This is a genomic window from Pseudomonas sp. Marseille-Q7302 (assembly GCF_965111925.1).
Window position 1 is genome coordinate 111,325 of the sequence record NZ_CBCOPK010000001.1, and the last position, 55,294, is coordinate 166,618.

The window sequence follows — 55,294 nt, forward strand, 5'->3', positions numbered from 1 at the left end:
AACGCTCCGGCACCACCTACCGTGTCAGCCTGCGCGAGGACCGCGAGCGAGGTCTGTGGCTACCAGAGGTGGAGACCCTCGCCCATGGCCTGTCCAGCTACGTCACCTTCAACCGGGACTTCTTCGGCAGCAACGATTACCGCCTGGTGACCGAGCTGGCCGCCCAGCTGGACAACCTGCTGGAAGAAGGTGCCTATGCCAAGCGCGGCGAACGCCGTCGCCCGGTCAGCACCTTTAAGGAAGCCTGGGAATGGCTGATGAACGAGACCAGCAAGAGATTCAACATCCAGCGCTACAAGGGGCTGGGCGAGATGAATCCGGATCAGCTGTGGGAAACCACCATGGACCCGAACGTGCGCCGCATGCTTCAGGTCACCATCGAGGATGCCATCACGGCGGATCAGATCTTCAACACCTTGATGGGTGATCAGGTGGAACCGCGTCGCGATTTCATCGAGAGCAACGCCCTGGCGGTGTCGAACCTCGACGTCTGATAGCTCCGGTTATGCACAAGCCCCGCCATGCGGGGCTTTTTTGTGGAAAACATTCTGGCTAGAGGCAGGCGCCGTTTCGTTCCCTGCTCAGGAATGCCGCTCATCTTATAGCCAGGGGTTTTGTGGATAGTTTTGCTCAGCGTCTTTTGAAGAGGCTTTGGAATGCAAGCAAAGAGGCCGTGCCATGCGGCATAGAGACACAGGCTATAAAGGATCATCCTGTGGATAAGCTTGGGAATAAGCTTGTCGGTACTTGTGGATGAGCGCTGATCCGAGGTAGCAACCCGAAATTCAGGCACGCAGAAATGCCTAGTCGGCCTGTGGATAAGTGTGTGGGTAAAGTAAGGAAAACCGGTGAAAACAGCCAGGCCATTGCGGCCTGGCGATCAGGCGATTATGCGGTCAGGCGACGCGGCGCTCGGTTGGACTGGCGTCAGAGGCGGGCGCAAGCGCCTGCTCGATGAAGGCGAAGCTGCGGGCATTCAGATCGACGATGGCGCGGGGATCCTGACCCTGTGGATAGAGCAGCGGGCCGATGCTGACCTTGATGGTCCCCGGCGACTTGATCCAGGAACGATTTGGCCAGTAGGCGCCGGCGTTGTGGGCAATGGGCAGGATGGGGACGTTCAGGCTGCAGGCCAGGGCGGCACCGCCGCGGGAGAACTTGCCCATCTTGCCAGGATCGATGCGGGTGCCCTGGGGGAAGATCAGCACCCAGCAGCCCTGGGCCAGGTAGCGGCCGCCCTGCTCGGTCAGCTGCTGCAGGGCCAGCTTGCCATTGTCGCGGTCGATGGCGATGGGCTTGAGCAGCGAGAAAGCCCAGCCAAAGAAGGGAATCCGCAGCAGTTCGCGCTTGATCACCTGGGAGGTGGGTTCGAACTGAGCGGACAGGAAGAAGGTTTCCCAGGTGCTCTGGTGATTGGCCACGATCACGCAGGGCTGCGCCGGGACGTTTTCCAGCCCTTCGATTTCGTAACGAATGCCGCAGATGACCTTGGCCAGCCAGACGGCAAAGCCGGTCCAGGCCTTGACCACCAGCCGATAGCGGGCGCGATAGGCCAGGAAGGGCGCGATCAGCAGGCTGACGCAGGACCAGAGGATGCCGCTGGTCCCCAGCAGCACGTAGAACAACAGGGTACGAAAGAGCCGCATCAGCGCGTTTCCTCAAGCAGGTGATCAACCACCGCAGCCAGGTCGGCGAAGACCTGGGTACCGGATGGCAAGGGCTTGGCCAGGGTGCGCTCGCCCTTGCCGGTACGCACCAGGTAGGGCGTACAGCCAAGGGCCACGCCGGCTTCCAGGTCACGCAGGCTGTCGCCGACCACGGGGACTTCCGCAAGATCAGGGCGCCCGTAATGGGTAGCAATGGCGCGGAACAGGCCGGGTAGCGGCTTGCGGCAGTCACAGCCTGCTTCCGGGCCATGGGGGCAGTGCAGGATCAGATCGACCCGGCCGCCCTCCTCCGCCAGCAGGCGTTGCAGCTTCTCGTGCATGGCCGCCAGGTCATCTTCCGTGAAATAGCCTCGGGCCAGACCTGACTGGTTGGTGGCCACGGCCACCTGCCAGCCGGCCCGGTTCAGGCGGGCGATCGCGGCGAGGCTGCCGGGCAGCGGTTGCCACTGCACGGCGCTACGCACGTAGTCATCGGAGTCGACATTGATGACGCCATCGCGGTCCAGCACGATCAACTTCATGCCCTAGCCCAGCACCGAGATGTCGGCGATGCCGAGGAACAGGCCGCGCAGGTGCGCGAGCAGCGCATAGCGATTGGCGCGGACGCGCTCGTCTTCGGCGTTGACCAGGACTTCATCGAAGAAGGCATCCACCGGAGCACGCAGGCTGGCCAGACGCTCGAGGGCTTCGCCATAGCGACGGGTTTCGGCCAAGGGCGCGGCATCTCGCTCGGCAGCGGCGATGGCGGCGGCCAGGGTGCGCTCGGCGTCAGTCTCGAACAGGGTGGCGTCGGCCTGCGTGGCGACCTGACCTTCGAACTTGCCGAGCAGGTTGGAGACGCGCTTGTTGGCGGCCGCCAGGGCTTCGGCTTCGGGCAGGCGACGGAAGGCCTGCACGGCCTGGACGCGCTGGTCGAAATCCAATGCCGAGGCCGGACGCAGGGCGCGCACGGCCAGGTAGGCGGCGGTGTCGATGCCTTCGTCCTCGTAGCGGGCGCGCAGCCGGTCGAAGACGAAGTCCAGTACCTGCTCCTGCAGGCCGGCCGTCTTGACCCGCTCGCCGTAGCCGGCGATGGCGAAGGCGACGGCGGCTGGCAGATCCAGCTCCAGTCCCTTCTCGATGAGGATGCGCAGCACGCCCAGGGCCTGACGGCGCAGAGCGAAGGGATCCTTGCTGCCGGTGGGCAGCATGCCGATGCCGAAGATGCCGACCAGGGTATCGAGCTTGTCGGCCAGGGCTACCGCCGCGCCGGTCAGGGTCTGCGGCAGTTCGGCGCCGGCGCCGCGCGGCATGTACTGCTCGTTGAGCGCCAGGGCCACGTCTTCGGCCTCGCCGCCTTTCTTGGCGTAGTAGTAGCCAGCGATGCCCTGCATCTCGGGGAATTCGCCGACCATCTCGGTGGCCAGGTCGCACTTGGCAAGCACGCCGGCGCGGTGGGCACGCTCAGCATCACCGCCGATGCGTTCGGCGATAAAGGCGGCCAGGGCGGCGACGCGCTGGGCCTTGTCGTAGACCGTGCCGAGCTGGGCCTGGAAGACCACGTTCTTGAGGCGCTCGTTGAAGCTTTCCAGCGGCTGCTTCTGGTCCTGCTTGAAGAAGAACTCGGCATCGGTGAGACGGGGGCGCACCACCTTCTCGTTGCCGCTGACGATCTGCGCCGGATCCTTGCTTTCCAGGTTGGCCACGGTGATGAAACGTGGCAAGAGCTTGCCCTGGGCGTCCAGCAGGCAGAAGTACTTCTGGTTGTCCTGCATGGTGGTGATGAGCGCTTCCTGGGGCACTTCGAGGAAGCGTTCCTCGAAGGCGCAGACCAGGGGCACCGGCCATTCCACCAGGGCGGTCACCTCGTCCAGCAGCGCGGGCGGCACCACGGCACTGCCCTGCTCCGCCGCAGCCAGTTCGGCCACGCGGGACTCGATGAGCTGACGTCGCTCGGCGAAGTCGGCCAGCACATGGGCGGCACGCAGATCGGCGGCATAGTGGGCCGGGGCGCTGATACGCACGGCATCGGGATGGTGGAAACGATGGCCACGGGACTCACGACCGGCACGGCGGGTGAGGATCTCGCAGTCGATGACCTCATCGCCCAGCAGCATCACCAGCCACTGGGTCGGACGGACGAACTCCTCGCGGCGGGCGGCCCAGCGCATGCGCTTGGGAATCGGCAGCTCGGCGAGGGAGGCTTCGACGATACCAGGCAGCAGGGAGGCGGCTGGCTGGCCAGGAATGCTCTGGGAAAATCTCAGCTTGGGGCCGCTGCGATCGACGGCGCTGATGTCGACGCCACACTTGCGGGCGAAACCCAGGGCCGCCTGGGTGGGCTGGCCATCGGCGCCAAAGGCGGCCTGGACCGGCGGGCCATCCAGGTTGACACTCCGCTCGGGCTGCTGGGTCTGCAGGGCTTCGACCAGTACCGCCAGACGGCGCGGCGCGGCATAGGCGCGGGCGCTAGCGTAGCCGAGACCGGCCTGCTTGAGGCCCTTCTCGATGCCGGCGAGAAAGCTGTCACCGAGGGTCTTGAGCGCCTTGGGGGGCAGTTCTTCGGTACCCAGTTCGACCAGGAAATCCAGGGTATCGCTCATCATTCGCCCTCCTTGAGCAGCGCTTGGACATCATCGCGACCCAGGACCTCGTCACGCAGCGCCGGGGTGGCCAGCGGGAAGCCTAGCCGGGCGCGGGCCTTGAAGTAGCCCTGGGCGACGCTGCGGGCCAGGGTGCGCACGCGCAGGATGTAGCGCTGGCGTTCGGTCACCGAGATGGCGCGGCGGGCGTCCAGCAGGTTGAAGGTGTGGGAGGCCTTGAGCACCATCTCGTAGGTGGACAGCGGCAGATCCAGGGCGATCAGGCGATTGGCCTCGGACTCATAGAAGTCGAACAGCTCGAACAGCTTGGGCACATTGGCGTGCTCGAAGTTGTAGGTGCTCTGCTCCACCTCGTTCTGGTGGAAGACGTCGCCATAGGTCACGGTGCCGAAGGGACCGTCGGCCCAGATCAGGTCGTAGACCGAGTCTACGCCCTGCAGGTACATGGCCAGGCGTTCCAGGCCATAGGTGATCTCGCCGGTCACCGGATAGCACTCGATACCGCCGGCCTGTTGGAAGTAGGTGAACTGGGTGACTTCCATGCCGTTGAGCCAGACTTCCCAGCCCAGACCCCAGGCGCCCAGGGTGGGCGATTCCCAGTTGTCCTCGACGAAACGCACGTCGTGCACCAGAGGATCCAGGCCGATGGCGGCCAGGGAACCCAGGTAGAGCTCCTGGAAGTTGTCCGGATTGGGCTTCAGGACCACCTGGAACTGGTAGTAGTGCTGCAGGCGGTTGGGGTTCTCGCCATAGCGGCCGTCGGTGGGGCGGCGGCTGGGCTGCACATAGGCGGCGTTCCAGGTCTCGGGACCGATGGCGCGCAGGAAGGTGGCGGTGTGGAAGGTACCGGCGCCAACTTCCATGTCATAAGGCTGGAGTACCACGCAGCCCTGCTCGGCCCAGTATTGCTGCAAGGCCAGGATCAAGTCTTGGAAGGTGCGCGCGGTGGGCTTGGACTGGCTCACGAAAAATACCCGTTCGGCTGCGACGAAAAGCCGGAGAGTATAGCTGAAAGCCGGGGGTGACCGCATGGGCTCGTAGGGCTGCCCGGTGGTATTTGGCAAGGATGGCTGCCTGCGCGCTTTCTCGCGGCCATGGGCGCTCCTACAGGTACGGGTTGGCCTGTAGGAGCGGCCCATGGCCGCGATAAAGGTAGCTGCTCCTGAGGTAGCAGCGCCTGCGGCCTGGTAGAAACGTGCGTTCTGAGCATTCGCCATACCACCCATTTCAGAAGCCGTTGTGATTCACCTCCGCTGGCAGGCAATTGCGCTAAGGTGAGGCCTTTCCTCCTCGACCGAGTCTTCGCCATGCCGCGTTGCTTCTGGTGCACCGCCGATCCGCTGTACATCGAGTATCACGACCACGAATGGGGCGTACCCCAGCGCGATCCGGCGGTGCTCTTCGAATTCCTGCTGCTGGAAGGCTTCCAGGCGGGGCTGTCGTGGATCACCGTGCTGAAGAAGCGCGAGCGCTATCGCCAGGTGCTGCACGGCTTCGATCCTCGGCGGCTGGCGCAGTTGACCGATGCGGAGATCGCGGAGCTGATGCAGGACCCGGGCATCATCCGCAACGGCGCCAAGCTGCGCGCCGCCCGTCAGAATGCTCAGGCCTGGCTCAGGCTCGAAGACCCGGCCGATTGGCTGTGGTCCTTTGTCGGTGGCGCGCCGCGCATCAACCATTTTCGCGACCGCGACGAGGTGCCGGCGATCACTCCGGAAGCCGAGGCCATGAGCAAGGCGCTCAAGAAAGCCGGTTTCACCTTTGTCGGCCCGACCATCTGCTACGCCTTCATGCAGGCCATGGGGTTGGTGATGGACCACACCCTCGATTGCGACCGCCATGCCGAGTTGGCTCGTCCGTCGGCAGAACTGCAAGAAAAGTCGAATGTATAGCTGCCAGTTGGCGCGAACCTTACGCTTTCTTAACGTTTCCGGGACCTGTAGACGCTAAACTGTCGGCGCATTCAGACAGGAGTCCCTCTTTTGGAAAGATTCAAAGGCGCGCTGATGATCGCCTTCCTGCGCCTTTTCGCCCTGCTGCCCTGGCCACTGGTCCAGCGCCTGGGTGGATTCATCGGCTGGTGCATGTGGAAGCTGCCGACCCGCGCCAGCAAGGTTACCCGCATCAACCTCGCCCACTGTTTTCCCGAACTCGATGCCGCCGGCCTGGAACGGCTGTCGCGCGAGTGCCTGCGCGGCATCGGCAAGACCCTGACCGAAAGCGCCTGCGCCTGGATCTGGTCGCCCCAGCGCTCTCTGCGCCTGGTGCGCGAGGTGGAAGGCATGGACGTCCTCCAAGAAGCCCTGGCCTCCGGCGATGGCGTGGTGGGCATCACCAGCCACCTGGGCAACTGGGAATTGCTCAACCACTTCTATTGCTCCCATGCCAAGCCGATCATCTTCTACCGGCCGCCCAAGCTGAAGGCGGTGGATGACCTGCTCAAGCGCCAGCGGGTCCAGCTGGGTAACCGGGTGGCGCCTTCCACTCCGGAAGGCATCATCAGCGTGATCAAGGAAGTCCGACGCGGTGGCGCTGTGGGGATTCCGGCCGATCCCGAGCCGAGTCGCAGCGCCGGGCTCTTCGTGCCTTTCCTCGGCACCACCGCCCTGACCAGCAAGTTCGTCCCTTCGCTGCTGGCTCGCGGCAAGGCCCGTGGGGTGTTCTTCCATGCCGTGCGCCTGGAAGATGGCAGCGGCTACAAGGTGATCCTGGAAGCCGCCCCCCAGGCCATGTACGACCCGGACCCGGAGGTCTCGGTGGCTGCCATGAGCGAGGTGCTGGCCGGCTACGTGCGTCGCTATCCGACCCAGTACATGTGGAGCATGAAGAGATTCAAGAATCGCCCGGACGGCGAAGAGAAGTGGTACTGAATCCCCTGGCCCGGATCATGTCTGGGCCCTGAAGGGCGTGCGGTCGTCTTATGACCTATCGCTCGGCGCTTCGCCAGGACCGTTCGGTCGGCGCGCGGCTGACAGGCGCCGGGCTTTGCCGGAAGCTGCCCGGACCTCAAGGAAGCGCCAAGTCAGGGAGTCAGGCGATGAATTCGCGGGATCAGCGCCAGCATACCCGTACCCCCCTCAAGTGCCGGCTGTGGATCGCCTATCCGGATGGCGAGATCGTCGGCGAGACCCGCGATCTGTCCGATGGCGGCGTCTACGTGGTACATCCCGAACTGACGCGGCTGCCGCGAGGTACGCGGGTGGTGGGTCAGGTGCTCGACCTGCCCATGGAGGCACCCAAGGTGACCATGGAAATCATGCGCACCGACGGAGAAGGTGCCGGCCTCAAGTTCCTGCGTGATCAGGACTGAGCGCGGCGCGCCAGGCGCTTGAGAAACACCGTCATCTCCTTTTCCGCCTGCTTGTCGCCCTTGGCCTGCGCCGCCTGCAGGCCCTGCGTCCAGGCGGCTTCGGCGCTTGCTAGGTCGCCGCTACTCTCGTGGGCCTTGCCCAGCAGCTTCCAGGCCGCCGAATACGCCGGATCGAACTCGACGCAGTGCGCCAAGTGCTCGAGCGCCCGCGCAGGTTCGCCCGCATCCAGATAGCCCTTGCCCAGACCGAACCTGAGCAGGGCATTGTCCTGGCCGCGAGCGAGCATTTTCTCCAGGGATTCGAGCATGGCGAGGTCTCCTACTTGGCGATTTTGATCAGCTTGCAGTAATAGAAGCCGTCGTGGCCGTCGGGCTGCGGCAGGAGCTGGCGGCCATGGGGCTGGGCAAGGCCCCAGGGAGCGGGGATATCCAGCTCGCGGGCGCCCGGGGTGCGGGCGAGAAAGGCGGCGAGGTTGTCGCTGTTTTCTTCCGGCAACACCGAGCAGGTGGCGTAGACCAGGATGCCGCCTACCTCCAGCGTCGGCCAGAGCGCGTCCAGCAATTCACCCTGCAGCTGCACCAGGGGCGCGATGTCGCTGGCCTGGCGGGTCAGCTTGATGTCCGGATGACGGCGGATCACCCCGGTGGCGCTGCAGGGAGCGTCCAGCAGGATGCGCTGGAACGCCGTGCCGTCCCACCAGTCGGCCACGGCGCGGCCATCGGCGGCCAGGGTACGGGCCGTGAGGCCCAGGCGCGCCAGATTCTGCTCGACGCGCTCCAGGCGACCGGCATCGGCATCCAGCGCCACCACCTCGGCCAGGGCGGGTTCGCGCTCCAGCAGGTGACAGGTCTTGCCACCGGGCGCAGCGCAGGCGTCCAGCACTCGCTGGCCGGGCGCCAGTTCCAGCAGGTCCGCCGCCAGCTGGGCGGCCTCGTCCTGCACGCTGAGCCGACCCGCGGCAAAACCCGGCAGGGCGGTGACGTCCTGGGGTTGCAGCAGGCGGATGCCGTCGACGCTGAAGGTGCAGGGCACCGCCTCGATACCGGCGGCGGCCAGCTCGGCCAGATAGGCATCGCGACTGCCCTGGCGGCGATTGACCCTGAGGATCAGCGGCGGGTGCAGATTGTTCGAGGAGGCGATGGCTTCCCACTGCTCCGGCCAGCGCGCCTTGAGCGTCTTCTGCAGCCAGCGTGGATGAGCCAGGCGCGCGGCGGGGTCATGCTCCAGGGCCGGCAGCAGGCTCTCGTATTCGCGCTGGGCGCGGCGCAGTACGGCGTTGAGCAGACCCTTGGCCGAGGACTTCTTCAGCTTGTCGACACAGCCCACCGTCTCGCCAATGGCGGCATGGGCCGGGATGCGGGTGTGGAACAGCTGGTAGAGACCGATCAGCAGCAGGGCTTCGAGATCGCGGTCGCCGGCCTTGAAGGGCTTTTGCAGGAGCTTTTCCGCCAGCAGCGACAGCCGCGGCTGCCAGCGCGCGGTACCAAAGGCCAGGTCCTGGGCCAGGGCGCGGTCACGTGGATCGACCTTGGCCAATTGCTCAGGCAGGCTGCTGCCCAGGGACGCACGTCCGGCCAGGACCGCGGCCAGGGCACGGGTGGCCGCCAGCCGCGGATTCATAGACCCAGCACCTGACCGGGGGCGAAGCGCTCGCGGCGGGCGTTGTAGAGATCGGCGAAGCCCAGCGGTTTGCCGCCAGGCAGTTGCAGGCGGGTCAGACGCAGGGCGCCTTCGCCACAGGCAACCAGCAGGCCTGCGCGATCGGCGTCGAGCACCATGCCCGGAACGCCCTGCCCTTCGGCCAGTTCGGCGGCCCAGACCTTGAGGGGTTCACCAGCCAGGGCGGTGTGGCACAGCGGCCAGGGATCGAAGGCGCGGATACGGCGCTCCAGTTCCACCGCCGGACGGCCCCAGTCCAACCGGGCCTCGTCCTTGTTGAGCTTGTGGGCGTAGGTGGCCAGGTTGTCGTCCTGTACCTCGCCCTGCAGACTGCCGTCGGCCAGACCCGGCAACGCCTGGACCACGGCGGCGGCGCCCAGGGCGGCCAGGCGGTCGTGCAGGCATCCGCCGGTGTCCGTGGCGGTCAGGGGCGTCTTGACCTTGCTCAGCATCGGCCCGGTATCCAGGCCGGCCTCCATGCGCATCACGGTGACGCCGGACTCGGCATCGCCCGCCTCCAGCGCACGCTGGATGGGCGCCGCGCCGCGCCAGCGCGGCAGCAGCGAGGCATGGCTGTTGATGCAACCCAGGCGGGGGATGTCCAGCACCACTTGGGGCAGGATCAGGCCGTAGGCCACTACCACCAGCAGGTCGGGTTCCAGGGCCGCCAGGGTGGCCTGGGCCGCGGGATCACGCAGGGTCGGCGGCTGCTGCACGGGAATGCCGTGAGCCAGTGCCAGCTGCTTGACCGGACTCATGGCCAGCTTCTGGCCACGCCCGGCAGGGCGATCCGGCTGGGTGTAGACGGCAGCGATGGGATAACCGGCGTCGATCAGCGCCTGCAGGTGCACGGCGGCGAATTCCGGGGTTCCGGCGAAGACGAGGCGAAGGGATCTGGACATGGCGGACCTGGCGGAAAGGGCGAGCGGCGGACGCCAGAGACGCCGTCCGCCAGGGCGATCAGGCCTTGTGGCGCTGCTGCTTTTCGAGCTTCTTCTTGATGCGATCACGCTTGAGCGGCGACAGATAGTCGACGAACAGCTTGCCATCGAGGTGATCGATCTCGTGCTGGATGCACACCGCCAGCAGGCCGTCGCACTCCAGCTCGAAGGACTTGCCGTCGCGGTCCAGGGCAGTCACCCGGACGCGCTCGGGACGGCAGACCTTTTCGTAAAAACCGGGGATCGACAGGCAGCCTTCCTGGTACTCGCCCAGTTCCTGGGTGAGCGGCTCGGCTTCCGGGTTGATGAAGACCAGCGGTTCACTCTTGTCTTCGCTGACGTCGATCACCACCAGGCGGCGATGGACGTTGACCTGGGTGGCGGCCAGACCGATGCCGGGCGCTTCGTACATGGTCTCGAACATGTCGTCGATGGTCTGGCGCAGAGCGTCGTCGACCACGTCGATGGGCTTGGCGACGGTGCGCAGGCGGGGATCGGGAAATTCGAGGATGTCTAGGATCGCCATGGCGTTGAGGGCACTTGTGGAATACAGTCAAGGGGCGCTGCTAAGATGCCGCAGCGTTGTATCCACCCGCTTCGGGCAGGCCCCGGAAGGTGGATGACGTCGGTCGACGGGGATGAGCGCCTGCGCTGCCCGGTGCCGACAGAGGTGGCACTCAGGGCACGACTGGGGCGATTCCCCGACGTTTGCGTGAAGACGGTTCTTCAAAGCCAAGTGTAAAGGGATTCGACGCATGAGGAAATCTTTGTTCGCCCTGCTGCTGGTCGCAGGGGGCGCCCTGCAGTCGGCGTACGCGGCGGTCACCCTGCGTCAGGACCACCCGGAAAGCTATACCGTGGTCCGTGGCGATACCCTCTGGGACATCTCCGCCAGATTCCTCAGCAAGCCCTGGGAATGGCCAGAGATCTGGCAGGCCAATCCGCAGATCAAGAATCCCCACCTCATCTATCCCGGCGACACCCTGGTGCTGAGCTATGTCGACGGCCAGCCGCGCCTACAGCTCAACCGCGGTGCCTCGCGCGGTACGGTCAAGCTGTCGCCGACGGTGCGCAGCACGCCCATCGCTGAAGCCATCCCGGCCATTCCGCTGGAAGCGGTGAACAGCTTCCTGCTGCAGAATCGCGCCATCGACTCGGCCGAACAGTTCCAGTCGGCGCCCTATGTGGTGGCCGGCAACGCCGAACGCGTGGTGAGCGGTGCCGGTGATCGCATCTATGTGCGCGGCAAGTTGCAGCCAGGGGTGTCCGCCTATGGCATCTATCGGCAGGGCAAGACCTATGTCGATCCCAAGACCGGCGCCTTTCTCGGCATCAACGGCGACTTCATCGGCAGCGCCGATCTGGTCACCCAGGAAGGCGATATCGCCACCCTGAAGCTGACCCGCACCACCCAGGAGGTCCGCCTGGGCGACCGGCTGTTCCCCACCGAGGAACGGCTGGTGAATTCCACCTTCATGCCCAGCGCCCCGGCCCGCGACGTCAGCGGCCTGATCCTTGACGTGCCCCGCGGCGTCACCCAGGTCGGCCAGTTCGATGTGGTGACCCTCAACAAAGGCACCCGCGATGGCCTGATCGAGGGCAACGTCCTGGCCGTGTATAAGACCGGCGAGACGGTACGTGATCGCATCACCGGCGAACTGGTGAAGATCCCCGACGAGCGTGCCGGTCTGCTGATGGTCTTTCGCGCCTATGACAAGATCAGCTACGGCCTGATCCTGACCGCCACCCGCCAGCTGGAGCTGATGGACAAGGTGCGCAACCCCTAACCTCTCCCAGGTCGCCAGGATGGCGACCGGCCACACTCAAGGAAGACTTCCATGGCCACCCTCTCCCCCGCCGAGCAGGACGCTCGGCTCCGCCTGCATGCCCTGCCGGAACTCGGTGCCGTGCGCCAGCGGCTGCTGCTGGATGCCTTCGGCAGCGCCGCCGCCGCCCTTAGCGCGCCCGCGTCGGCCTGGCGGTCGCTACGCCTGCCGGCGGTGGCTGCGGAGGCCCGCCGCAGCGCCGCGACCCGTGAGCGGGTCGCCCGAGCCCTGGCCTGGCTGGACGGGCCCGATCGCCATCTGCTCTGCCTGGGCGACGACCGCTATCCGGCGCTGCTCGCCGAGATCGCCGATCCACCGCCGCTGCTGTTCGTCGAAGGTCGCGTCGAGTTGCTCGAGCAGCCGCAACTGGCCCTGGTCGGCAGCCGCCAGGCCAGTGCCCAGGGCCTGGACAACGCCCGGCGCTTCGCCCAGAGCCTGGCCACGGCCGGATTCTGCATCACCAGTGGCCTGGCCCTGGGTATCGATGGCGCCGCGCACCAGGGGGCCCTGGATGGCGGTGGTGCCACGGTTGCGGTGCTAGGTACCGGTCTGCTGCAGCTCTATCCCCGGCGGCACCTGGTTCTGGCCCAGCGCCTGCTGGCGGAAGGGGGCGCGCTGGTCTCCGAGCTGCCGCTGGACTGCACCCCCCAGGCGGCTAACTTCCCTCGGCGCAACAGGATCATCAGCGGCCTGAGCCTGGGCACCCTGGTGGTGGAAGCCAGTCCGTCCAGTGGCTCCCTGATCACCGCCCGGCTGGCCGCCGAGCAGGGTCGCGAGGTCTTCGCCCTGCCCGGCTCCATCCACCATCCGGGCGCCCGAGGCTGCCATCAGCTGATCCGCGAGGGCGCGCAACTGGTGGAGAGTGTGGAGCACATCCTCGAAGCCCTGCAGGGCTGGCGTCGCCTGGCACCCGTGGCCGCAGCCGTGGTGGTCGAGGACGACCTGCTGTTGCGGCATCTGGCAGCAGGACCGCTCAACAGCGAGGAACTGGCGCGCCTCAGTGGGCAGTCGCTGCCGGAGGTGCTGGTGCGCCTGACCGACCTGGAGCTCGAAGGCCGGGTGGCTGCACAACAGGGCAGCTGGAGTCGCCTCGGCTAGAGCCGGATGACTGGCATCGGCGCCGCGCTCGGGTAGACTTCAGGGATTTGGCGGAGGCAAGGCGATGCACAACAGCTGGCGAGTGCGGCAGGCGGCGCGAATCGTGCGCGAGGGGGGCGTGCTGGCCTATCCCACCGAGGCCGTCTGGGGCCTGGGCTGCGATCCCTGGGATCAGGCCGCGGTCTATCGCCTGCTGATGCTCAAGCGGCGCCCCCTGGAAAAGGGCTTGATCCTGGTCGCCGACACCATCCGCCAGTTCGACTTCCTGCTCCACGATCTGCCCGAGGCCTCCCTGGCCAAACTGGCCAGCACCTGGCCGGGCCCCAACACCTGGCTGGTGCCGCACCACAATCGCCTGCCCGGCTGGGTGACCGGCGCTCACGCCACCGTGGCGTTGCGGGTCTCCGAGCATCCCCTGGTGGGCGAACTCTGCGCCCTGACCGGGCCGCTGATCTCCACTTCGGCCAATCCCGCCGGCCGCCCGGCCGCGCGCACCCGACTGCGGGTCCAGCAGTACTTTCCCGATAACCTGGACGGCATCCTCATGGGCGAACTCGGCGGGCGCAAGAATCCCAGCGTGATTCGCGATCTGGTCACCGGGAAGGTCTTTCGGCCCTAGGTTCCGTACATAACGTCACCGACCTCGCGCAGGCACCTTTCGCACAGCTGAACGTCAGTCCAGCAACTGGCGCAGCTGCCGGGCCAGGGCTTCGATCTGGAACGGCTTGGCCAACGACGGCTCGCCATTCGGCGTCGAGCGCTCGGCGTGGCCGCTGACGAACAGCACCGGCAATCCCGGCCAGCGTTCGCGCAGGCGATCCGCCAGGTCGGCGCCGTCGAGATCCGGCAGGCCGAGATCGGTGATCAGCAGGTCGCAGGGCAGGTCGCCGTCCACCAGGGTGAGCGCCGCCGAGGCGCTTGCCGCGGTACGCACGCGATAGCCCAGTTCGGTGAGCATCTCACGCAACAGCAGCCGCACCGAGACATCGTCTTCCACCAGCAGCAGACGTTCACCGCGGCTCTGGGCGACAGCCGCCTGGGGCACCTGATGCTGCGCCTGGATCTCGGAAGGAGCGCAGGGCAGCCAGAGGCTGACGCGGGTACCGTTGCCGGGCGCACTGTCCAGGGTGACATGGCCGCCCGACTGCTTGATGAAGCCATAGAGCATCGACAGGCCCAGACCGGTGCCCTGGCCGATGGGCTTGGTGGTGAAAAAGGGGTCGAAGGCGCGATCCACCACCTCGGCGGGCATGCCGCTGCCGGTGTCGGCGATGGTCAGGCGCACGTAGTCACCTGGCGGCAGGTCATGCTCGGCGGCGAGGTCGGTGAGGTGATCGAGGGCGGTTTCCAGGGTCAGGCGACCCCCCTCGGGCATGGCATCGCGGGCGTTGATCACCAGGTTCAGCAGGGCGTTTTCCAGCTGGTTGGTGTCGGTGCGGGCCGAGGGTAGCTGCGGCGCGAGACTGGTGCGCAGGGTGATGCGCTCGCCCAGGGTGCGCTGGAAGAGTTCTTCCAGGGACAAGATCAGGTCGTTCACCGCCACCGGTCGCGGGTCCAGGGTCTGCCGGCGAGCGAAGGCCAGCAGTCGATGGGTCAGGGCCGCGGCACGGGTAGCGGACTGCTCGGCGGTATCCAGATAGCGCTGCAGATTGTCGTGGCGGCCCTGGTCCAGGCGGCGGCGCAGCAATTCCAGCGAGCCGCTGATGCCGGTGAGCAGATTGTTGAAATCATGGGCGATGCCGCCGGTGAGATGACCGATGGCCTCCATCTTCTGCGCCTGGCGCAGCGCCGCTTCGGCGTTCTGCAGCGCCAGGGCGGCGTCGTGCTCGACGGTGATGTCGCGGCCGAAGACATAGATGCGTCCATCGTGATCGGCGGTGGCCTTCCACATCATGTAGCGCCAGTTACCCTCGCGGGTGCGCAGCCGTCCAGGCAGATCACTCAGCACCTCGCCCTGGCGCAGGGCGGCCAGGCGTGGGAATACCGGTGGATCGTCGGGATGCTCCAGAGACGCGGGTGGCTGATGGCGCAGTTCCTCGTCGTCCCAGCCAAGGGTGCGGCTCCAGGCCGGATTGCGACTTAGCCAGCGCTGGCCCTGGATCACTCCGAGCAGGTCGTCGGCCACCCGCCACATGCGGTCGCGTTCGACGGTGCGTTCGTGGACGCGCTGTTCGAGCAGTTCGGCCAGCCGCCGCAGCCGATGTTCGGCCATGCGGATCTCGCTGACGTCGGTATGGACGCCGACCCATTCGCAGACCACACCGTTCTCTCGCACGGGCAGGGCGCGCACGCTGAAGGTGCGCCACTGGCCGTCGCGGCAGCGCAACCGGTGTTCGTCATGGAAGTCCACCTGCTGCTGCACGGCCAGGCGCCAGCGGCGTAGGGTGCGGGGCGCATCCTCGGGATGCAGGGCATCGGCCCAGCCTTCCTGCTGATACTGGGCATAACTCTGTCCGGTCAGGGTGCTCCAGGCGAGCTGTTCGCCAAGCAGATGACCCTGGGCGTTGCTGGTCCAGACCACCCCTTGTACCGCCTCGACGGCGTTGCGAAAGCGCTGGTTGGACAGGTGCAGCGCGGCTTCGGCCTGCTTGCGCTGGGTCAGGTCCACCACCACCAGGCTCACCGAGAGTTCCTGGCCCACTTCCGACTGCAGCGGCGAGCCATGCAGGCTGACCCAGACCACCGAACCGTCCGGGCGCAGGAAGCGCTGATCCAGCTTGAAGCTGTCGCCGCGTTCACGCAGCGTTTCGAGACTGCGCTCCAAGAGCGCCCGGTCCTCGGGGTGGGTCTGGGCTTGCAGGGTCTGTTCCAGCACCCCGACCTCGTTGCGATCGAGCAGCTCGCAATAGCGGCGATTGGCGAGCAGGATACGGCCGCGGGCGTCGGTCTGGCAGATGCCGACCGCCGCCTGGTTGATCAGGCTGGCCAGGCGTGCGCTGTGCTCGCGCAGGGCGTTCTCGGCGTCGACCCGCTGCTGGACGTCGTCGAACAGGGTGACCGAGGCGATCACCTCGCCTGTGGCCGAGCGAACCGGCGCACTGGATACCTCCAGCAGCCGGATGCTGCCGTCGGGCCGGCGATAGCGCATCAATTCGGGCGCCACCGCCTGGCCGCTGCGCAAGACCCGCACGGTGGGATAGTCGTCCACTGCGTAGGGTTGGCCATTGGCATGCAGGGCACCGATGGCGCCATAGCGTTCGTCCAGCGTCTCCCCGGCCGGGCGTTTGCCCAGGAGGGTATCGACGCGATCATTGAGCATCACCGCTTCTTCGCTGCCGGCTTCGGTGATGGAGATGCCCAGGGGCGCCTGTTGCAGCACGCTGGCCAGCAACCCCTGTTCCAGCGATAGCCGCCGTTCCAGGTGCCGGGCCTGATCCTGGATCTGCTGGCGCGCCAGCAGGGCGCCGAGCAGCAGGGCCAGCTGGTCCAGCAACAGGCGCGTGTCCGCATCGACGGTATTGCCCAGCTGCAGGTAGCCCAAGGGCTGGGTGGCAGGACCGAAGGGAACGAGCAGCTGCCCCGGTAGTGGACTGTCCGCCTCGGCCACGGACAGCATCCGCGCCTGGGGATCATTGGCGAGGTCACGCAGGGCCTGGGTGGCGCACAGCCGCAAGGCGGCGAGATCCGTCGTGCCGCTGAGTCTTCGCGACCATTCGCCAAGCGCCTGCAGGCGCTGCGCTAGATCCCGCTCGGCGCTGCGTCGGGCGGCGAAGCGGGTACGCGTCGCCGGCGCCTGCCAGACGTGCAGCAGCCAGCCTACCGCGACATCCGCCCGGCGCAGGGGCATCAGGTGCAGGTCGAGTCGCACCAGGTGACCGTCGCGGTGGCGCAGACCCTGGGTCTGGCAGCGTTCGAGCGCGTCCAGCCACTGATCGGCGGGCGGCTCCGGCAGCAGCAGGCCGACGATGGACTCGCCGACCTTGTCCTGCGCGCTCCAGCCCAGCAGCCGGGCGACGACCGGGCACCACTGCCCGATCCGCCCTTCGGCGGTCAGGGTGATCAGGGCCGTGTCCGTGGCGGTGTCGAGCAGGCTGGCGAGTGGGCTGGAGATAGGCATGACAGGGGCAGCGATCCGGCCGATTCTGAAAAGGACGCCGAGTCCGTACTGGCTCGACTGTCCGAGATAGACCGGCGTTTACCCCTGTCGTGCCGGCCGGCTGCGGGAAACTTAATGGCCGTCACGATTTACCCAGCCAGGCGCGTGGGCGTCTCGTCTCAGGGCAACAGGATGGTCGAGCCGCTGGTCTCCCGGCCCGACAGGGCGCGGTGCGCCTCCTGTACCTCGGCCAGTGGATAGCGCCGGCCGATGTCCACCTGGATGCGGCCGTCGGTGATCAGCTCGAACAGCTGGTCGGCCATGTCCTGCAAGGTCTCGGGCGAGGCGGCGTAGGTGGCGAGGGTCGGACGGGTCACATAGAGCGAACCCTTCTGCGAGAGGATCCCCAGGTTGACCCCGGTGACCGCACCGGAGGCATTGCCGAAGCTGACCATCAGGCCGCGCGGCGCCAGGCAGTCCAGCGACATCTCCCAGGTGTCCTTGCCGACGCCATCGTAGACCACCGGCACCTTGGCCCCGTTGGTCAATTCACGAACCCGCGCCGGGACGTCTTCCTGGCGATAGTCGATCACCGCCCAGGCCCCCAGGGCCTTGGCCTTCTCCAGCTTTTCCGGCGAACCGGCGGTGCCGATCAGCCGCACGCCCAGGGCCTTGGCCCATTGGCAGGCCAGGGAGCCGACACCACCCGCTGCGGCATGGAACAGCACGGTGTCACCGGCCTGCAGCGGATAGGTCTGGCGCAGGAGGTACTGCACGGTCAGCCCCTTGAGCATGACCGCGGCGCCCTGCTCGAAGGACACCGCTTCCGGCAGGTGCACCAGGTGCCGCTCGGGCAGCACGTGGACTTCGGCATAGGCGCCCAGCGGACCGGTGGCGTAGGCGACGCGGTCGCCGGCCTTGAAGCGGGTGACCGCGCTGCCCACCGCCTCCACCACCCCGGCACCCTCGGTGCCCAGGCCCGAGGGCAGCGATGGCGGCGGATAGAGACCGCTACGGTAGTAGGTCTCGATGAAGTTGAGGCCGATGGCGTGGTTACGCACCCGTACCTCGTCGGGGCCGGGAGCGGCGGGTTCGAAATCCACGAGTTCGAGTACTTCGGGACCACCGGTGCGGCTGAACTGGATGCGCTGGACCATGCTGTCGGTTCCTTATGGACGTGAGCCTTCATCCAAGCCGCAACCGCGGGCCACGTCAACCGGTCGGATACGGGTGTTATGCTCTGCCCTCCCCGCCTGTTGTGGAAATCCTTGCGATGAATCCCTCCCTGGAGGCCGTCAAGGCCTATCTGCTCGATCTGCAGGAGCGTATCTGCGCCGCACTGGAAGCCGAGGACGGTACCGCCCGGTTTGCCGAGGACGCCTGGACCCGGCCGACCGGTGGCGGTGGCCGCACCCGGGTGATCGCCGAGGGCGCCCTGCTGGAAAAGGGCGGCGTGAACTTCTCCCACGTGCACGGCGACAGCCTGCCGCCCTCCGCCAGCGCCCATCGGCCGGAACTGGCCGGACGCAGCTTCGAGGCCATGGGCGTGTCCCTGGTCATGCACCCGCGCAATCCGCATATCCCCACCGCCCATGCCAATGTGCGCTTCTTTCTGGCGGAAAAGCCCGGCGAGGCGCCGGTCTGGTGGTTCGGTGGCGGTCTCGACCTCACCCCCTACTACGGCAACGAGGCCGATTGCGTGCATTGGCACCAGGTCTGCTTTGATGCCTGCGCGCCCTTTGGCGCCGACGTCTATCCGCGCTACAAGGCCTGGTGCGACCGCTATTTCCACCTCAAGCACCGCGGCGAACCACGCGGCATCGGTGGCCTGTTCTTCGATGACCTGAACGACTGGGACTTCGAGACCTGCTTCGCCTTCCAGCGCGCCATCGGCGATGCCTTCGTCGACGCCTACCTGCCCATCGTCCAGCGCCGCCGTGACCAGCCGTACCGCGAGGCCGAGCGTGAATTCCAGGCCTATCGCCGTGGGCGCTACGTGGAATTCAACCTGGTCTACGACCGCGGCACCCTGTTCGGCCTGCAGTCTGGCGGCCGTACCGAGTCCATCCTCATGTCACTGCCGCCCGAGGTGCGCTGGGGCTATGACTGGAAACCCGTGCCCGGCTCGCCCGAGGCGCGCCTGACCGACTTCTTTCTCACCGACCGCGACTGGCTCGCGCTCGCCCCGACGCCTGCAGGATAGACCCATGGATCGCTACGCCGTCTTCGGCAACCCCATCGCCCACAGCAAGTCGCCGCTGATCCACAGCCTGTTCGCCGACCAGACCGGCGAGCGCCTGCACTACGGCACGCTGCTGGCGCCGCTGGACGGCTTCGCCGAAAGCGCACGCAGCTTCTTCCAGAGTGGCCTGGGCGCCAATGTCACGGTGCCCTTCAAGGAAGAGGCCTACCAGCTGTGCGACGACCTCACTCCGCGCGCCCGGCGCGCCGGGGCGGTCAACACCCTCAAGCGCCAGCCTGACGGTCGCCTGCTGGGCGACAACACCGATGGCGCTGGTCTGGTGCGGGACCTCACGGTCAACGCCGGTCTGCAGCTGGCTGGACAGCGCATCCTGGTACTGGGTGCCGGAGGCGCGGTACGCGGCGTGCTGGAGCCGCTGCTGGCCTGCAATCCCGGGCAACTGGTGCTGGCCAATCGCACCGAGCTCAAGGCAGTGCAGCTGGCGCGGGAATTCGCCGAGCTGGGGGCCATCGAAGTGGCCGCCTTTTCCACCCTGAGAGAGCCCTTCGACGTCATCATCAACGGCACCTCCGCCAGCCTCGGCGGCGGTCGCCCACCGATCTCGGAAGCGGTGATTGGCCCCCAGACGGTGACCTACGACATGATGTACGGCAAGGACCTGACCGCCTTCAATCGCTGGGCGCAGGATGAAGGCGCCTTCCACACCCTGGATGGCCTGGGCATGCTGGTGGAACAGGCCGCCGAGGCTTTCGAACTCTGGCGCGGCGTGCGCCCCGACGGTGCGCCGGTGCTGGCGGAGTTGCGGCGACAACTGGGTTAGTTTCGGGATGCTGTTGGGCTTCGCTGTGCTCAGCGCCAACCTACGGGAACTCCATTGTAGGTTGGGTTGAGGCAGCTCCATCGCCGAAGCCCAACGGGCCGCGGTCAGCCCGCCAACTGGGACTGGTGCCTGCTGGAGGCCAGAGACATCGGCCACGCCTGGGCGATGCCGAAGCCGATATCGATCACCAGGAACATTGCCAACAGGGGACTGGCACCCTGGTACAGTGCCCAGGCCTGCCAGAGGGCGAACAGGCCCCTGGCCACGGCGTCGTAGCGCCCCAGCGTCACCGAGGGGCTGGCCAGCCGCAGCGCCGCCCAGACGCACACCACGGAGCCGAGCAGGTTGCCCAGCAGCAGGGCTTCCGGGCTGAAGGTCGCCAGGGGGGCGAATCCCAGCCACTGCCCCAGGGCGTCGAGCTGCCGCAGCAGCCAGGCGAGACTCCAGGGGGTGGCAAAAGGCGCGGTGACCAGCAGATCATAGAGGGCGCTGGCACGGACCAGCCGCAGATAGGGCGCAAGCTTCCACATGGACGGACTTCCTTGAACGAGAGGAAATCCAGTGTCGACCCTGGAGCTAGGTCCAGGGTCAAGGAGAACGGATGCGTATCGGCACCCTCGCCCAGGCGACTGGCCTGACCCGCGATACCCTGAGATTCTACGAGCGCCAGGGACTGCTCAGGGCCAGGCGCCGGGCCAATGGCTACCGCGACTATCCGCCCGAAGCCGTGGAATGGCTGGGCTATATCCGCACCGCCCAGCGCTTGGGCTTCAGCCTGCAGGAGATCGCCGCCAACCTGGAGGACGTCGAGCGCGCCGCCGATCCGGATGCCTATCTGCAGGAGCTGCTGCGCGACAAGCTCAGAGTCATCGAGGCGCGCATCGATGAATTGCAGGCGTTGCGTGGGGTGCTGTATTCGCGCTTGGGTGAAGCCTGTCCGCTGCGGACGTAGCTGAGCGTTGCGCTTCGCTGCGCTCAACCCAACCTACGGCCGTGAGCGGCGATCGCGGCCATGGGCCGCTCCTACAATTGCGTTGGAGCCTGTAGGAGCGGCCGCATCGACGGACCGCCATGGCCGCGATCAGTTGTAGGTTGGGTTGAGGCGGCTCCATCGCCGAAGCCCAACAGGACCGGGCCTGCTAGGCCCCCTCCTCCGCATAACCCTCGGCCAGATGCTGGTCCTTGAGCTTCACGTAGTTGCCGGCGCTGTAGGTGAAGAAGGCACGTTCCTTCTCTTCCAGCGGGCGGATCTGCTTGACCGGGCGGCCGACGTAAAGATGGCCACCCTCCAAGCGCTTGCCCGGCGGGACCAGGCTGCCGGCGCCGATCACCACGTCATCCTCCACCACCGCGCCGTCCATGATGATGCTGCCCATGCCCACCAGTACCCGGTCGCCAATCGTGCAGCCGTGCAGGGTCACCTGGTGGCCCACGGTGACGTCGGCGCCGATCAGCAAGGGATAGCCGTCCGGATTGAAGGGGCCGGCGTGGGTGATGTGCAGGACGCTGCCATCCTGGATGCTGGTGCGAGCGCCGATCCGAATGCGGTGCATGTCGCCGCGGATCACCGTCAGCGGCCACACCGAGCTGTCTGCACCAAGGGTCACGTCGCCGATCACCACCGCGGTGGCATCGACGAAGGCGCTTTCGTCCAGTTGCGGAGTCTTACCCTGGAAGGTCCTTATGGTCACGATAGATACCTTTTCTCGTCGGAAGGGTCTTGAGACCTATTAGGATGGGCTCCATATATAACTGTCAAAGCCATCGCCCCGAGGGGAACGCCGTGAGCGCCAGCAATCCGCTGCTTCAGTCCTACGACCTGCCGCCCTTTTCCGCCATCAAGCCCGAGCATGTCGAGCCGGCCATCGACACCATCCTGGCCGAGAATCGCGCCGCCCTGGTCAAGCTGCTGGAGACCCAGAAGGAGCAGCCAACCTGGTCCGGCCTGGTGCTGGCAATGGATGAGCTGAACGATCGTCTGGGCCAGGCCTGGAGCCCCATCGGCCACCTCAACGCCGTGTGCAACAGCGCCGAACTGCGCGCCGCCTACGAGGCCTGTCTGCCCAAGCTGTCGGCCTATTCCACCGAGATCGGCCAGAACAAGGACCTCTTCCAGGCCTACAGCCGCCTCGCCGAGAGCGAAGAAGCGAAGGGCTTCGATGCCGGCCAGAAGACCACCCTGGAGCATGCCCTGCGCGATTTCCGTCTGTCCGGCATCGACCTGCCGCCGGCCGAGCAGCAGCGCTATGCCGCCATCCAGGCGCGCAAGTCCGAGCTGGGCAGCAAGTTCTCCAACCAGCTGCTCGATGCCACCCAGGCCTGGACCAAGCACGTCACCGACGAAGCGACCCTGGCGGGCCTGCCCGAGTCGGCCAAGGCGCAGCTGCAGGCCGCTGCCCAGGCCAAGGAGTTGGACGGCTGGCTGGTGACCCTGGAATTCCCCAGCTACTACGCGGTGATGACCTACGCCGACGACCGTGCCCTGCGCGAGGAAGTCTATGCTGCCTATGCCACCCGTGCCTCCGAACAGGGCCCCAATGCCGGCCAGTTCGACAATGGCCCGGTGATGGAAGAACTGCTGGACCTGCGCCAGGAACTGGCGCGCCTGCTGGGCTATGCCAACTATGCCGAGCTGTCCCTGGCCACCAAGATGGCCGAAAGCAGCGATCAGGTGCTGGGTTTCCTGCGCGACTTGGCGGTGCGCTCCAAACCCTTCGCCCAGCGTGATCTGGAAGAACTGCGCGCCTTCGCCGCCGAACAGGGCGTGGCGGACCTGCAGAGCTGGGATACCGGCTACTTCGCCGAGAAGCTGCGCCAGCAACGCTATGCGCTGTCCCAGGAAGAGGTCCGCGCCTGGTTCCCGGTGGACAAGGTACTCTCCGGTCTCTTCGCCACGGTGCAGAAGCTCTATGGCATCGAGATCGCCGAGCTGCGCGACTTCGAGAAGTGGCACCCGGACGTGCGTCTATTCGAGATCAAGGAGAACGGCAACTCCATCGGCCGCTTCTATTTCGACCTCTACGCCCGTGCCAACAAGCGCGGCGGTGCCTGGATGGACGGCGCCCGCGACAAGCGCCGCGATGCCCAGGGCCGCCTGATCGATCCGGTGGCCTACCTGGTGTGCAACTTCACCCCGGCCAGCCCGGGCAAGCCGGCGCTGCTCACCCATGACGAGGTGACCACCCTCTTCCACGAATTCGGCCATGGCCTGCACCACCTGCTGACCCGCGTCGAGCATGCCAGCGTCTCCGGCATCAACGGCGTGGCCTGGGATGCGGTGGAGCTGCCCAGCCAGTTCATGGAGAACTGGTGCTGGGAGCCCGAGGGCCTGGCGCTGATCTCCGGTCACTATGAAACCGGCGAGCCCTTGCCTCAGGAGCTGCTGGACAAGATGCTGGCGGCCAAGAACTTCCAGTCCGGCCTGATGATGCTGCGCCAGCTGGAGTTCTCGCTGTTCGACTTCGAGCTGCACGCCAGCCATGGCGACGGTCGCAGCGTGCGCGAGGTGCTGGAAGGCATCCGCGACGAGATTTCCGTGGTGCGTCCGCCGGCCTACAACCGCTTCCCCAACAGCTTCGCCCACATCTTCGCCGGCGGTTATGCGGCGGGTTACTACAGCTACAAGTGGGCCGAGGTGCTCTCCGCCGATGCCTTCGCCAAGTTCGAGGAAGAAGGCGTCTTCAACCCGGAGACCGGCCGGGCCTTCCGTGAAGCCATTCTGGCCCGCGGCGGCTCCCAGGCTCCCATGGTGTTGTTCGTCGACTTTCGCGGTCGCGAGCCCAGCATCGATGCCCTGCTCCGCCATTCCGGGCTGAGCGAGGAGGCGGCGTGAGCGAGCCGATCCGCAAAAGGTTCATCGCGGGGGCCGTGTGCCCCGCGTGCCAGGCGCAGGACACCCTGAAGATGTGGACCCAGGACGGCACGCCCCACCGCGAGTGCGTCTCCTGCGGTTACAGCGACACCCTCGATGAGCGTGGCAATTCGGTACCCAAGGAATTGCCGACGCGGGTCAATATCAGTGCGCTCAAGCCCAAGAAGCCAGACCCCAAGGTGCAGGCGGTGCAGTTCTTTCCCAATCCCAAGCTGAAGAAGCCGGACTAGGGCAAAAGCGCTACCCAGGAAACCGCGCGTGGTGATCAACTAGGCGCGGTTTTTTTGTTTAAGCTGGGTAAAACGAGCTGCTTCGGGGCTGCGAGCAGTACCAAAACAGGTGGTAGTCCAGGGGGGTCTCAAGCTTTATCCACAAAAAATGGATTCGATAGCCAGCCGATCATCTTTTTAAATTATTGATAATAAAGAACTTTTATCTAGCTTTCTGCCGGTCTTCGGTATTTTCTCCTGAGTTATACCGATTTTATCCCCGATTTATCCACAGGGGTGAAAGTCCGGGAGTGACCCGGGAGTCTCATCTGGCGCTCGAACGTCCACTGGATAGCTGGCCACCCTCGTTACTCATGAGGAAGACCTCCATGCGTACCCTCCTCTCTGCCGCCGCGCTCTGTCTGGTCGGTAACCTGGCGCTGGCCGCTCCCCTGGATCCGGGGCCTGGTGGTCCCAAGGGCCAGGGTCCGCACGGACCCGAGTGGCAGGACCGCGGCGGTCCCCACGGCAAGGGACCAGGACCCGAGCAGCACAGGCACGGTCGGCCTGGTGCCGGCCCTGTGGCGGGCGGACCCGCGGACCTGGGACCGGCACGCAAGCGCATCCAGGCGTTGCGGGGCCAGATCGGCCGTGGCGGTGAGTTGCCACCGGGTCTGCGACTGGAACGTGGTCGACCACTGCCTCCCGGTTATGGCCGGCCGCTGCCGCCGGGCATCGTGCGGCAGTTGCCGGACTACCCCGGTTACGAATGGCGGCGCCTGGGGACCGACATGGTGCTGATCGCCGTGGGGAGCGGAATCGTCTATGCCATCCTGCAGGGTGTGCTCGACTAGGACCTGCACCGGGCCGGTGAGATTTTCGTCGCGGACGAGATGCGACGGCCTGGCCCGGTCAACGACCACCAGAGGCTCTGGCACGCCGTCTCTGGCTGACCGCCTCTGTTGTAGCCGTCACGCGGGCGGCGGCAATCGATATCTGGAGCCCTCCCTCTGGCACAGTGCCAGCCCGGATTTCAGTAGAATAGCCGCCGCGCGGCCGTCCTTCGCTTTCGAGCGCCAGGGAAACCGGGCCGCCTTCCATCGGTCTCAACGCCAATCGCTCGCCAAGGATTTCCCATGAGAGCTCTGCCCCGTCTGCTGCCGCTGGCCCTGTTCGCCCTGCTCGTGGGGCATGGCGCTACTGCGCGCGCCGAACCTGGTCTGTTCAATCTGCTGGTCGGCAGCTACACCGGGGGCAGCAGCCAGGGTCTGTACGTCTATCGCTTCAACAGCCGCAACGGCCAGATCGACGGCCCGCTGCGCATCGTCAAGGCCTCCAATCCGTCCTTCCTCACCCTGTCGCGTGATGGCCGGACCCTGTTCGCGGTCAACGAGAATGGCCGGGGCTCGAACGGCGATACCATCGGCCGGGTTACTTCTTATCGTTTCGAGCCGGGCAATGGCCGGTTGCAGCAGATCAGCCAGGTCAAGAGCCTGGGCGACGAGCCGACCCATTCCAGTCTGAGCAACGATGGCAAGTACCTGTTCGTGGCCAACTACTCCAGCCTGCCGGAAGGCTCCCTGGCGGTGCTGCCGATCCAGGACGGTGGCGTGCTCAGCCCGGTGGCGCAGATCGAATTCCACCAGCCCAGCGAACAGCACCCGCGCCAGCAGTCCAGCCATGTGCATGCCGCCGTGACCACCCCGGATGGCCGCTTCGTCTTCGCCCCGGATCTGGGCGCCGACAAGGTGTTCGTCTATCGCTATCTGCCGCAGCAGCCGGAGCGGCCGCTGGTGGCCGCCGAGACGCCGTTCGTCCCGGTACCGGAAGGCAGCGGCCCACGCCACCTGGTGTTCAGCGCCGATGGCCGCTATGCCTATCTGACCCTGGAGTTGGCCGGCCAGGTCATGGCCTTCGCTCACCAGGACGGCATGCTGCGCCAGTTGCAGAGCTACAGCCTGACGCCCCAGGAATTCGTTGGCGAGCGTGACGCTGGGGCCTTGCACCTGTCCGGCGACGGACGCTTCCTCTACGTCGCCAGCCGTGGCACGGACAACCAGCTTGCCGTGTTCGCGGTCAATCCCGACGGCACCCTGACCTTTGTCGAGCGCCATTCGGTCAATGGCCTGTCGCCGCGGGAATTTGCCATCGACCCGTCCGGGCGGTACCTGCTGGTAGCCAACCAGAAATCCAACCAGCTCAAGGTCTTCGGCCGCGATCCCGACAGCGGCAAGCTCGGCGATGAACTGCAGAGTCTGGACGTCGGTGCCCCGTCCGACCTCAAATTCGTCGCGGTACCCTGAGAAGCTGTTCACGATCTGCTGCGCGTCGGCCAACCTGCGTTAAAGACGCCCTGGATCGCCAGCCCGGTCGCAATGCACATTTACCGTCCGTAAACTGCGCTTTCTCAGGAATTTTCGCCTTGTTTGGCTCTAGCTCGCGAGATCGTGAACAGCTTCTTATGACCCCTTTCGACCGTCTGCACCATGTGGCGCTGATCTGCGCCGACTATGAATGCTCCCGGCACTTCTACACCGAGATCCTCGGCCTGCCGGTGATCGCCGAGACCTATCGTGAAGCCCGGCGCTCCTGGAAGCTGGATCTGGCGGTGGGCGAGCATGCCCAGCTGGAGCTGTTTTCCTTTCCCGATGCTCCGCCGCGACCCTCGCGCCCGGAGGCCCAGGGCCTGCGCCACCTGGCCTTCGCCGTGGCCGACCTGGACGCCACCGTCGCCCACCTGCAAGGCCATGGCGTGGTCACCGAGCCGATCCGTACCGACGAGCTGACCGGCAAGAGATTCACCTTCTTCGCCGACCCGGACGATCTGCCGCTGGAAGTCTACGAGCGCTGAGTGCTGCGGTCAGGTCGCCAGCCGCGCACCGGCCAGTGACTCGCGCGGCGCCTCCAGCTCTTCCAGCAGCCAGTCCAGAAAGCGCTGTACCAGTCGCTGGCGCCGCTTGCGCTCGGGCAGGATGGCGTAATAGCCATAGCGCGACGTGGCGATCCCGCTGAAGGGACGACAGAGCAACTCCTGCTGCAGCAAGTCGTCCACCAGATGACGCCAGCCGATCGCCAGGCCCTGGCCGGCGATGGCGGCCTGGATCACCAGGGTGTAGTTGTCGAAGCTCAGCACCGCGCCGGCGGGTGCCGGGGGCAGGGCGGCCAGCTCCAGCGCCGGCAGCAGGGTCTTCCAGTCGTACCAGCGGCTGTTGGGCGCTGCCTTGAGGTGCAGCAGTGGCCAGCGCCCCAGTTCCGCCGTGGGTAGGGGTGGCTGCCGCCCCTGGAGCAGCCGCGGACTGCACACCGGAAAGACTTCCTCGCGAAACAGCGGCCAGGCCTCGCCATGCTTGAAGCGGCCATCGCCGAAGCCCAGGGTGATGTCGATCTCGGGGCCGGGCAGGGGAACTCGATCGCTGGTGACCAGGCTGACGTCCAGTTCCGGGTGGCGGGCATGAAAGCGTGGCAGGCGGGGCAACAGCCAATAGGCGGCGAAGGCGAAGTCGGTAGCCACCTGCAGGACTTCATGGGCGGGCCGGGCGGTGACCAGGCGTACCCCTTCGTCCAGGGTGGCGAGTCCGGCTTCCACATATTCCTGCAGCACCCGCCCGGCCTCGGTGAGCAGGATGCCACGATGGACCCGGTCGAACAGCCGGACCTGCAACTGGGCTTCCAGACGCTTGATCTGCTGGCTGATCGCCGGCTGGGTGGTACCCAGTTCGCTGGCCGCCGCGGTAAAGCTCAGGCGGCGCGCCACCACCTCGAAGGTGCGCAGGCTGTCCAGCGCCAGGGCAGGGCGGTCGGCAGGCGTGGTGGCATCCAAGGTAAAATCCCCGTGATGGTCAGACATAAGCGCAGCTTATCCGAAACATCATCTCCTATGCCCTTCACGTGATTTTCCTGGCATCGGATGATGGACCACCCATAAGCAACCCTGATCCGAAGCGGAGGCGATCTTGTCCAAGCCGATGAACATCCTCTTTCTCATGGCCGACCAGATGGCGGCGCCCGTCCTGCCGCTGTACGACGCCGCCTCGCCGATCAAGCTGCCGAATCTGCAACGCCTGGCCGAGCGCGCCGTGGTGTTCGATTCCGCCTACTGCAATAGCCCGCTGTGCGCGCCCTCGCGCTTCACCCTGGTGAGCGGCCAGCTGCCGTCGAAGATCGGCGGCTACGACAACGCCGCCGACTTCGCTGCCGATATCCCCACCTATGCCCACCACCTGCGCCGCCTCGGCTATCGCACGGCGCTCTCGGGCAAGATGCACTTCTGCGGACCGGATCAGCTGCACGGCTACGAAGAGCGCCTGACCAGCGACATCTATCCCGCCGACTATGGCTGGGCGGTGAACTGGGACGAAGCGGACGTGCGCCCGAGCTGGTACCACAACATGTCCTCGGTGCTGCAGGCCGGGCCCTGCGTGCGCACCAACCAGCTGGATTTCGACGAGGAGGTGGTCTTCAAGGCGCGCCAGTATCTCTACGATCACGTGCGCCGTGGCGACGACAAGCCGTTCTGCCTGACCGTGTCCCTGACCCACCCCCACGATCCCTACACCATTCCGCGGGAGTACTGGGACCTGTACAACGACGTCGACATCCCCCTGCCGGACAGCGCCATTCCCCAGGCCGAGCAGGACCCCCACAGCCAGCGCCTGCTCAAGGTGATCGATCTCTGGGACAAGCCGCTGCCCGAGGCCAAGATCCGTGACGCCCGCCAGGCCTACTATGGTGCCTGCAGCTATGTCGACGCCCAGGTCGGCCATCTGCTCAAGACCCTGAAGGAGTGCGGTCTCGCCGACGATACGGTGATCGTCTTCTCCGGCGATCACGGCGACATGCTCGGCGAGCGCGGGCTCTGGTACAAGATGCACTGGTTCGAGATGGCTGCGCGGGTACCGCTGCTGATCCATGCGCCCGGACGTTTCGCCCCGGCGCGGGTGCAGGCGTCGGTCTCGACGATGGATCTGCTGCCGACCTTCGTCGAGCTGGCCGGCGGCCAGTTGCCGGCCGAGCTGCCGCTGGACGGGCGCTCGCTGCTGCCGCACCTCGAAGGGCGGGAAGGGCATGACGAGGTCATCGGCGAATACCTGGCCGAGGGCACCGTCAGCCCGCTGCTGATGATCCGCCGCGGCCCCTACAAGTACATCCACTGCGAACTGGACCCGCCGCTGCTGTTCGATCTGCAGAACGATCCGCTGGAGCGCGAGAACCTGGCCGCCAGCGCCGATTACGCCGAGCTGCTCGCCGGCTTCCAGGCCGAGGTTCGCCAGCGCTGGGATCTGGCGCGCCTGCACGGCGAGGTACTGGCCAGCCAGCGGCGGCGGCGCTTCGTCGCGGCGGCCCTGGAGCAGGGCGAGCGGACCAGCTGGGATCACCAGCCCTTCATCGATGCCAGCCAGCAATACATGCGCAATCACATCGATCTCGACGACCTAGAGCGTCGCGCGCGCTACCCTCAACCCTGAACCGCTATGGAGAACGGCCATGAAACACGGAATCATCGCTACGTTCACGCTGGCCCTGGTCAGCCTGTCGGCCCAGGCCGAGGATCAGGCCTGCGGAACGGTTCGCCTGGCCGATCCCGGCTGGAGTGACATCGCCGCCACCAATGCCCTCACCGGGGCGGTGCTGACGGCGCTGGGCTACACCAGCAAGGTCGATACCCTGGCGGTGCCGATCATCTACGGCGGCATGCGCAACGGGCAGGTGGACGCCTTCCTCGGCAACTGGATGCCGGCACAGCAGGCGCACTATGACCAGTTCGTGAAGACCGGCCAGGTGACCGAGCTGGCGCAGAACCTGGTCGGTACCGAATTCACCCTGGCCGTGCCCACCTATGTCTGGGAGGGCGGAGTGAAGAGCTTCGACGATCTGGCCAAGCATGCCGACAAGTTCGGCAAGAAGATCTACGGCATCGGGGCCGGTGCGCCGGCCAACCAGTCGTTGCAGAAGATCATCCAGGACAACGAATTCGGCCTGGGCAGCTGGCAGCTGGTGGAGTCCAGCGAACAGGCCATGCTGTCCCAGGTAGGGCGCGCGGTGAAGCGTGACAAGTGGGTGGTCTTCCTTGGCTGGACCCCGCACCCCATGAACGTCGACTACCCGATCAAGTACCTGACCGGGGGTGACAAGTACTTTGGTACCGCCGGTACGGTGAACACCCTGACACGCAAGGGCTACGCCGAGCAGTGCCCCAATCCGGCCCGGCTGCTGACCAACATGAAATTCACCCTGGACATGGAAAACGCCATCATGAGCGCCGCACGGGACAAAGGCGGCAGCTATGACACCGCCGCCAAGGCCTGGCTCAAGGCCCATCCCCAGGTGCTGGAGCCCTGGCTGCAGGGGGTCACCACCCGCGACGGCCAGCCCGGCCTGCCGGCGGTGCAGAAAGCCCTCTGAGGGCTACCTGAGGCCGAGCCGGCGCGCCAGGCGGGCGAGGTTGGCGCGGTCCAGCCCCAGGGCGGCGGCGGCCAGGGTCCAGTTCTGGCCATGCTGTTCCAGGGCCAGGGTGATGGTCTGGCGCTGGAAGGCGTCGGTGGCGTCACGCAGAGAGGTGGCGGGGACCACGGGATCGTCACTGGGCAGGGGCGCGGCATCCAGCGGCAAGCCGAGCTGCTCGCCGTCCAGGGTCAGGATGCCGCCACGCTCCGCGCTGCCGGCATGGGCCTTGAGCGCCGCGCGGCTGATGAGGTGGGAGAGCTCGCGCACATTGCCGGGCCAATCGTAGGCCAGCAGGATGCGCTGCGCCGCGGGGGTCAGGCGCAGGCCGCGCAGCCCCAGTCGCGCGCGATTCTGTTCCAGGTAGAAGCCCGCCAGCAGCAGGACGTCGCGCCCGCGCTCGCGCAAGGCGGGTACCGCCAGGGGGTAGACGCTCAGGCGATGATAGAGATCGGCACGAAAGCGCCCGTCACGCACGGCGTCGGCCAGGTCGCGATTGGTGGCGGCGATGATGCGTACGTTCACCTTGAGATCGCGATCCGAGCCCAGGCGCTGCAGTTGGCCGCTCTGCAGCACCCGTAGCAGCTTGGCCTGCACCGTCAGAGGCAATTCGCCGACCTCATCGAGAAACAGGGTACCGCCGTCGGCCAGTTCGAAACGCCCACGGCGCTCGCTGATTGCGCCGGAAAAGGCGCCGCGCACATGGCCGAAGAGTTCGCTTTCCACCAGCGCCTCGGGCAGGGCCGCGCAGTTGAGGCTGATCAGCGGCCGCTGCTGGCGCAGGGAGCGCGCATGCACCGCCTCGGCCACCAGTTCCTTGCCGACCCCGGTTTCGCCGGTGATGAGCACCGCCAGGTCGCTGGCCGCCACGGTCTCGATCTCCTGGCGCAGCCGCAGGCTGGCCGGACTCTGGCCGATGAGTTCGCGGGGCCGCTGATGCCCCACCGATTGCTGGTAGGCCACGGTCAACTCGTGCTCGCTCACGATGCGGGCTGACAACTGGCCGATGCGCTCGGCGGCGGCCACGGTGGCGGCGGCCAGGCCGGCGAAGGCGGCGAGGGTGGTGAGATCCTCGGGGCGGGCATTCTGCGCCCGCAGCGAATCCAGGGTCAGCAGTCCCCAGAGCTGGTCCTGCACATAGAGTGGACAGCCCAGGCAGTCATGGACCTCCAGGTGCCCGTGCACGCCTTCCAACAGGCCGTCGTAGGGATCGGGCAGGTCGCAGTCGGTGGCGAAGCGGGTTGGGGTGCGGCTCGCCAGCAGCAGCGCCAGGCGGGGATGCTCGCCGACCTTGAAGCGGCGTCCCAAGGTATCGGCATTCAGGCCACGCACCGCCAGGGGCACCAGCACCTCGCCGTCCAGGCGCAGCAAGGCCACCGCATCGAAAGTCAGCACCTGGCGCAAGGCGTCGAGCAGGCTGGCATAGCGCTGCTGATCGGGCAGATCGCGGGCCAGATCCGCCACCAGCGGTACCATCACATCGAGCAGGGTGGGACGAGTCAATTTGACCTCGGCGAGTCATGGAGACCTGGTCATTATGACCGCTCGGCAGGGCAAAGGCCTGATCTAGCGCAGTTTTTTAGCTGGCACGACTCGTGATACGGCCAGGGCAGTCCTGTTTTGGAGAACCCTGCCATGCTGTCATCCGAGCAACAAGCCATCATCAAGGCCACCGTTCCTCTGCTGGAAACCGGCGGTGAAGCCCTGACCCGGCATTTCTACGACAAACTGCTGAACAACAACCCTGAGATCCGCCCGCTGTTCAACGGCGCCCACCAGGCCAGCGGTGCCCAGGCGCGAGCATTGGCCCGGGCAGTGCTGATGTACGCCCGCTACATCGATCGCCTGGATACCCTGGGACCGCTGGTCGAGCAGATCGTCAACAAGCACGTCTCCCTGCAGGTCCAGCCGGATCACTATCCGCTGGTGGGCATCGCCCTGCTGCAGAGCATTCGCGAGGTGCTGGGCACCGAGGTGGCCACCGATGCGGTGATCGACGCCTGGGCCGCAGCCTATGGCCAGTTGGCCAATCTGCTGATCGGCGCCGAAGAGCAGCGCTATGCGGCCCAGGCCGATGCGCCTGGAGGCTGGCGCGGCGGACGCCCGTTCCGCATCGCGCGGATCGAGCCGGAAAGCGAAGAGATCAGCTCCTTCTACCTGGAACCGGTGGACGGCCTGCCGACCAGCATCGCCCAGCCCGGCCAGTATCTGGGCCTGAGCGTCACCCTGGACGGCATCGAGTACCGGCGCAACTATTCGATCTCGGCGACCAGTGAGGGCCGGGGCTATCGCATCAGCGTCAAGCATCAGCCGGGTGGCCTGGTCTCGCGCTTCCTGCACACCGATGCCCATGAAGGCACCGTACTGCAGGTCTTCGCTCCCGCTGGCGAGTTCGTTCTGCAGGCGTCGACCAAGCCCCTGCTGCTGATCGCCGGGGGCGTCGGCATCACGCCACTGCTGCCCATGGTGTCGGCAGCCCTGCCGAGCGGGCGACCGATCCAGCTGATTCACTGTACCCGCCATGTCGGGGTGCAGGCCTTCGGTCACTGGCTCGAAGAGCAGGCCACCCATCATCCGCAACTGCAGCTGTACTTCTGCTACAGCGAGCCGGTAGCCGAGGAAGCCTTCGCTTCGCGACTGGACAAGACGCGGCTGCAGCGCTGGCTGCCCAAGGCCCGCGACCTGGACGCCTATATACTTGGCCCACAGCCGTTCATGGCCCAGGTACGCCGTGACCTGCTGGAACTGGGCGTACCGGAGCAGCAGATTCGCCACGAGTTCTTCGGGCCCGCGGCGGAGCTCTGAAAATGAAACGCCCGCAGCCAGTTGGCCGCGGGCGTTTTGCCAAGTGCTCAAGGATGCCACTCAATGGCGGCACCTTTTAGCCAGGGTTTAGCGACGCTGGTAGACGATTTCCTTGCTACCACCTTCGCAACTGCCCACCACCTTGGCGGAAGCGCTGGCGCTGCCCTTGTCCACCACCTCAAGACTGTAGTGCGCCACCTGCTTGGCCTGCAGCTTGGCATCGATATCGGCCTTGACCGTGTCGCACGAGGTGCCAGCGGCGAAGGCACCGCCGCTCAGGGCCAACAAACCGACGGTGATCACGACTTTACGCATCTTGCCTGTCCTTTTGCTCGGGGAGGAAAGAGGTATCAGCTCAGCTGGCTTCGATACGGAAGCCGATCTTCAGGGTGACCTGGTAGTGGGCTACCTTGGCATCCTGGATATGGCCACGGATCTCGCCCACTTCGAACCACTCGAGGTTCTTCACCGACTTGGAGGTCTCGGCGAGGGCGTTGTTGATGGCGTCCTCGACGCTGGTAGTGGAGGAGCCAACGATTTCCAGCTTCTTGTAGGTGTGATGATCGGACATGAACAGTCTCCTGGGTCAGCAATGACGGGCGTTGCAGCCGGTGGCCGGCTACCGGTTGACCGGTGTCGCGGTCGACTCGCCGGGAAGGGTGCCGCTGTCATTTGAGGCCGCGAAAAGCCCTGATAAGTTCACTGCCCAGGTGCCAGCCCAGGGCTTTATGCTGCACTTTCCAACGGCTCGGTAGTCACATTTCCTGAATCCGTCCACCTCAGGAGGTTGTCATGGCCCGTAACACCGATTACCAAGCGTCCATCGCCGGCATCGAGAACGAAATCAACAGCCTGCTCGACTCGCTGGCATCGTTGAAGAAGAATGCCGCTCGCGAATCCCGCAGCGGTCTGAACACCTTCAAGAGCACCGCTCGCGAAGCCCTGCATCACTCGGGTGATTCGCTGGAAGAGGTCTATGATGACGTGCGCCGCCTGACCCGCCAGTATGGCCGGGCTGCCGGTGGTGTCGCCCGCGAACATCCCTGGGCCACCGTTGGCATTGCCGCCGGCGTGACCATCCTGGTCGGCTGGGCGCTGCTGCGCGGCGACAACTGATCGCCTGCCAAAGGCATCCCGGCCGGGATGCCTTTGGCCTCAGGACCCGGCCAGCTCCCGTCTGAGCCAGGCGGCCAATCGCTCCACCCGCTCATCCGCCAACCGGCCAGGCGCCCACAGCGCCAATTCCGCACCGGTCCCGGCGAAACCCCAGGGCGCGACCAGTCGCCCCGCCTTGAGATCCGCCGCCACCAGTGGCTCCGGCGCGATCGCTACCCCCAGTCCCGACAACGCCGCCTCCAGCAGGTAATAGAGGTGCTCGAAGCCCTGCCCGTATTCCAGCGCCGGTGTTTCCAGGCCCTGGGTGGCGAACCACTGTGGCCAGGCCTGGGGCCGCGACAGGGTGTGCAGCAGCCGCTCCGCCAACAGCGCCGAGAGGTCGCCTTCCTTGAGTCTCAGATAGGCGGGACAGTAGGGGCTCAGCACCGGACCGATACGCTCAGGCGCCAGGTGGTAAGGCATGACGTCCTGTGGTGGCGCGCTTTCGGTGAACAGCAGGCTGGCGTCCAGGCCGGCGGCGGCGAGGGGGGTGTCGTCGGTACGGGTCGACAGGTGCAAATGCAACTCCGGCAGATCTCTATTGAGCCGATCCAGCCGTGGAATGAACCAGCGCGCTACCAGACTGCCGGGGCAACCCAGCACGAAGGGCCCCTGGCGATTGCCGGCCTTGAGTTCGGCACAGACCTCGCGCAGCCGCTCGAAGACATCGCCACTCACCTCGCGCAATCTCAGCCCGGCCTCGGTCAGCGCCAGGCCGCGGCCCTCGCGCCGGAACAAGGCCACGCCCAGCTGTTCCTCCAGCGCACGTATTTGCCGACTCACGGCGCCATGGGTCACATGCAGCTCGTCACCGGCACGACTCATTCCGCCCAGGCGGGCAGTGGCCTCGAAGGCGCGCAGGGCATTCAGTGGTGGTAAGTCGCGGGGATCGCTCATCTGTGAGGTTTCCTGACAGGTCATCGCGATCTTATCGATTTATCACCGGTACTCAAGCAGGTAAGGTAGATCCATCTTCGCAGGAGAATCCCATGACCCAGACCGCTTATCGCCAGGGCCCCGACGCTCAAGGCATGTTCGGCCAGTTCGGTGGCCGCTATGTCGCCGAAACCCTGATGCCGCTGATCCTAGATCTGCAGCGCGAATACGAGACCGCCATGGAAGATCCGGCGTTTCTCGAGCAGCTGGCCTATTTCCAGCGCGACTACATCGGCCGGCCCAATCCGTTGTACTTCGCCGAGCGCCTGACCGAGCACTTCGGTGGCGCCAAGATCTATCTCAAGCGCGAAGAGCTGAACCACACCGGCGCGCACAAGATCAACAACTGCATTGGCCAGATCCTGCTGGCCAAGCGCATGGGCAAGACCCGCATCATCGCCGAGACCGGTGCCGGCATGCACGGTGTGGCCACCGCCACCGTGGCCGCGCGCTTCGGCCTGCCCTGCGTCATCTACATGGGCACCACCGACATCGATCGCCAGCAGGCCAACGTCTTCCGCATGAAGCTGCTGGGCGCCGAGGTGATTCCAGTCACCGCCGGTACCGGTACCCTCAAGGACGCCATGAACGAGGCCCTGCGCGATTGGGTGACCAATGTCGCCGACACCTTCTACCTGATCGGCACCGTGGCCGGTCCGCACCCCTATCCGGCCATGGTCCGCGACTTCCAGGCGGTGATCGGCCGTGAGACTCGCGCGCAGATCCTGGAAAAGGAAGGGCGTCTGCCCGACAGCCTGATCGCCTGCGTCGGCGGTGGCTCCAATGCCATGGGCCTGTTCCACGAGTTCCTCGATGACACCGACGTCGCCATCGTCGGCGTCGAAGCCGGTGGTCACGGCGTAGACACCAACAAGCACGCCTCCAGCCTCAACGGCGGGGTACCCGGAGTGCTGCACGGCAACCGCACCTTCCTGCTGCAGGACGACGACGGCCAGATCATCGACGCCCACTCCATTTCCGCTGGCCTGGACTATCCCGGCATCGGCCCGGAGCACGCCCACCTGCACGATGTGCAACGGGTGGAATACGTACCGATCAACGATGACGAGGCGCTCACCGCCTTCCACCAGACCTGCCGCCTGGAAGGCATCATCCCGGCGCTGGAATCCGCTCACGCCCTGGCCGAGGCCTACAAGCGCGCTCCGCACCTGCCCAAGGACCACCTCATGGTGATCTGCCTCTCGGGCCGCGGCGACAAGGATATGCAGACCGTGATGAGCCACCTGGGAGACAAGCTATGAGCCGCCTGGAAACCCGCTTCGCCGCGCTGAAGGCCGAGGGCCGCGCGGCTCTGGTCACCTACACCACCGCAGGCGACCCGGACTATGACACCGCCCTGGCGATCCTCAAGGGCCTGCCGGCGGCCGGTGCCGACGTCATCGAACTGGGCATGCCCTTCACCGATCCCATGGCCGACGGTCCGGCCATCCAGGCTGCTGCCCTGCGTGCCCTGCAAGGTGGCCAGAACCTGGCCAAGACCCTGGAGATGGTGCGGGACTTCCGCCGCGAAGAGCGGGAGACACCACTGGTGCTGATGGGCTACTACAACCCCATCCATCGCTATGGCGTGGAGCGCTTTCTGGCTGAAGCCGCCGAGGCTGGCGTGGATGGCCTGATCGTGGTCGATCTGCCCCCCGAGCATGACGCCGAGCTGGCGCTGCCCGCCCAGGCCGCCGATATCGACTTCATTCGCCTGACCACGCCGACCACCGATGACGCCCGCCTGCCGCGAGTGCTCAATACCAGTTCCGGTTTCGTCTATTACGTTTCCGTCGCCGGCGTGACCGGGGCCGGTTCGGCTACCACGGAGCATGTCGAGGCTGCTGTGGCACGTCTGCGCCGCTTTACCGACCTGCCCCTGGCGGTCGGCTTTGGTATCCGTACTCCGGAACAGGCCCGGGTGATCGCTCGGATTGCCGATGGCGTAGTGGTGGGCTCGGCTTTCGTCGATCAGATCGCCAAGGCCGAATCTTCCGGTGCCGCCATCGATGGCGTGCTCGGGCTCTGCAAGCAGCTGTCGGATAGCGTGCGCACCGCGCGTTGAGCATGCACCTGCGCTTCAAAAAGACCGCTTAGGCGGTCTTTTTTTATGCTTGAACGACCCTGGGCCTGTGTATAACTCTGTGGGCAGTCTGTTCGCTATAGACGCAAAGGCCCGTGCCAGAAGGCCTGCGGCAGGGTTTGCCTTGTTGATCGAATTCGGTACGCGCTGATCAGATCAGTCAACCCGCGTACGAAAGCGTCCTTTGCCGTCATTGCCTGACAGGTAAAGGCTGTGGATAAGCCTTGGGCAAGTTGTCAGCAACTCGAAGGATGGAAGCCAGGCTAAAATCGATCAAAAAATAGCCAATACGGAACGGCTCGGATGAAGAGCGGAGTGACGCCGCCAGAGCCCGGTTTCCCACATCTACTGTGTGCGTGCCTGTGGAAAAGATGTGGGACCCACCCTGTAGGCCAGGGTTGGCAAGGCTTGCAGAGGATCGTACAAAAAATGATCAATTCATTTTCGAGGGTTTTCCACAACCCACAATAGAGTTGCATAGGCCTGTGGATAGGTTGTTCGTTCTGTCCTGAAGGCCATGACTGACGCGGCTTGCAGAGAATTGATCAAATAATGACCAGTTTCTTGGCGTATTCTCAAGTCAAGGGATTTCTTGCGTAGGCCCAGAGAGTTATCCACTCTTGTTCAGCGCGTAGCTTAGCCATCTCCGCTAAACGACCTGTGGGTAAGTCTGTTGATTTTCTGTTTGGAAGCCTGTGCATGAAGCCACTCGCTAGCGCAGCGTCACCTGTTGCTGCAGGCCAGCCGCTGGCAGGGTAAAGGCACATTCCTCGAAGGTGGCCATGCGCATGCGTAGCGGCGGATTGTTGCTGTAGCCGTATTGTTCGGTGGGCATGCCGATGAAATTGGTATCCAGCGTGCTGTTGCTGTTGCTGTCGTGGATGACCGATACGGCATAGCGCCCGGGTGGCAGCTCGAAGCGCTGTTGCTGGACACCTGGCTGGGCGGCGATATGGGCCTGGGCCACGGGTGTCTTGTGTTCCTTCCAGGCGTCTTCGCTGGCGAACACCGCCAGCAGCAGCTGGCCCCCCGAGGCATCGACCGTCTCCACTCGCACCTGCAGTTCGGCGGCGTGCAGCACACCGCTCAGACAGAGACCAGCGACCAGCAACAGAGACTTCATGGGCATTCCTTCAGCAGGGAGAGGACGTCAGCCGGAGCAGCTCGGCTGGCTGTTCGAAAAAGAGATCGGGGCGCTGCGCTCGTAGGGTGGTCGGGCAACCATAGCCCCAGGCCACCGCAGCACAGCCCAGACCCGCGCGGCGCGCGGCCTGGAGATCGCGTAGCTCGTCGCCCACATAGAGCGCATCGGCCGGCGCGACGCCCTGCCGGCGGATCAGGCGCGCCAGGCGCCGCGCCTTGCCCAGCAGGGGAATATCGAATTCGCCATCGGGGAACAGATGTCCGGCCTGGGGCAGTACCTGGTGGACCGCGGCGGCGGAATTGGAGGTCGCCAGCCCCAGCTGCAGTCCGCTGGTCTGCAACCGGTCGAGTGCCTGGGGGATCTCGGCGAAGGGAGCGACCTGGTCGCCCCGCTGGGCCAGCAGGCGGCGATAGTGACGGGCGATCCGCGGTACGCGCCACAGCGGGATGCCCAGGCTGTCGAGCAGGCCGGTCAGGGAGGCGGCGCGCAGCTGCGGCCACTCCTCCGGCGCCGGCTGGCGAAAGCCATGGGTCCGCGCCAGCTCGCCGAGGCAGCTCAGCAGAAAGGGCAGGCTGTCCGCCAGGGTGCCGTCGAAGTCGAAGATGACGTAGCGGTAGCTCATGCGAGAAGGGCGCGGTGGGCGAAGGCGCCAGCGTAGCGGGCGCCTTTCTGTTTTGCCACCGCGACCGCGTTCGGCAGGAGCGTCCCTGCCGGCCAGGTCACACGCGGAAGCGGCGGATCTGGCCGTTGAGTTCCACCGCCAGTTCGGAGAGCTGCTGGCTGGCGGCGCGGGTCTGTTCGGCGCCGGCGGCGGTCTGCACCGACAGATCGCGGATGCGCACCAGATTGCGGTCCACCTCGCGGGCCACCTGGGCCTGCTCTTCGGCCGCGCTGGCGATCACCAGGTTGCGCTCGTCGATGCCCGACACCGACTGGGCGATGGCGGCCAGGGCGGCGTTGGCCGACTGTGCCTGCTCGCGGGTCTGGCGCGCCTGGTCGGCGCTGGTCAGCAGCGCATCGACGGTCTGGCCGGTACCCTGCTGGATGCTGCCGATCATGCCTTCGATTTCGCGGGTGGACTCGCCGGTGCGATGGGCCAGGGCGCGGACCTCGTCGGCGACCACGGCGAACCCCCGACCGGCATCACCGGCACGGGCGGCTTCGATGGCAGCGTTGAGCGCCAGCAGGTTGGTCTGTTCGGCGACCGCGCGGATGACGTCCAGCACCTGGCTGATGTTGCGGGTCTGTTCGGCCAGCTGGCGGGCCTGTTCGCTGGCGCCCAGTACGTTTTCGGTGAGTACCTCGATGGCGCCCAGGGTATCGCCGAGCTGACGCTGGCCCTGACGTGCGGTATCGGCGGCCTGGCGCGATTCGGAGGAGGTGGAGGTGGCATTGCCGGCCACCTCGTCCACTGCCTGGCTCATCTCGGTGACGGCGGTGGCCGCCATCTCGATCTCGCTGTTCTGCTGCTGCAGGCCGTGGGCGCTTTCCTGCATGACCGCGGTCATTTCCTCGGCGGCCGAGGCCAGCTGAGTAGCGGAATGGCCCAGGTGACCCAGGGTATCGCGCAGGTTGGCCTGCATCTGCTGCATGGCCTGCAGCAACTGGGCGGCCTCGTCGTGACCACGGGTGTCCAGGGTCTGGGTCAGGTCGCCGCTGGCGATGGTCCGGGCGGCGGCGACGGCTTCGGCGATGGGCCGGGTCATGCTCAGGGTCAGGCGCCAGGCCAGCAGCACGGTCAGGCCCAGGGCCAGGGCGATGACCATCCAGGTGATGGAGGTGGCCTGGGTGTAGGTGTCGCTGGAGTTCTGGGAGGCGGCCTTGATGTCTTCCTGGTTGATCTTGCGCAGGGCTTCGGTGCGCTCGTTCATCTGCGCACCGAGCTGGGCCATGCTGGTCTGGATCAGGCTGCGGGCTTCGTCGAGCTTGCCAGCACCAATCAGATCGGCCAGTTGCGCGGTATAGCGGACATAGTCGCTATGGATCTGGCGCAGGGCATCGAAGGCCTGGCGCTCGCGATCGCTGCTGACGAGTTTTTCATAGCGACCGAAACCCGCACCAATGTCGGCGTTGATGCCGTCGATCTTCTTGCGCGTGTTGACGACGGTATTGGCGTCCGGAATGGCCAGCAGGCGCAGTACCTCGACTCGGGTCCGGGCGAGTTGCAGGGCCAGGTTATCGGCTTCGACGATGCTGGGAACGTTGTTGGTCTCGATTACCTGACCCTGGGTACGGATCTGCGACAGTTGCAGCAGCCCGAACAGGCCCAGACTGGCCACGAGGATGGCCAGGAGGCCGAAACACAGCACACTGCGGATGGCGATGGAGAAGGAACGAAAGGTCACGGCGGCAGCCCCGGTGAAGATTGAGGCTCTTTGTAACGGCTAGGACCGCCGTGACTTGATGGTCATTCGTCTTAAATCAGATCTAGGCACCGACACTGCGTCCGGGCTGACCATTCGCCATGTTCGACTTGCCGCTAGAAGTGGAAGCGCTGCACCTGGCCGCTGAGGGTATCCGCCAGTGCCGCCATCTGCTGGCTGGCACTGTAGGTCTGCTCGGCGCCGGCGGCGGTCTGCACCGAGAGGTCGCGGATGCGTACCAGGTTGCGATCCACTTCACGGGCCACCTGGGCCTGCTGCTCGGCAGCGCTGGCGATCAGCAGGTTGCGTTCGTCGATGCCGGATACCGCACCTGCGATGGCAGCGAGGCCGGCATTGGCCGCCTGGGCCTGTTCCCGGGTCAGGCGTGCCTGATCGGCACTGCTCAGCAGCGCATCGACGGTCTGGCCAGTGCCCTGCTGGATACTGCCGATCATCTTCTCGATCTCGCTGGTCGAGTCCCCGGTGCGCTTGGCCAGGGCCCGTACCTCGTCGGCCACCACGGCAAAGCCGCGGCCCGCCTCACCGGCTCGGGCGGCCTCGATGGCGGCGTTGAGCGCCAGCAGATTGGTCTGCTCGGCCACCGCACGGATCACGTCCAGCACCTGACTGATGTCGCGAGTCTGGCTTTCCAGCTCACGGGCCTGGGCACTGGCGCCGAGGACCTGGTCGGTGAGGGCTTCGATGGCTCCGAGGGTCTCATCCAGCTGGCGCTGGCCCTGGGCCGCCGTCTGGGCGGCCTCGCGCGACGCGGTGGAGGTCGAACCGGCATTGCCGGCGACCTCTTCGACCGCCTGGCTCATCTCGGTGACGGCGGTGGCCGCCAGCTCGATCTCGCTGTTCTGCTGGCGCAGGCCGTGGGCGCTTTCCTGAGTCACCGCGGTCATCTCCTCGGCGGCCGAAGCCAGCTGAGTGGCCGAATTGCCAATGTGCGCGAGGGTCTCGCGCAAGTGGGTCTGCATCTGCTGCATGGCCTGCAACAGCTGGGCCGCCTCGTCCCTACCACGGCTATCGAGCGCCTGGGTCAGATCACCCGCGGCGATGGTACGGGCTGCCGCCACTGCCTGGGCAATGGGGCGGGCGACGCTACGTGTCAGGCGCCAGGCGAGCAACCCGGTGAGGGTCAGAGCCAGCAGGATCGCCAGCCCGGTCACGCCGTTTGAGCGCTCATAGGCGGTATCGGCCTCGGTACTGGCAAGATGGATATCCTGCTGAACCGCGTTGCGCAGCGTCTCGATGCAGGCATTCATCCGGATACCCAGCTGTGCCATGCTCTGCTGGACTACCTGGCGCGCCTCGGCCATCTGGCCGGCACTGGCCAGGTCAGCCAGTTGCCGCACGCCCTGCATGTATTCCCGGTGCACCTGGCGCAGATCGTCCAGTGCCTGCCGGCTCTGTGGCGATAGCGCACCTTGCTGATAGCGCCCGAAGGCGGCCTGGACGTCGGTACTCAGGCCGTCCAGCTTCTTGCGGGTGTTGGCCAGGGTTTCGGCATCGGGCATGGCCAGCAGACGCAGGGTTTCGATGCGGGTTCGCGCCAGCAGCAGTCCCAAATCATTAGCAGCGACGAGCGTGGGAATATGGCGCTGTTCTACCTGGTGCCCCAACTGGCGGATTTGCGCCAACTGGAACCAGCCGAACAGGCCGAGGGCGGCGACAAGCGTCGCAAGAATGCCAAAACAGAGCAGATTGCGAGTAGCGATGGACAGCGAGCGAAGAGTCATGATGAGCCTGTGGAAGAGGGTACAAAATATGACCAGGCTCACAACTTTATGTGATGTTTTAGAATAAAGACGCGAAATAAGGGTGCGTCAAAAAACCGCATTGCCATAAAGACAGATTATTGAAATGCCCATGGAGCCCTTGCGGCTCCATGGGCGATGAAAGACCAACCGTCTTCAGTCGCCGCTGACCTGGCGCAGATGGCCGGCTGGCGCCTCTTCGCCGAGGTTGTTGAGCAGGCGCTCGCTGTACCAGTCGATGAAGTTGATCACGCCGAATTCGTAAGTCTTTGAGTAGGGACCCGGCTGGTAGGCCTTGGAGTTGATACCGCGCTGGTTTTCCTCGGCCAGGCGACGATCCTGGTCGTTGGTGGCATCCCAGACCTTGCGCAGGTTGACCGGATCGTAGTCGACGCCTTCCACGGCATCCTTGTGTACCAGCCACTTGGTGGTCACCACGGTCTCGGTCGGACCCAGCGGCCAGACGGTGAAGACGATCATGTGATCGCCCATGCAGTGGTTCCAGGAGTGCGGCAGGTGCAGGATGCGCATGGAACCCAGGTCCGGGTCCTTGATGCGACCCATGAGTTTCTTGCAGCCGGGCTTGCCGTCCAGGGTCATGGACACGGTACCGGCGAGCAGCGGCATGCGCACGATGCGGTTACGCAGGCCGAAGCTGGCGTGGGCATAGGGGATGTTGTCGGCGTCCCAGCGACTGGTGCAGGCGGCGACCTGATCCTTGAACGCCTGGGAGGCACGCGGATCGGTGACGTCGTCCCATTCCAGCAGGGTGTTCAGCAATTCGGGGTGGGAGCCGCTGCAGTGATAGCACTCGCGGTTGTTTTCCAGCACCAGCTTCCAGTTGGCCTGCTCGACCAGGTCGGTACGCACCGCGACCTTGGCGTTCTCCATGTCGTACGGCTCCATGTAGTGCTCGAGCGTACGCAGGAAGTCATCGATGGCCGGCGGTTCATCGGCCAGGGAGATGAAGATGTAGCCGCCAGCGGTCTTGACGTGGATCGGCTTGAGGTTGAAGTCGGCCATGTTGAAGTCGGCGCCCATCTCGGTGCCGGCGAACAGCAGGCGGCCGTCCAGCTCGTAGGTCCACTGGTGGTAGGGGCAGACCAGCTTGGCGACCTTGCCCTTGTCGCTCACGCAGAGGCGCGAGCCGCGGTGACGGCAGACGTTGTGGAAGGCGTGGATCTTGCCCTCGGCGCCACGGATCACCAGGATGGGGTTGTCGCCCAGCTGCAGGGTGATGAAGTTGCCCTTGGTGGGGATCTCGCAGGTCATGCCGGCGATCAGCCATTCCTTGCCGAAGATCTCCTGCATGTCGATCTGGAACAGGCGCTCGTCGTTGTAGAAGGGCTGGGGCAGGGAATAGGTGCGCTCGCGGGTGCGCAGCATCTCGGCCGTGGCCTTGCGGGCCGGATCGAGAGGGTCGCCCAAACTCAAGGTGCTGACGTCCATCGTACATCCTCGTGGCCACCGCGATGGGTGGCGAAAGTGGTTGGTCACGGTACTGCAAGGCTTTTTCGGCCGACGGGGCGGGAGCGCCGAATGATCCCAGACTTCGCCCGTCGCGCGCTGTTCAGGTTCGGCTTGGGGCGGAGTGTGGGGCCGGAGCTGGGAGAGGGCCTTGCTCATGGGCGACATGGCCGACGCTGTTCACGACGCCCCAGCCCTTGCCGTTGCTGGGCCGGTCGCCATCGGCATGTGGATGTCGCGATTGGGAAAGTGGCGGTCGTGGGGCCCTCACAGAATCGCCGCCAATAGCCCCAGTGGCAGTCGAGGTGCGCCATGAACACTTTCATCAACCCTGTTACCACCCAGACCTGGACCAATGGCCGCCATCCCGTGCGCTGCGTCAAGGTGATCCAGGAAACCTGGGACGTGCGCACCTTCTGCTTCACGGCCGAAATTCCGCTGATGTACTTCTTCAAGCCGGGCCAGTTCGTGACCCTGGAACTGGAGATCGATGGCAAGCAGGTGATGCGTTCCTACACCATCTCCAGTTCGCCTTCGGTGCCCTACAGCTTCTCCATCACCGTCAAGCGCGTGCCGGGCGGCCTGGTGTCCAACTGGCTGCACGACAACCTCAAGGTCGGTGAGAACCTGGCCGTGCATGGCCCGGTCGGCCTGTTCAACGCCATCGACTACCCGGCCGACAAGGTGCTCTACCTCTCCGGCGGCGTCGGTATCACCCCGGTGATGTCCATGGCGCGCTGGTTCTACGACACCAACGCCAGCGTCGACATGGTCTTCGTGCACAGCGCCCGCACCCCGCGCGACATCATCTACCAGGGCGAGCTGGAGCACATGGCTGCCCGGATCGACAACTTCGCCCTGAACCTGGTGTGCGAGCGCACCGAGCACGGCGAATCCTGGGCCGGCTTCCGTGGCTACTTCGATCGCCGCATGCTGGAGCTGATGGCACCGGACTTCCGCGAGCGCGAAATCTTCTGCTGCGGCCCCACGCCCTACATGAACGCCGTCAAGGCCATGCTCCGCGAGCTGGACTTCGACATGACCCGCTACCATGAGGAATCCTTCGGTGCGACGCCGCCGGAAGCCAAGGTCGAGGCCGCCGAACAGGCCGAAGCCGCCGCCGACCTGCCGCCGATTCCCCTGGAAGCCCAGTGCCTGATCTCCTTCACCGAGAGCGACAAGAGCGTCAGCATCGGCCCTGGCGAGACCATCCACGGCGCCGCGGCCAAGCTTGGCCTGCACATTCCCAAGGCCTGCGGCATGGGCATCTGCGGGACCTGCAAGGTACTCAAGAAGAGCGGCGAGGTGGTCATGGACCACAACGGTGGCATCACCGAGGAAGATGAAGCCGAAGGCTACATCCTGTCCTGCTGCAGCATTCCGAAGGGGGATGTGCAGATCGAGTTCTGAGGGCAAGGGTAGGTTGGGCTGAGACAGCTTCATTGTCGAAGCCCAACAAGGCAGGGTGCCGTGGTGGTGTTGGGTTTCGCTGCGCTCAGCCCAACCTACAACCAGCGGTACCGCGTCCCGAAAACCGCTAGGCCAGCCGCAACGGCAGGTGCAGGGTAATGATCACCTCGCCCGCGCCGTTGGCGAAGCGCGCCTCGCCACCAAAGCTCTCGCTGAGCGCCTTGACGATGGGCAGGCCCAGACCCCAACCGCGTTTGTCGCTGCGGGTGGAGATGAAATAGGGCGTGGCCAGATTGGCCAGGACCTCGTCGGGGAACTGGCCGAGGTTGCGCAATTCCAGCACCACCCGCTCCCCGATCCGCTGCTGGCGCACCTGAATCGGCGTACCGCTCTGGCCATGCTTGGCGGCGTTGAGCACCAGGTTGTCGAAGATACGCAGGAAGGCGTACCTGTCCCAGAGCACCTCCAGCTCGGGCGTCTCCAGCTGGAGGTCGAGCGCGTTGCTGAATTGCAGGCGCAGATTGGCCGCCGCCTCTTCCAGCAGCGGCCCCAGCACCAGGGGATCGCCGTTGAGACGGACGCCGCCGCCCAGACTCATGTGACTGATGTCCAGCACGTCGGTGATCATCTGGTTCATCCGCTGCAGATTGTCGTGCAGCGTCTGCAGGAGATCGTCGGTACGCCGCGCCGGACTGCGCTGCATCAGGTTGACCACCATGGTGGCGGCGGTGAGCGGTGAGCGCAGGTCATGGTTGAGCGATCTCATGAAGCGTTCGAGCATGACCTTTTCCGCCTGCAGATTCTCGCTGCGGGCGATGGCCGAATTGCGCTGCTGCTCCATGTGTCCGACCCGGGAACTGGCCTTGAGCAGGGCACCGACGGTGGCCAGCACCTCTTCCGGACTGATCGGATGGGTCAGATAGGCCTGGGCGCCGGTATTGAAGCCCTGCGCCCGGTCCAGGCCGGACACGAAGGTGGCCGAGATGTTGATGATGGCGGGCAGGCGACCCCAGCCCAGCTTGTGCTCGATGGCCTGGATCAGTTCGAAGCCGGTGGTGTCCGGCAGATTGACGTCGATGATCACCAGCTCGACCGACGCGTCGATCAGCGCCAGCCCGGCGGTGCCGCTGGCCGCTTCGAGCACCTGGTAGTGCGGCTGACCTTCCAGGATCTTGCGCAGCACATAGCGATTGGCTTCGGTGTCATCGATGATGAGGATACGCCGCACAGGGCTAGTCATTGGTCAGGCTCCGCGCCAGGGCGCAGACCTCGGCGAGCAACCGTTCGGCATGATCGGGGGCGTGCTTGAACAGGATGGCGCGGCAATAGTCCTGCAGCCGCAGGCGACCGGCCTCGTCCAGTGGCTGGGCGGTGTTGATCAGCACCCGGCGATGCATGCTCCAGTCCATGCTGGCGAGCAGGTCTTCGCCATTGATGTCCGGCAGATCGAGGTCGAGGATGATGATGTCCGGGCGCACGGCATTGAGGCGATCCAGGCTGCTACGGGCGCTGTCGGCCTCCAGCAGGACCGGGTTGAGGCGTTCGAGGGTGCGACGGACCAGATAGCGATCGCCTTCGTTGTCTTCGATCACCAGCACGGTCAGATTGCTGAGATCCAGTTCCTGCCCGGCCTCCGCGTCACTGACGTAGCGACGGGGCAGCCGCAGGGTGAAGCGACTGCCCCGTCCGACCAGGCTGTCGAGGGACAATTCGCCCTTGAGCAGCACGGCCAGGCGCTGGGCCAGGGGCAGGCCCAGGCCGGTGCCTTCGATATGGGTCAGGTGCGGCGAGCGGATGCGCTCGAACTCCTCGAAGATCTTCTGCTGGTCTTCCTCGGCGATGCCGATCCCGCTGTCTTCCACCAGGAATTCCAGGGTGGCGTCGTCCGGCTGGAACACCTGGATGCGCACCTGCCCCCGGGGGGTGTACTTGAAGGCGTTGGAGATCAGATTGCGCAGCACCTGGAACAGCCGGCTCTCGTCGGTTTCCAGCAGCACCTCCGCCGGCGGCGGGGCGACGCTGAAGCTGACCTGGGGATAGCGCGGCGCCAGGGCCATGGCGAACTGGTCGAGGCGCTCGATGAAGGCGCCCAGCTGGAACGGCTGGGGCACGATGGTCAGGCGGCCGGACTGCACCTCGGCCAGCGCCAGCAGCTCGCTGACCAGATTGGCCAGCTCCAGCGCGGCGTCGCTGATGAAGCGCACCTGGCGCTGCTGCTCGGCATTGAGCGCGCCATCCACGCCACTGGCGAGCAGCTTGGCGACGTTCTCGATGATGTTGATCGGGGTGCGGAATTCATGGGTCATGTTGGAGAAGAAACGGGTCTTCGCCTCGCTGGCCTCCTTGAGTTCCTGGGTAGCCTTTTCCAGTTCCGAATAGAGCGCCACCACGCCCTGATTGGTGTTTTCCAGCTCCTTGTTGGTGACCTCCAGCTCCGACTGGCGCAACTGCAGCTCGGTGTTGGTCAGCAGCAGCTCTTCGCTCTGCAGGCGGATCTGCTGATAGGGATCGGGCGGCGTACTGCCTTGCAATTCGACGACCAGGGCGCGCAGCAGGTCCTGCTCGGGCCAGGGCCGCGGCGCCTGGTACTTGCAGGCGGTGATCCGGGTGCCGGCAGGGGAGGTCTGGAGATCGAACTCTTCGAACAGCCGCTGGGCGCCGCGCAGGCCGATGCCCATGCCGGTGCTGGAGCGATAGCTGCCGTCGCGGATGGCCTCCAGCTCGGCGATACCCGGGCCCTGGTCGAGGGCGCGGACCTGCAGCCCTCGCAGTCGCTGGTCGTCGCCGCGCAGCAGGGCGAAGTCGAACTGGCCGCTGCCCGCGTACTGGTGGATGTTGCGCGCCAGCTCGGAGACCGCGGTAGCCAGGCGGATCTGCTCCAGTACCGGCCATTCCAGGGCCGCGGCCAGGCGTTTGGCCGCCTGGCGGCAGTGCACGATGTCCTGCTCGCTGCGCAAGGGAAGGGTCAGCAGGGGCAGGGCGTCAGACATGCTTGAGTACCAAAACGGTGGCATCGTCGGAAAGACGCCGGAAGTCACGATGCAGGAGCGCTGCGATCAGCGCGGGATGGCGCGCCCCGAGCCCGGAGTGCTCGCCCAGGCCGACCTTGGAGGTCAGTCCGTCGGAGTTCAACACCAGCAGGGTGCCTGGCGTCCAAGGGTAGGTGAAGGTCTGGATCCGACCGATCCGGTAGCCCAGGGTGCCATTGTTGGACACCAGACTGCGCGAGGTGTTGCCGAGCAGGCGCCCGGCGATGTTGCCGATGCCACAGAAGCTCACCTGACCCTGATCGGGGTCCAGCTCGGCGAGGGCCAGGGCCGCGCCGCGGGTTTCCATCAGGGCCTGATGCAGATTTTCCATCAGCCGCTGCAGGGGCAGGTGCGTGCCCTGGCGCAGGAACAGCTCCCGCGCCCGGCGACTGGCCGCGGCGGCCTGCTGGCCGTGTCCCAGGCCATCGCATACCAGCAGGCGACGCCCGCTGACCGCCCAGGTGTCGCCACAGACCTGCTCCTCGGGGTGTGGTGTGCAGAGGGCGCCATGCTGCAGACGGGTACTGGGTGCCCCAGCGAGATGAAAGCGCGCCAGCACCACGGTCCCTTGACCCGGTCGCGAGTGGATATCGAAGACATCGGATTGCCGGCGGATCGCGCCGAGACCTGCCCCCAGGGTGGCCGCGGTGCTGTAGTGATCGGTCAGGCAGCGGGCGACGTCGTGCATGCCCGGGCCACGATCAACCGCCAGGACGTCGAGCACGCCTTCGGCGCCCAGGGTCGCGAAGAGTTCGCCGTGACCGGCATGGCGGATCAGGTTGTAACCCAGTTCCTGAGCGACGATGGTCAGCCGCCCGAGCAGGGTTTCGTCGGTGGTGACGGTGCCCGCCAGCCGCACCAGGGCGCGCCGCGCGGCATCGACATGGACCGTGCTGGTCACCGGCAGCACCAGGCTGCACGGCTGCTCGTTCATCGCCACTTCCACAATTCGACGGTCGTGCCCTGGCCGGGCTGGCTATCGATATGGAAGTCGTCCACCAGCCGTCGCGAACCGGAGAGCCCCAGCCCCAGGCCCTTGCCCGAGGTGTAGCCATCGACCATGGCGCGGTCGAGGTCGGCGATGCCCGGACCGTTGTCGCGGATCACCAGACGGATCGCCGGCTTGCCGGCCCGCACCGTCTCCTCGATCAGGCATTCGCCGCCCAGGCCGTAGACCAGGCCATTGCGCGCGATCTCGCTGGCCGCGGTGACGATCTTGGTCTGGGAGATCAGCCCCAGACGGATGGTTTCGGCGACCTTGCGCACCTGCTGACGGATCAGCACGATGTCAGTCTCCTGGCGGAGTGGAAGCGTCTGCATCTTCGCCACTCTCTGACTCCTCCAGCGATTCGTCGTCGGCGACCATGGCTTCCAAGCGGCGCATGCCCTTTTCCATGTTCAGCGCCGTGGCGATGCCATCCAGCGACAGCCCCAGTTCCACCAGGGTGATGGCCACCGCCGGCTGCATGCCGACCACGATCACCTTGGCATCGAGGATGCGCGATACCTGGGCGATATGGGACAGCATCCGGCCAATGAAGGAATCGACGATTTCCAGGGCCGAGATGTCGATGAGCACGCCCTTGGCCTTATGCCGGACGATCTGCTCGGTGAGGTCTTCCTGCAGGTCCAGCGCCAGCTGGTCGTGCATGTCCACCTGGATGCTCAGCAACAGGAAGGGACCCAGTTTGAGGATGGGAATCCGGTCGATCATGGCGGGCTCCTCAGCGCGCGGTCGGGGCGGCCAGGCGCACGCCCTGCTGGCGCAAGGCCAGGCGGAAGGCATCGGCCAGGGACGCCTTGGTGATCACATCGCCGAGTTCCACGCCCAGGTGGACGATGGTGGCGGCGATCTGCGGGCGGATGCCGCTGATGATGCACTGGGCGCCCATCAGCCGCGCGGCGGTCACGGTCTTGAGCAGGTGCTGGGCGACCATGGTATCCACCGTGGGCACACCGGTGATGTCGATGATGGCGATGTCGGATTCGGTCTGGACGATCTTTTCCAGCAGCGACTCCATCACCACCTGGGTGCGGTTGCTGTCCAGCGCGCCGATCAACGGAATGGCCAGGATGCCGTCCCACAGCTCCACCACGGGGGTGGACAGCTCCAGCATGCTTTCCTGCTGCTCGCGGATCACCGTCTCGCGACCCGTCATGTAGCTTTCCATGCTGTACAGGCCGAGGTCGTCGATCAGCCGGGTGGCGGCCCAGATTTCGGCGAGGGGATCGTCACACTCGTTCTGGATCAGGGTGAACAGCGGTTCCTTGAGCGAGAAGACGAAGGTCGCCGTCTGCGAAGGTGTCAGGCCCGCCCGGCTCTGGTCGAAGGAGAAGCGCTCCAGCAGCGCCCGTACCGGCTGCCAGTGCGGCTCGCGCAGGTCCCCGAGACCCTGGGCCGCGGCTACCGTGATCCGCCGCAGGAACTCGGCGGAATTGGCCAGGATGGTGGTTTCGTCGAGCAGGTCGACGCGCATGCCGGCGGCGCGCTGGGCGCCGATCCAGGCGTCGAGCAGCGCCCGCTCGTGGGTGCGCAGCAGCTCGACCAAAGCGGTACTGTACATGGAGGTTCCTAGGTGAAGAAAGGTGGCTCAGGACGGGCCGACCGGACGAAGAGGGTGCGGGAGGAGATGGTAGGGCGAAGGGGACCTGGCCGTATGGCCAGATCCCGAGAAATCACATGTCCATCTTTTCCTTGGTGATCTTGCCGGTCTTGGCGTCGGCATGGAAGTCGTACTTCATACCATCTTTCTTCATGCCTTCGCCTTCCCACTGACCGTCATCGGCTTCGATCTTGGTGATCGAGGTATAGCCCTGCTCCATGAGCTTGGACTTGACGTCGTTCATGGGCATCCAGTCAGCACCGGGCTGGTCGGCCAGGGCCGCGGTGCTGGCCAGGACGGAACAGGCAAACAGGGAAGCGAGCAGCTTGGATTTCATCGCGCGAGACCTCGTCGTGGTGGTATGTCCTGGCTTGGACCACCACCACGGGCGACAAATCCCCCGAGCAGGCCCTCAGGTACGGGATTCTTCGACCAGATGCGGCAGCAATCCAGCCGGTGCCGCCTTGGATTTGCCCTTGGCCTTGCGGGGTGCATAAGGGTGGCTGGCCAGGCGCCAGAGATCGCGCCAGCGCTCGGCGAGGGTAGTGGGCTTGTCGAGGTAGAGGCGCAGGCCCAGGGAAAAGGCTTTCACCTGCAGGTGCTGGCGCTGCAAGGCCAGGCTTTCGCCGATGGCCTGGCGGGTGTTGCTGGCGCCGAACAGCGTCGGCTCGCTTTCCAGCAGCTGCTGCATCACCGCCAGGTCGTGGTCGTCGCCCAGGTATTCCGAGAGGCGCTTGAGGCTCTTCTGGCGCGTCTTGAACTCCGCCGGCCAGGCCGCGGCGAGCAACTGGGTGTGGTACCAGTGATCCTTCACCCGCTTGCGCCAGTCGTGCAGGGTCTCGTCGGTGGGCTTGTCGCGGGCGGTCTTGAGCGCCTGGCGCCCGGCCTTGTAGTTGTCTTCCAGTCCTCGGGTGAAGAGGGCGAAGCCCTTTCCGGAAAGTTTCCAGCCGGCTACCTCCTCGCGCAGGGCCGCCAGTTCGTCGAGCAGTTCGGGATGACCGCTGGCCGCGGCGATCTGCTGGTCGGCGCGCTCCTGCAGGCGCTGGCGCACGCGCTTCATGGCGGGCGAGGCGAAACGCTTGCGATCGGACTCGCCCAGTTTGTCCCAGCTCTCCACCAGGGCGGCGCTGTCGCGGAGCGAAGAGAGCTCGCGGCCCAGGTCGCGCAGGCGCCGGTTGCGACTGGCGAAGGCCCGCTTGCCGAGGGCGCCGTGCAGCAGACGCAGCAGGGCACGCAATTCCTTGAGGCGCTTGCGCGTCTCGTGCACCCCCTTGGGGGTCCCGCTCGCCAGCGACGCTTCAGCCTGGACCAGACGATCCGTCACCACTCGGCGGACTTCCTCGTCAGCCGGTTGCCGCGCATCGAAACGAAAGGCCATCGAACTCTCCTCAATAGATAGACTGCAGCACCCGCTAGCGCGGGAGCGTAATGGTGTGAAGACCACTGCAACAGCCGTAGATGCCAAATTTCATTTAATCGTCATATTGCCGTCATGGAAATCCGCGCCGGGCACGGTCTGCTGCAGAGCCGGTCAGAAGGGCTATAGTTGCCCGACCACCTAGCGAGGAGATCCGGATGTTCGAAGCCGCCGAGAACGAACACCTGCTCGACGAGGCCACCTACGATGCCAAGCTGCCCAAGCTGCGCGAGGCACTGCTGGCCGCCCAGTACGAACTCAAGGCGCAGGGGCGTTTCCCGGTAATCGTGCTGATCAATGGCATCGAGGGCGCTGGTAAGGGCGAGACGGTCAAGCTGCTCAACGAGTGGATGGATCCGCGTCTGATCCGGGTCGAGACCTTTCTGCAGCCCACCGTCGAGGAGCGCCAGCATCCGCCTGCCTGGCGTTACTGGCAGCGGCTGCCGGGCAAGGGCCGGACCGGTGTCTTCTTCGGCAACTGGTACAGCCAGATGCTGCACGCGCGGGTCAACAAGGAGCTCAGTCGCTTCGAGCTGGACGCCGCCATCGACCAGGCGGAGCGCTTCGAGCGGATGCTGGCGGACGAGGGCGCGCTGATCCTCAAGTTCTGGTTCCACCTGTCCAAGAGCCAGCTCAAGCAGCGTCTGAAGCACCTCAAGAACGATCCCCGCCTGGGCTGGAAGCTTAGTCCGCTGGACTGGCGCCAGGCCCGGGTCTACGACCGTTTCGTCAAGCAGGGCGAACGCGTGGTGCGCCGCACCCATCACGACTACGCCCCCTGGCACGTGGTGCCCGGCTTCGACGAGCGTTTTCGCAGCCTGACCGTCGGCACCGTGCTGCTCAAGGCCTTGCAGCGCGCCCTGGCCAACAAGCCGCGCAAGCAGCGCCGGGCCGCCGCCGTGGTGTCGCCGCCGGTGGATGGTCGCGGTGTGCTGGAGGCCATGGACCTGACCCAGCGCCTGGACAAGGCCGACTACAACGATCAGTTGCTCGCCGAACAGGCGCGCCTGGCCCGGCTGCTGCGCGACAAGAAGTATCGCCGCCACGCCCTGGTGGCGGCCTTCGAGGGCAATGACGCCGCTGGCAAGGGCAGTGCCATCCGCCGCGTCACCGGCGCCCTGGACCCACGCCAGTACCGCATCGTCCCGGTCGCCGCGCCCAGCGACGAGGAACTGGCCCAGCCCTATCTCTGGCGCTTCTGGCGGCACATCCCGCGGCAGGGCAACTTCACCATCTTCGATCGTTCCTGGTACGGCCGGGTGCTGGTGGAGCGGGTAGAAGAATTGACGCCCATGGCCGATTGGCAGCGCGCCTATGGCGAGATCAACGAATTCGAGGAACAGCTCCACGACGCTGGCATCGTGCTGGCCAAGTTCTGGCTGGCCATCGACCAGGACACCCAGCTGGAGCGTTTCCGCGCCCGCGAGGAAACACCCTTCAAGCGATTCAAGATCACCGAGGACGACTGGCGCAATCGCGACAAGTGGGATCTCTACAGCCAGGCCGTCAACGACATGGTGGTGCAGACCAGCACGGCCATCGCGCCCTGGACGCTGGTGGAGGCCAACGACAAGCGATTCGCGCGGGTCAAGGTGCTAAGGACACTCAATGAGGCGTTGGAAAGGGCGTATGACAAGGGCTGAGTGAAGCCCGGCTTTCGGTAAAAGCGGTTGCTCAGCTCGTTATCGTGCTTTGGGGATACTTTTGTTTCGCCCCGCCGGGCGACTCACTTTTTTCAATCGCGGCTGCGCGCCCCGCACAAAAGTAAGCAAAAACGCTTGCCCCGCCATCCGGCCCCGGTTGCGCCGGGGTCCGCTCTCTCCATCGTCGCTCCAGGGGCCCGCCGCGAAGGGCCTTCCCTGGCCCTCGCGACTCTCGCGGCATCCATGCCGCTCGACCCCTTACGCAACGATTGCGTTCGCCCTGCTGGAAGGGGCGTTGGCCGCGCCTGGACGTTTGATTGCCAGCTGGGGGTCGGAGTGAAGCGTGGTAAGGCTGGCTTGAATGCTAAACCCCAGAAACGAAAAAGCCCCGCCGAAGCGGGGCCTTTCTGCAACCGGATCAGTCGTTAGACGACTTGAACCTGGTCAGCTTGCATACCCTTCTGGCCTTTGACAGCCACGAAAGTGACCTTCTGGCCTTCGCTCAGGCTCTTGAAGCCGGCGCTTTCGATGGAGCGGTAGTGCACGAACAGGTCGGCGCCGCTTTCCGGGGTGATGAAGCCGTAGCCTTTCTCATCGTTGAACCACTTGACGGTGCCATTTTCACGATTGGACATGAGTATCTCCAGGTGTAGGGGGAACAACCACGTTAGCGAGACATTCGCTAGCGGGACTGTAATGCGAGAGTGAGACGAGCCAGGAGATGAAAATGAAGCAACATCAAGCAGGTATCGAGTAACTATTGCAGTAGCAGTGCCCACACCATACTCGCTTTCACGAGCTTGTATAGCCCTGAT

At 65.7% G+C, this 55,294-nt stretch carries 54 protein-coding genes (1 of these 54 cut by a window edge); 23 read left to right on the forward strand and 31 right to left on the reverse strand.

The window, feature by feature from the left end; genetic code table 11:
- Positions 1-494, forward strand: the 3' end of a protein-coding gene (gene gyrB / locus ACWPW1_RS00545) for a DNA topoisomerase (ATP-hydrolyzing) subunit B (RefSeq protein ID WP_059313001.1). Its footprint begins 1,927 nt before the window's first position; 494 of the gene's 2,421 nt are visible here — the last part of the coding sequence; the start codon falls outside the window, past its left edge; its stop codon occupies positions 492-494.
- Positions 495-896: 402 nt separating this feature from the next.
- Here gyrB and ACWPW1_RS00550 read toward each other — a convergent pair whose 3' ends face one another.
- From ACWPW1_RS00550 to glyQ, 4 genes are read right to left on the reverse strand one after another with little or no spacing between them, the layout of a single operon-like run.
- Positions 897-1,646 (reverse strand): lysophospholipid acyltransferase family protein, encoded by a 750-nt coding sequence (locus ACWPW1_RS00550; protein WP_454252263.1) that lies wholly within the window; start codon positions 1,644-1,646, stop codon positions 897-899.
- Positions 1,646-2,188 (reverse strand): D-glycero-beta-D-manno-heptose 1,7-bisphosphate 7-phosphatase, encoded by a 543-nt coding sequence (gmhB, locus tag ACWPW1_RS00555; RefSeq protein WP_454252264.1) that lies wholly within the window; start codon positions 2,186-2,188, stop codon positions 1,646-1,648. The genes ACWPW1_RS00550 and gmhB overlap by 1 nt, the downstream gene beginning before the upstream one ends.
- A 3-nt stretch (positions 2,189-2,191) precedes the next feature.
- Complete coding sequence (gene glyS, locus ACWPW1_RS00560) at positions 2,192-4,249, reverse strand: glycine--tRNA ligase subunit beta (protein ID WP_454252265.1); 2,058 nt, start codon at positions 4,247-4,249, stop codon at positions 2,192-2,194.
- The gene (gene glyQ / locus ACWPW1_RS00565; protein WP_454252266.1) at positions 4,249-5,214 is read right to left on the reverse strand and encodes a glycine--tRNA ligase subunit alpha; all 966 of its coding nucleotides are present in this window, start codon (positions 5,212-5,214) and stop codon (positions 4,249-4,251) included. The genes glyS and glyQ overlap by 1 nt, the downstream gene beginning before the upstream one ends.
- Before the next feature lie 342 nt (positions 5,215-5,556).
- Here glyQ and ACWPW1_RS00570 point away from each other — a divergent pair, with 342 nt between their 5' ends.
- The 3 genes from ACWPW1_RS00570 (at position 5,557) to ACWPW1_RS00580 (ending at position 7,559) form a co-directional block, all read left to right on the forward strand.
- Entirely contained in the window at positions 5,557-6,141 is a 585-nt protein-coding gene (locus ACWPW1_RS00570) for a DNA-3-methyladenine glycosylase I (RefSeq protein WP_434775375.1), read from the forward strand.
- A gap of 90 nt (positions 6,142-6,231) precedes the next feature.
- On the forward strand, positions 6,232-7,119 hold the full coding sequence (locus tag ACWPW1_RS00575; RefSeq protein ID WP_059313007.1) for a lysophospholipid acyltransferase: 888 nt from the start codon (positions 6,232-6,234) through the stop codon (positions 7,117-7,119).
- A 167-nt stretch (positions 7,120-7,286) separates the two neighbouring features.
- A complete protein-coding gene (locus ACWPW1_RS00580) occupies positions 7,287-7,559 on the forward strand; it encodes a PilZ domain-containing protein (RefSeq protein ID WP_059313008.1) in 273 nt (90 codons plus the stop codon).
- On the opposite strand, the gene ACWPW1_RS00585 is transcribed toward ACWPW1_RS00580, so the two are convergent.
- Genes ACWPW1_RS00585 through def form a run of 4 tightly spaced genes read right to left on the reverse strand, consistent with a single transcriptional unit; the run spans position 7,550 to position 10,686 of the window.
- Positions 7,550-7,867, reverse strand: coding sequence for a tetratricopeptide repeat protein (locus tag ACWPW1_RS00585; protein ID WP_059313009.1), 318 nt, complete (start codon positions 7,865-7,867; stop codon positions 7,550-7,552). The genes ACWPW1_RS00580 and ACWPW1_RS00585 overlap by 10 nt on opposite strands.
- 11 nt (positions 7,868-7,878) lie before the next feature.
- Entirely contained in the window at positions 7,879-9,180 is a 1,302-nt protein-coding gene (gene rsmB, locus ACWPW1_RS00590; RefSeq protein ID WP_454252267.1) for a 16S rRNA (cytosine(967)-C(5))-methyltransferase RsmB, read from the reverse strand.
- Entirely contained in the window at positions 9,177-10,121 is a 945-nt protein-coding gene (gene fmt, locus ACWPW1_RS00595; RefSeq protein WP_059313011.1) for a methionyl-tRNA formyltransferase, read from the reverse strand. The genes rsmB and fmt overlap by 4 nt, the downstream gene beginning before the upstream one ends.
- Before the next feature lie 58 nt (positions 10,122-10,179).
- Positions 10,180-10,686 carry a peptide deformylase gene (gene def, locus ACWPW1_RS00600; protein ID WP_059313012.1) on the reverse strand — a complete coding sequence of 169 codons (507 nt, stop codon included), beginning with the start codon at positions 10,684-10,686 and terminating at the stop codon, positions 10,180-10,182.
- Between the two features lie 229 nt (positions 10,687-10,915).
- Here def and ACWPW1_RS00605 point away from each other — a divergent pair, with 229 nt between their 5' ends.
- The 3 genes from ACWPW1_RS00605 (at position 10,916) to ACWPW1_RS00615 (ending at position 13,703) form a co-directional block, all read left to right on the forward strand.
- Positions 10,916-11,947, forward strand: a complete 1,032-nt coding sequence (locus ACWPW1_RS00605; RefSeq protein WP_059313013.1) for a LysM peptidoglycan-binding domain-containing protein — start codon at positions 10,916-10,918, stop codon at positions 11,945-11,947.
- Between the two features lie 51 nt (positions 11,948-11,998).
- Entirely contained in the window at positions 11,999-13,084 is a 1,086-nt protein-coding gene (dprA, locus tag ACWPW1_RS00610; protein WP_454252268.1) for a DNA-processing protein DprA, read from the forward strand.
- 64 nt (positions 13,085-13,148) lie between these two features.
- The gene (locus ACWPW1_RS00615) at positions 13,149-13,703 is read left to right on the forward strand and encodes an L-threonylcarbamoyladenylate synthase (RefSeq protein WP_454252269.1); all 555 of its coding nucleotides are present in this window, start codon (positions 13,149-13,151) and stop codon (positions 13,701-13,703) included.
- A 54-nt stretch (positions 13,704-13,757) separates the two neighbouring features.
- On the opposite strand, the gene ACWPW1_RS00620 is transcribed toward ACWPW1_RS00615, so the two are convergent.
- A complete protein-coding gene (locus tag ACWPW1_RS00620) occupies positions 13,758-17,141 on the reverse strand; it encodes a PAS domain S-box protein (protein WP_454252270.1) in 3,384 nt (1,127 codons plus the stop codon).
- A gap of 158 nt (positions 17,142-17,299) precedes the next feature.
- Positions 17,300-18,277 carry an NADPH:quinone reductase gene (locus ACWPW1_RS00625; protein WP_434775380.1) on the reverse strand — a complete coding sequence of 326 codons (978 nt, stop codon included), beginning with the start codon at positions 18,275-18,277 and terminating at the stop codon, positions 17,300-17,302.
- Positions 18,278-18,393: 116 nt separating this feature from the next.
- Between ACWPW1_RS00625 and hemF the strand changes: the two genes are divergently transcribed.
- Positions 18,394-19,323, forward strand: coding sequence for an oxygen-dependent coproporphyrinogen oxidase (gene hemF, locus ACWPW1_RS00630; RefSeq protein ID WP_059313018.1), 930 nt, complete (start codon positions 18,394-18,396; stop codon positions 19,321-19,323).
- Between the two features lie 4 nt (positions 19,324-19,327).
- The gene (gene aroE / locus ACWPW1_RS00635) at positions 19,328-20,143 is read left to right on the forward strand and encodes a shikimate dehydrogenase (RefSeq protein WP_323149837.1); all 816 of its coding nucleotides are present in this window, start codon (positions 19,328-19,330) and stop codon (positions 20,141-20,143) included.
- A 104-nt stretch (positions 20,144-20,247) separates the two neighbouring features.
- Here the strand turns inward: aroE and ACWPW1_RS00640 are convergent, their stop codons facing one another.
- Entirely contained in the window at positions 20,248-20,673 is a 426-nt protein-coding gene (locus ACWPW1_RS00640) for a hypothetical protein (protein ID WP_454252271.1), read from the reverse strand.
- A gap of 71 nt (positions 20,674-20,744) precedes the next feature.
- On the opposite strand from ACWPW1_RS00640, the gene ACWPW1_RS00645 reads away from it, so the two are divergent.
- Complete coding sequence (locus tag ACWPW1_RS00645) at positions 20,745-21,095, forward strand: MerR family transcriptional regulator (RefSeq protein WP_454252272.1); 351 nt, start codon at positions 20,745-20,747, stop codon at positions 21,093-21,095.
- A gap of 187 nt (positions 21,096-21,282) precedes the next feature.
- On the opposite strand, the gene ACWPW1_RS00650 is transcribed toward ACWPW1_RS00645, so the two are convergent.
- On the reverse strand, positions 21,283-21,834 hold the full coding sequence (locus tag ACWPW1_RS00650) for a gamma carbonic anhydrase family protein (protein WP_454252273.1): 552 nt from the start codon (positions 21,832-21,834) through the stop codon (positions 21,283-21,285).
- 44 nt (positions 21,835-21,878) lie between these two features.
- Here ACWPW1_RS00650 and prlC point away from each other — a divergent pair, with 44 nt between their 5' ends.
- The 5 genes from prlC to gloA2 all read left to right on the forward strand — a co-directional run bounded on the left by prlC (position 21,879) and on the right by gloA2 (position 27,074).
- Positions 21,879-23,975 carry an oligopeptidase A gene (gene prlC / locus ACWPW1_RS00655; protein ID WP_313648569.1) on the forward strand — a complete coding sequence of 699 codons (2,097 nt, stop codon included), beginning with the start codon at positions 21,879-21,881 and terminating at the stop codon, positions 23,973-23,975.
- On the forward strand, positions 23,972-24,244 hold the full coding sequence (locus ACWPW1_RS00660) for a YheV family putative zinc ribbon protein (RefSeq protein ID WP_058762516.1): 273 nt from the start codon (positions 23,972-23,974) through the stop codon (positions 24,242-24,244). The genes prlC and ACWPW1_RS00660 overlap by 4 nt, the downstream gene beginning before the upstream one ends.
- Positions 24,245-24,612: 368 nt before the next feature.
- On the forward strand, positions 24,613-25,077 hold the full coding sequence (locus ACWPW1_RS00665; RefSeq protein WP_454252274.1) for an anti-virulence regulator CigR family protein: 465 nt from the start codon (positions 24,613-24,615) through the stop codon (positions 25,075-25,077).
- Between the two features lie 282 nt (positions 25,078-25,359).
- Positions 25,360-26,526: a lactonase family protein gene (locus ACWPW1_RS00670; RefSeq protein ID WP_454252275.1), complete on the forward strand. Its 1,167-nt coding sequence runs from the start codon at positions 25,360-25,362 to the stop codon at positions 26,524-26,526.
- 158 nt (positions 26,527-26,684) lie between these two features.
- A complete protein-coding gene (gloA2, locus tag ACWPW1_RS00675) occupies positions 26,685-27,074 on the forward strand; it encodes an SMU1112c/YaeR family gloxylase I-like metalloprotein (RefSeq protein ID WP_454252276.1) in 390 nt (129 codons plus the stop codon).
- Between the two features lie 9 nt (positions 27,075-27,083).
- On the opposite strand, the gene ACWPW1_RS00680 is transcribed toward gloA2, so the two are convergent.
- Positions 27,084-28,070, reverse strand: a complete 987-nt coding sequence (locus tag ACWPW1_RS00680; RefSeq protein ID WP_313648572.1) for a choline sulfate utilization transcriptional regulator — start codon at positions 28,068-28,070, stop codon at positions 27,084-27,086.
- Between the two features lie 118 nt (positions 28,071-28,188).
- Between ACWPW1_RS00680 and betC the strand changes: the two genes are divergently transcribed.
- Both betC and ACWPW1_RS00690 read left to right on the forward strand, forming a co-directional pair.
- Complete coding sequence (betC, locus tag ACWPW1_RS00685) at positions 28,189-29,688, forward strand: choline-sulfatase (protein ID WP_454253892.1); 1,500 nt, start codon at positions 28,189-28,191, stop codon at positions 29,686-29,688.
- Between the two features lie 19 nt (positions 29,689-29,707).
- Positions 29,708-30,625 carry a choline ABC transporter substrate-binding protein gene (locus tag ACWPW1_RS00690; RefSeq protein WP_059313030.1) on the forward strand — a complete coding sequence of 306 codons (918 nt, stop codon included), beginning with the start codon at positions 29,708-29,710 and terminating at the stop codon, positions 30,623-30,625.
- Between the two features lie 3 nt (positions 30,626-30,628).
- Here the strand turns inward: ACWPW1_RS00690 and norR are convergent, their stop codons facing one another.
- Entirely contained in the window at positions 30,629-32,167 is a 1,539-nt protein-coding gene (gene norR, locus ACWPW1_RS00695) for a nitric oxide reductase transcriptional regulator NorR (protein WP_454252277.1), read from the reverse strand.
- Positions 32,168-32,299: 132 nt separating this feature from the next.
- Here norR and hmpA point away from each other — a divergent pair, with 132 nt between their 5' ends.
- Entirely contained in the window at positions 32,300-33,469 is a 1,170-nt protein-coding gene (gene hmpA, locus ACWPW1_RS00700; protein ID WP_454252278.1) for an NO-inducible flavohemoprotein, read from the forward strand.
- Between the two features lie 87 nt (positions 33,470-33,556).
- Here the strand turns inward: hmpA and ACWPW1_RS00705 are convergent, their stop codons facing one another.
- Together ACWPW1_RS00705 and ACWPW1_RS00710 are read right to left on the reverse strand one after the other, a co-directional pair.
- A complete protein-coding gene (locus ACWPW1_RS00705) occupies positions 33,557-33,784 on the reverse strand; it encodes a DUF1161 domain-containing protein (RefSeq protein ID WP_454252279.1) in 228 nt (75 codons plus the stop codon).
- A gap of 40 nt (positions 33,785-33,824) precedes the next feature.
- Positions 33,825-34,040: a dodecin gene (locus ACWPW1_RS00710; RefSeq protein ID WP_017641514.1), complete on the reverse strand. Its 216-nt coding sequence runs from the start codon at positions 34,038-34,040 to the stop codon at positions 33,825-33,827.
- 221 nt (positions 34,041-34,261) lie between these two features.
- Here ACWPW1_RS00710 and ACWPW1_RS00715 point away from each other — a divergent pair, with 221 nt between their 5' ends.
- Positions 34,262-34,585: a DUF883 family protein gene (locus ACWPW1_RS00715; protein WP_059313034.1), complete on the forward strand. Its 324-nt coding sequence runs from the start codon at positions 34,262-34,264 to the stop codon at positions 34,583-34,585.
- Positions 34,586-34,624: 39 nt separating this feature from the next.
- Here the strand turns inward: ACWPW1_RS00715 and ACWPW1_RS00720 are convergent, their stop codons facing one another.
- The gene (locus ACWPW1_RS00720; protein WP_271653499.1) at positions 34,625-35,521 is read right to left on the reverse strand and encodes a LysR family transcriptional regulator; all 897 of its coding nucleotides are present in this window, start codon (positions 35,519-35,521) and stop codon (positions 34,625-34,627) included.
- Between the two features lie 92 nt (positions 35,522-35,613).
- On the opposite strand from ACWPW1_RS00720, the gene trpB reads away from it, so the two are divergent.
- Together trpB and trpA are read left to right on the forward strand one after the other, a co-directional pair.
- Positions 35,614-36,822 (forward strand): tryptophan synthase subunit beta, encoded by a 1,209-nt coding sequence (gene trpB, locus ACWPW1_RS00725; RefSeq protein ID WP_454252280.1) that lies wholly within the window; start codon positions 35,614-35,616, stop codon positions 36,820-36,822.
- Positions 36,819-37,625, forward strand: a complete 807-nt coding sequence (gene trpA, locus ACWPW1_RS00730; RefSeq protein WP_271653500.1) for a tryptophan synthase subunit alpha — start codon at positions 36,819-36,821, stop codon at positions 37,623-37,625. The genes trpB and trpA overlap by 4 nt, the downstream gene beginning before the upstream one ends.
- 730 nt (positions 37,626-38,355) lie before the next feature.
- Here trpA and ACWPW1_RS00735 read toward each other — a convergent pair.
- The 5 genes from ACWPW1_RS00735 to gbcA form a co-directional block, all read right to left on the reverse strand.
- Positions 38,356-38,766 (reverse strand): DUF2141 domain-containing protein, encoded by a 411-nt coding sequence (locus ACWPW1_RS00735; RefSeq protein WP_323148994.1) that lies wholly within the window; start codon positions 38,764-38,766, stop codon positions 38,356-38,358.
- A 10-nt stretch (positions 38,767-38,776) separates the two neighbouring features.
- Positions 38,777-39,409: an HAD hydrolase-like protein gene (locus ACWPW1_RS00740; protein WP_271653502.1), complete on the reverse strand. Its 633-nt coding sequence runs from the start codon at positions 39,407-39,409 to the stop codon at positions 38,777-38,779.
- 97 nt (positions 39,410-39,506) lie between these two features.
- Positions 39,507-41,132 carry a methyl-accepting chemotaxis protein gene (locus tag ACWPW1_RS00745; RefSeq protein ID WP_434775387.1) on the reverse strand — a complete coding sequence of 542 codons (1,626 nt, stop codon included), beginning with the start codon at positions 41,130-41,132 and terminating at the stop codon, positions 39,507-39,509.
- A gap of 134 nt (positions 41,133-41,266) precedes the next feature.
- Positions 41,267-42,892, reverse strand: a complete 1,626-nt coding sequence (locus tag ACWPW1_RS00750; protein WP_454252281.1) for a methyl-accepting chemotaxis protein — start codon at positions 42,890-42,892, stop codon at positions 41,267-41,269.
- 174 nt (positions 42,893-43,066) lie between these two features.
- Positions 43,067-44,359, reverse strand: coding sequence for a glycine-betaine demethylase subunit GbcA (gene gbcA, locus ACWPW1_RS00755; RefSeq protein ID WP_059313042.1), 1,293 nt, complete (start codon positions 44,357-44,359; stop codon positions 43,067-43,069).
- 330 nt (positions 44,360-44,689) lie between these two features.
- Between gbcA and ACWPW1_RS00760 the strand changes: the two genes are divergently transcribed.
- Positions 44,690-45,787, forward strand: a complete 1,098-nt coding sequence (locus ACWPW1_RS00760; protein WP_271653505.1) for a hybrid-cluster NAD(P)-dependent oxidoreductase — start codon at positions 44,690-44,692, stop codon at positions 45,785-45,787.
- 127 nt (positions 45,788-45,914) lie between these two features.
- Here ACWPW1_RS00760 and ACWPW1_RS00765 read toward each other — a convergent pair whose 3' ends face one another.
- The 8 genes from ACWPW1_RS00765 to ACWPW1_RS00800 all read right to left on the reverse strand — a co-directional run bounded on the left by ACWPW1_RS00765 (position 45,915) and on the right by ACWPW1_RS00800 (position 52,797).
- Complete coding sequence (locus tag ACWPW1_RS00765) at positions 45,915-47,027, reverse strand: response regulator (protein WP_313648580.1); 1,113 nt, start codon at positions 47,025-47,027, stop codon at positions 45,915-45,917.
- Positions 47,020-48,777 (reverse strand): ATP-binding protein, encoded by a 1,758-nt coding sequence (locus ACWPW1_RS00770; protein WP_454252282.1) that lies wholly within the window; start codon positions 48,775-48,777, stop codon positions 47,020-47,022. Before ACWPW1_RS00770 ends, ACWPW1_RS00765 begins: the two co-directional genes overlap by 8 nt.
- Positions 48,770-49,750 carry a SpoIIE family protein phosphatase gene (locus ACWPW1_RS00775; RefSeq protein ID WP_059313046.1) on the reverse strand — a complete coding sequence of 327 codons (981 nt, stop codon included), beginning with the start codon at positions 49,748-49,750 and terminating at the stop codon, positions 48,770-48,772. Before ACWPW1_RS00775 ends, ACWPW1_RS00770 begins: the two co-directional genes overlap by 8 nt.
- Positions 49,747-50,100: an ATP-binding protein gene (locus ACWPW1_RS00780; protein ID WP_434775390.1), complete on the reverse strand. Its 354-nt coding sequence runs from the start codon at positions 50,098-50,100 to the stop codon at positions 49,747-49,749. The genes ACWPW1_RS00775 and ACWPW1_RS00780 overlap by 4 nt, the downstream gene beginning before the upstream one ends.
- A gap of 4 nt (positions 50,101-50,104) precedes the next feature.
- Entirely contained in the window at positions 50,105-50,527 is a 423-nt protein-coding gene (locus ACWPW1_RS00785; RefSeq protein WP_059316792.1) for an STAS domain-containing protein, read from the reverse strand.
- Between the two features lie 13 nt (positions 50,528-50,540).
- Positions 50,541-51,380, reverse strand: a complete 840-nt coding sequence (locus tag ACWPW1_RS00790; RefSeq protein WP_271653508.1) for an STAS domain-containing protein — start codon at positions 51,378-51,380, stop codon at positions 50,541-50,543.
- 112 nt (positions 51,381-51,492) lie between these two features.
- Positions 51,493-51,756, reverse strand: a complete 264-nt coding sequence (locus ACWPW1_RS00795; protein ID WP_007160186.1) for a PepSY domain-containing protein — start codon at positions 51,754-51,756, stop codon at positions 51,493-51,495.
- A 75-nt stretch (positions 51,757-51,831) separates the two neighbouring features.
- Complete coding sequence (locus ACWPW1_RS00800; protein ID WP_434775391.1) at positions 51,832-52,797, reverse strand: CHAD domain-containing protein; 966 nt, start codon at positions 52,795-52,797, stop codon at positions 51,832-51,834.
- A gap of 197 nt (positions 52,798-52,994) precedes the next feature.
- On the opposite strand from ACWPW1_RS00800, the gene pap reads away from it, so the two are divergent.
- Entirely contained in the window at positions 52,995-54,479 is a 1,485-nt protein-coding gene (gene pap / locus ACWPW1_RS00805) for a polyphosphate:AMP phosphotransferase (RefSeq protein WP_059313051.1), read from the forward strand.
- A gap of 425 nt (positions 54,480-54,904) precedes the next feature.
- On the opposite strand, the gene ACWPW1_RS00810 is transcribed toward pap, so the two are convergent.
- On the reverse strand, positions 54,905-55,114 hold the full coding sequence (locus ACWPW1_RS00810) for a cold-shock protein (RefSeq protein ID WP_007160189.1): 210 nt from the start codon (positions 55,112-55,114) through the stop codon (positions 54,905-54,907).
- Positions 55,115-55,294 lie beyond the last annotated feature (180 nt).

Bases quoted from the DNA above. Each gene is read 5' to 3' on its own strand.
- ACWPW1_RS00710 (WP_017641514.1), bottom strand. From the start codon at position 34,040: ATGTCCGATCATCACACCTACAAGAAGCTGGAAATCGTTGGCTCCTCC.
- ACWPW1_RS00550 (WP_454252263.1), bottom strand. From the start codon at position 1,646: ATGCGGCTCTTTCGTACCCTGTTGTTCTACGTGCTGCTGGGGACCAGC.
- ACWPW1_RS00580 (WP_059313008.1), top strand. From the start codon at position 7,287: ATGAATTCGCGGGATCAGCGCCAGCATACCCGTACCCCCCTCAAGTGC.
- ACWPW1_RS00750 (WP_454252281.1), bottom strand. From the start codon at position 42,892: ATGACTCTTCGCTCGCTGTCCATCGCTACTCGCAATCTGCTCTGTTTT.
- ACWPW1_RS00705 (WP_454252279.1), bottom strand. From the start codon at position 33,784: ATGCGTAAAGTCGTGATCACCGTCGGTTTGTTGGCCCTGAGCGGCGGT.
- def (WP_059313012.1), bottom strand. From the start codon at position 10,686: ATGGCGATCCTAGACATCCTCGAATTTCCCGATCCCCGCCTGCGCACC.
- hemF (WP_059313018.1), top strand. From the start codon at position 18,394: ATGAATCCCTCCCTGGAGGCCGTCAAGGCCTATCTGCTCGATCTGCAG.
- ACWPW1_RS00795 (WP_007160186.1), bottom strand. From the start codon at position 51,756: ATGAAATCCAAGCTGCTCGCTTCCCTGTTTGCCTGTTCCGTCCTGGCC.
- ACWPW1_RS00680 (WP_313648572.1), bottom strand. From the start codon at position 28,070: ATGTCTGACCATCACGGGGATTTTACCTTGGATGCCACCACGCCTGCC.
- trpA (WP_271653500.1), top strand. From the start codon at position 36,819: ATGAGCCGCCTGGAAACCCGCTTCGCCGCGCTGAAGGCCGAGGGCCGC.
- hmpA (WP_454252278.1), top strand. From the start codon at position 32,300: ATGCTGTCATCCGAGCAACAAGCCATCATCAAGGCCACCGTTCCTCTG.
- ACWPW1_RS00605 (WP_059313013.1), top strand. From the start codon at position 10,916: ATGAGGAAATCTTTGTTCGCCCTGCTGCTGGTCGCAGGGGGCGCCCTG.
- prlC (WP_313648569.1), top strand. From the start codon at position 21,879: ATGGGCTCCATATATAACTGTCAAAGCCATCGCCCCGAGGGGAACGCC.
- ACWPW1_RS00810 (WP_007160189.1), bottom strand. From the start codon at position 55,114: ATGTCCAATCGTGAAAATGGCACCGTCAAGTGGTTCAACGATGAGAAA.
- dprA (WP_454252268.1), top strand. From the start codon at position 11,999: ATGGCCACCCTCTCCCCCGCCGAGCAGGACGCTCGGCTCCGCCTGCAT.
- ACWPW1_RS00760 (WP_271653505.1), top strand. From the start codon at position 44,690: ATGAACACTTTCATCAACCCTGTTACCACCCAGACCTGGACCAATGGC.
- ACWPW1_RS00790 (WP_271653508.1), bottom strand. From the start codon at position 51,380: ATGTACAGTACCGCTTTGGTCGAGCTGCTGCGCACCCACGAGCGGGCG.
- gloA2 (WP_454252276.1), top strand. From the start codon at position 26,685: ATGACCCCTTTCGACCGTCTGCACCATGTGGCGCTGATCTGCGCCGAC.
- ACWPW1_RS00720 (WP_271653499.1), bottom strand. From the start codon at position 35,521: ATGAGCGATCCCCGCGACTTACCACCACTGAATGCCCTGCGCGCCTTC.
- ACWPW1_RS00740 (WP_271653502.1), bottom strand. From the start codon at position 39,409: ATGAGCTACCGCTACGTCATCTTCGACTTCGACGGCACCCTGGCGGAC.
- ACWPW1_RS00640 (WP_454252271.1), bottom strand. From the start codon at position 20,673: ATGTGGAAGCTTGCGCCCTATCTGCGGCTGGTCCGTGCCAGCGCCCTC.
- fmt (WP_059313011.1), bottom strand. From the start codon at position 10,121: ATGTCCAGATCCCTTCGCCTCGTCTTCGCCGGAACCCCGGAATTCGCC.
- ACWPW1_RS00715 (WP_059313034.1), top strand. From the start codon at position 34,262: ATGGCCCGTAACACCGATTACCAAGCGTCCATCGCCGGCATCGAGAAC.
- ACWPW1_RS00620 (WP_454252270.1), bottom strand. From the start codon at position 17,141: ATGCCTATCTCCAGCCCACTCGCCAGCCTGCTCGACACCGCCACGGAC.
- ACWPW1_RS00615 (WP_454252269.1), top strand. From the start codon at position 13,149: ATGCACAACAGCTGGCGAGTGCGGCAGGCGGCGCGAATCGTGCGCGAG.
- ACWPW1_RS00765 (WP_313648580.1), bottom strand. From the start codon at position 47,027: ATGACTAGCCCTGTGCGGCGTATCCTCATCATCGATGACACCGAAGCC.
- ACWPW1_RS00690 (WP_059313030.1), top strand. From the start codon at position 29,708: ATGAAACACGGAATCATCGCTACGTTCACGCTGGCCCTGGTCAGCCTG.
- ACWPW1_RS00800 (WP_434775391.1), bottom strand. From the start codon at position 52,797: ATGGCCTTTCGTTTCGATGCGCGGCAACCGGCTGACGAGGAAGTCCGC.
- ACWPW1_RS00585 (WP_059313009.1), bottom strand. From the start codon at position 7,867: ATGCTCGAATCCCTGGAGAAAATGCTCGCTCGCGGCCAGGACAATGCC.
- ACWPW1_RS00670 (WP_454252275.1), top strand. From the start codon at position 25,360: ATGAGAGCTCTGCCCCGTCTGCTGCCGCTGGCCCTGTTCGCCCTGCTC.
- glyS (WP_454252265.1), bottom strand. From the start codon at position 4,249: ATGAGCGATACCCTGGATTTCCTGGTCGAACTGGGTACCGAAGAACTG.
- rsmB (WP_454252267.1), bottom strand. From the start codon at position 9,180: ATGAATCCGCGGCTGGCGGCCACCCGTGCCCTGGCCGCGGTCCTGGCC.
- ACWPW1_RS00570 (WP_434775375.1), top strand. From the start codon at position 5,557: ATGCCGCGTTGCTTCTGGTGCACCGCCGATCCGCTGTACATCGAGTAT.
- gbcA (WP_059313042.1), bottom strand. From the start codon at position 44,359: ATGGACGTCAGCACCTTGAGTTTGGGCGACCCTCTCGATCCGGCCCGC.
- ACWPW1_RS00645 (WP_454252272.1), top strand. From the start codon at position 20,745: ATGCGTATCGGCACCCTCGCCCAGGCGACTGGCCTGACCCGCGATACC.
- ACWPW1_RS00775 (WP_059313046.1), bottom strand. From the start codon at position 49,750: ATGAACGAGCAGCCGTGCAGCCTGGTGCTGCCGGTGACCAGCACGGTC.
- betC (WP_454253892.1), top strand. From the start codon at position 28,189: ATGAACATCCTCTTTCTCATGGCCGACCAGATGGCGGCGCCCGTCCTG.
- ACWPW1_RS00625 (WP_434775380.1), bottom strand. From the start codon at position 18,277: ATGGTCCAGCGCATCCAGTTCAGCCGCACCGGTGGTCCCGAAGTACTC.
- aroE (WP_323149837.1), top strand. From the start codon at position 19,328: ATGGATCGCTACGCCGTCTTCGGCAACCCCATCGCCCACAGCAAGTCG.
- ACWPW1_RS00735 (WP_323148994.1), bottom strand. From the start codon at position 38,766: ATGAAGTCTCTGTTGCTGGTCGCTGGTCTCTGTCTGAGCGGTGTGCTG.
- ACWPW1_RS00770 (WP_454252282.1), bottom strand. From the start codon at position 48,777: ATGTCTGACGCCCTGCCCCTGCTGACCCTTCCCTTGCGCAGCGAGCAG.
- pap (WP_059313051.1), top strand. From the start codon at position 52,995: ATGTTCGAAGCCGCCGAGAACGAACACCTGCTCGACGAGGCCACCTAC.
- gmhB (WP_454252264.1), bottom strand. From the start codon at position 2,188: ATGAAGTTGATCGTGCTGGACCGCGATGGCGTCATCAATGTCGACTCC.
- trpB (WP_454252280.1), top strand. From the start codon at position 35,614: ATGACCCAGACCGCTTATCGCCAGGGCCCCGACGCTCAAGGCATGTTC.
- ACWPW1_RS00665 (WP_454252274.1), top strand. From the start codon at position 24,613: ATGCGTACCCTCCTCTCTGCCGCCGCGCTCTGTCTGGTCGGTAACCTG.